The 57183-nt window shown below is 71.8% G+C and carries 48 protein-coding genes and 1 pseudogene (2 of these 49 only partly in view); 29 read left to right on the top strand and 20 right to left on the bottom strand.

Going from position 1 to position 57183, the window contains the following annotated elements; genetic code table 11:
* The 12 genes from ABXJ52_RS30580 to ABXJ52_RS30635 all read left to right on the top strand — a co-directional run.
* On the top strand, window positions 1-1502 hold the 3' portion of the coding sequence (locus tag ABXJ52_RS30580) for an MFS transporter (RefSeq protein WP_367049390.1). 856 nt of this gene lie to the left of the window's left edge; the window shows 1502 of its 2358 coding nt (coding positions 857-2358); its start codon lies beyond the left edge, outside the window; its stop codon occupies window positions 1500-1502.
* Window positions 1503-1621: 119 nt separating this feature from the next.
* Window positions 1622-4045 (top strand): SpoIIE family protein phosphatase, encoded by a 2424-nt coding sequence (locus tag ABXJ52_RS30585; protein ID WP_367046355.1) that lies wholly within the window; start codon window positions 1622-1624, stop codon window positions 4043-4045.
* Between the two features lie 96 nt (window positions 4046-4141).
* A complete protein-coding gene (locus ABXJ52_RS30590; RefSeq protein ID WP_367046357.1) occupies window positions 4142-4867 on the top strand; it encodes a methyltransferase domain-containing protein in 726 nt (241 codons plus the stop codon).
* A gap of 147 nt (window positions 4868-5014) precedes the next feature.
* Window positions 5015-6040, top strand: a complete 1026-nt coding sequence (locus tag ABXJ52_RS30595) for a tellurite resistance/C4-dicarboxylate transporter family protein (RefSeq protein ID WP_367046359.1) — start codon at window positions 5015-5017, stop codon at window positions 6038-6040.
* Window positions 6041-6127: 87 nt separating this feature from the next.
* A complete protein-coding gene (locus ABXJ52_RS30600; protein WP_367046361.1) occupies window positions 6128-6961 on the top strand; it encodes a M55 family metallopeptidase in 834 nt (277 codons plus the stop codon).
* Window positions 6954-8312 (top strand): M20/M25/M40 family metallo-hydrolase, encoded by a 1359-nt coding sequence (locus ABXJ52_RS30605; protein WP_367046363.1) that lies wholly within the window; start codon window positions 6954-6956, stop codon window positions 8310-8312. Before ABXJ52_RS30600 ends, ABXJ52_RS30605 begins: the two co-directional genes overlap by 8 nt.
* A gap of 15 nt (window positions 8313-8327) precedes the next feature.
* Entirely contained in the window at window positions 8328-10343 is a 2016-nt protein-coding gene (locus tag ABXJ52_RS30610) for an LpqB family beta-propeller domain-containing protein (RefSeq protein WP_367046365.1), read from the top strand.
* Window positions 10340-11263 carry an LD-carboxypeptidase gene (locus ABXJ52_RS30615; RefSeq protein WP_367046367.1) on the top strand — a complete coding sequence of 308 codons (924 nt, stop codon included), beginning with the start codon at window positions 10340-10342 and terminating at the stop codon, window positions 11261-11263. Before ABXJ52_RS30610 ends, ABXJ52_RS30615 begins: the two co-directional genes overlap by 4 nt.
* A 234-nt stretch (window positions 11264-11497) precedes the next feature.
* Complete coding sequence (locus ABXJ52_RS30620) at window positions 11498-13231, top strand: alpha/beta fold hydrolase (protein WP_367049392.1); 1734 nt, start codon at window positions 11498-11500, stop codon at window positions 13229-13231.
* Between the two features lie 128 nt (window positions 13232-13359).
* Window positions 13360-13608 carry a LapA family protein gene (locus ABXJ52_RS30625; RefSeq protein WP_367046369.1) on the top strand — a complete coding sequence of 83 codons (249 nt, stop codon included), beginning with the start codon at window positions 13360-13362 and terminating at the stop codon, window positions 13606-13608.
* Between the two features lie 44 nt (window positions 13609-13652).
* Complete coding sequence (locus ABXJ52_RS30630; protein WP_367046371.1) at window positions 13653-14204, top strand: GNAT family protein; 552 nt, start codon at window positions 13653-13655, stop codon at window positions 14202-14204.
* 80 nt (window positions 14205-14284) lie between these two features.
* The gene (locus ABXJ52_RS30635; RefSeq protein ID WP_367046373.1) at window positions 14285-16264 is read left to right on the top strand and encodes a DUF5107 domain-containing protein; all 1980 of its coding nucleotides are present in this window, start codon (window positions 14285-14287) and stop codon (window positions 16262-16264) included.
* Window positions 16265-16334: 70 nt separating this feature from the next.
* Here ABXJ52_RS30635 and ABXJ52_RS30640 read toward each other — a convergent pair.
* The 7 genes and pseudogenes from ABXJ52_RS30640 to ABXJ52_RS30670 form a co-directional block, all read right to left on the bottom strand.
* Window positions 16335-17152 (bottom strand): annotated as a pseudogene (locus ABXJ52_RS30640) (IS5 family transposase).
* 51 nt (window positions 17153-17203) lie between these two features.
* Entirely contained in the window at window positions 17204-18511 is a 1308-nt protein-coding gene (locus ABXJ52_RS30645) for an amidohydrolase family protein (RefSeq protein WP_367046375.1), read from the bottom strand.
* 56 nt (window positions 18512-18567) lie between these two features.
* Entirely contained in the window at window positions 18568-19848 is a 1281-nt protein-coding gene (locus tag ABXJ52_RS30650; protein ID WP_367046377.1) for an amidohydrolase family protein, read from the bottom strand.
* Window positions 19849-20015: 167 nt separating this feature from the next.
* Entirely contained in the window at window positions 20016-20741 is a 726-nt protein-coding gene (locus ABXJ52_RS30655) for a GntR family transcriptional regulator (RefSeq protein WP_367046379.1), read from the bottom strand.
* Window positions 20742-20792: 51 nt separating this feature from the next.
* On the bottom strand, window positions 20793-21146 hold the full coding sequence (locus tag ABXJ52_RS30660) for a VOC family protein (RefSeq protein WP_367046381.1): 354 nt from the start codon (window positions 21144-21146) through the stop codon (window positions 20793-20795).
* Window positions 21147-21156: 10 nt separating this feature from the next.
* Window positions 21157-21735, bottom strand: a complete 579-nt coding sequence (locus ABXJ52_RS30665; protein ID WP_367046382.1) for a hypothetical protein — start codon at window positions 21733-21735, stop codon at window positions 21157-21159.
* A 28-nt stretch (window positions 21736-21763) separates the two neighbouring features.
* Window positions 21764-22864: an enolase C-terminal domain-like protein gene (locus tag ABXJ52_RS30670; RefSeq protein ID WP_367046385.1), complete on the bottom strand. Its 1101-nt coding sequence runs from the start codon at window positions 22862-22864 to the stop codon at window positions 21764-21766.
* A 336-nt stretch (window positions 22865-23200) separates the two neighbouring features.
* Between ABXJ52_RS30670 and ABXJ52_RS30675 the strand changes: the two genes are divergently transcribed.
* Entirely contained in the window at window positions 23201-25057 is a 1857-nt protein-coding gene (locus tag ABXJ52_RS30675; protein WP_367046386.1) for a transketolase, read from the top strand.
* Between the two features lie 39 nt (window positions 25058-25096).
* Window positions 25097-26023, top strand: coding sequence for a non-homologous end-joining DNA ligase (gene ligD / locus ABXJ52_RS30680; protein WP_367046388.1), 927 nt, complete (start codon window positions 25097-25099; stop codon window positions 26021-26023).
* A gap of 101 nt (window positions 26024-26124) precedes the next feature.
* On the opposite strand, the gene ABXJ52_RS30685 is transcribed toward ligD, so the two are convergent.
* Entirely contained in the window at window positions 26125-26295 is a 171-nt protein-coding gene (locus ABXJ52_RS30685) for a hydrophobic protein (RefSeq protein ID WP_190080846.1), read from the bottom strand.
* A 118-nt stretch (window positions 26296-26413) separates the two neighbouring features.
* On the bottom strand, window positions 26414-27223 hold the full coding sequence (locus ABXJ52_RS30690) for a methyltransferase domain-containing protein (RefSeq protein WP_367046390.1): 810 nt from the start codon (window positions 27221-27223) through the stop codon (window positions 26414-26416).
* Between the two features lie 203 nt (window positions 27224-27426).
* Between ABXJ52_RS30690 and ABXJ52_RS30695 the strand changes: the two genes are divergently transcribed.
* The 3 genes from ABXJ52_RS30695 (at window position 27427) to ABXJ52_RS30705 (ending at window position 30752) form a co-directional block, all read left to right on the top strand.
* A complete protein-coding gene (locus ABXJ52_RS30695) occupies window positions 27427-29046 on the top strand; it encodes an ATP-binding cassette domain-containing protein (protein ID WP_367046392.1) in 1620 nt (539 codons plus the stop codon).
* Between the two features lie 32 nt (window positions 29047-29078).
* A complete protein-coding gene (locus ABXJ52_RS30700; RefSeq protein ID WP_367046394.1) occupies window positions 29079-29690 on the top strand; it encodes a TIGR03086 family metal-binding protein in 612 nt (203 codons plus the stop codon).
* 72 nt (window positions 29691-29762) lie between these two features.
* Window positions 29763-30752: an AraC family transcriptional regulator gene (locus tag ABXJ52_RS30705; protein WP_367046395.1), complete on the top strand. Its 990-nt coding sequence runs from the start codon at window positions 29763-29765 to the stop codon at window positions 30750-30752.
* Window positions 30753-31164: 412 nt separating this feature from the next.
* On the opposite strand, the gene ABXJ52_RS30710 is transcribed toward ABXJ52_RS30705, so the two are convergent.
* Entirely contained in the window at window positions 31165-31536 is a 372-nt protein-coding gene (locus ABXJ52_RS30710; RefSeq protein WP_367046396.1) for a CBS domain-containing protein, read from the bottom strand.
* 310 nt (window positions 31537-31846) lie between these two features.
* Here ABXJ52_RS30710 and ABXJ52_RS30715 point away from each other — a divergent pair, with 310 nt between their 5' ends.
* Window positions 31847-32644 (top strand): RNA polymerase sigma factor SigF, encoded by a 798-nt coding sequence (locus ABXJ52_RS30715; protein ID WP_367046398.1) that lies wholly within the window; start codon window positions 31847-31849, stop codon window positions 32642-32644.
* A 39-nt stretch (window positions 32645-32683) separates the two neighbouring features.
* Here the strand turns inward: ABXJ52_RS30715 and ABXJ52_RS30720 are convergent, their stop codons facing one another.
* Window positions 32684-33250 carry a hypothetical protein gene (locus ABXJ52_RS30720; protein ID WP_367046400.1) on the bottom strand — a complete coding sequence of 189 codons (567 nt, stop codon included), beginning with the start codon at window positions 33248-33250 and terminating at the stop codon, window positions 32684-32686.
* Between the two features lie 159 nt (window positions 33251-33409).
* Between ABXJ52_RS30720 and ABXJ52_RS30725 the strand changes: the two genes are divergently transcribed.
* Window positions 33410-34615, top strand: coding sequence for an aminotransferase class I/II-fold pyridoxal phosphate-dependent enzyme (locus tag ABXJ52_RS30725; protein WP_367046402.1), 1206 nt, complete (start codon window positions 33410-33412; stop codon window positions 34613-34615).
* Here ABXJ52_RS30725 and ABXJ52_RS30730 read toward each other — a convergent pair.
* The gene (locus ABXJ52_RS30730) at window positions 34612-35247 is read right to left on the bottom strand and encodes a VTT domain-containing protein (RefSeq protein WP_367046404.1); all 636 of its coding nucleotides are present in this window, start codon (window positions 35245-35247) and stop codon (window positions 34612-34614) included. The genes ABXJ52_RS30725 and ABXJ52_RS30730 overlap by 4 nt on opposite strands.
* Window positions 35244-36032 carry an MBL fold metallo-hydrolase gene (locus ABXJ52_RS30735; protein ID WP_367046405.1) on the bottom strand — a complete coding sequence of 263 codons (789 nt, stop codon included), beginning with the start codon at window positions 36030-36032 and terminating at the stop codon, window positions 35244-35246. Before ABXJ52_RS30735 ends, ABXJ52_RS30730 begins: the two co-directional genes overlap by 4 nt.
* Window positions 36033-36149: 117 nt before the next feature.
* Here ABXJ52_RS30735 and ABXJ52_RS30740 point away from each other — a divergent pair, with 117 nt between their 5' ends.
* The 3 genes from ABXJ52_RS30740 (at window position 36150) to ABXJ52_RS30750 (ending at window position 40357) form a co-directional block, all read left to right on the top strand.
* Window positions 36150-36554 (top strand): hypothetical protein, encoded by a 405-nt coding sequence (locus ABXJ52_RS30740; protein ID WP_367049394.1) that lies wholly within the window; start codon window positions 36150-36152, stop codon window positions 36552-36554.
* Window positions 36555-36675: 121 nt separating this feature from the next.
* A complete protein-coding gene (locus ABXJ52_RS30745) occupies window positions 36676-38823 on the top strand; it encodes a phage holin family protein (RefSeq protein WP_367046407.1) in 2148 nt (715 codons plus the stop codon).
* Window positions 38824-38905: 82 nt separating this feature from the next.
* The gene (locus ABXJ52_RS30750; RefSeq protein WP_367046408.1) at window positions 38906-40357 is read left to right on the top strand and encodes an amino acid permease; all 1452 of its coding nucleotides are present in this window, start codon (window positions 38906-38908) and stop codon (window positions 40355-40357) included.
* A gap of 18 nt (window positions 40358-40375) precedes the next feature.
* Here the strand turns inward: ABXJ52_RS30750 and ABXJ52_RS30755 are convergent, their stop codons facing one another.
* Window positions 40376-42010: a DUF6345 domain-containing protein gene (locus tag ABXJ52_RS30755; protein ID WP_367046410.1), complete on the bottom strand. Its 1635-nt coding sequence runs from the start codon at window positions 42008-42010 to the stop codon at window positions 40376-40378.
* Between the two features lie 244 nt (window positions 42011-42254).
* On the opposite strand from ABXJ52_RS30755, the gene ABXJ52_RS30760 reads away from it, so the two are divergent.
* Together ABXJ52_RS30760 and dnaK are read left to right on the top strand one after the other, a co-directional pair.
* Window positions 42255-42680, top strand: coding sequence for an OsmC family peroxiredoxin (locus ABXJ52_RS30760; RefSeq protein WP_367046412.1), 426 nt, complete (start codon window positions 42255-42257; stop codon window positions 42678-42680).
* Between the two features lie 157 nt (window positions 42681-42837).
* Window positions 42838-44706: a molecular chaperone DnaK gene (gene dnaK, locus ABXJ52_RS30765; RefSeq protein ID WP_367046414.1), complete on the top strand. Its 1869-nt coding sequence runs from the start codon at window positions 42838-42840 to the stop codon at window positions 44704-44706.
* A 6-nt stretch (window positions 44707-44712) separates the two neighbouring features.
* Here dnaK and narI read toward each other — a convergent pair whose 3' ends face one another.
* Genes narI through ABXJ52_RS30785 form a run of 4 tightly spaced genes read right to left on the bottom strand, consistent with a single transcriptional unit; the run spans window position 44713 to window position 51306 of the window.
* Window positions 44713-45435 (bottom strand): respiratory nitrate reductase subunit gamma, encoded by a 723-nt coding sequence (narI, locus tag ABXJ52_RS30770; protein WP_367046415.1) that lies wholly within the window; start codon window positions 45433-45435, stop codon window positions 44713-44715.
* Window positions 45435-46004 (bottom strand): nitrate reductase molybdenum cofactor assembly chaperone, encoded by a 570-nt coding sequence (narJ, locus tag ABXJ52_RS30775; protein WP_367046416.1) that lies wholly within the window; start codon window positions 46002-46004, stop codon window positions 45435-45437. Before narJ ends, narI begins: the two co-directional genes overlap by 1 nt.
* On the bottom strand, window positions 46001-47614 hold the full coding sequence (gene narH / locus ABXJ52_RS30780; protein ID WP_367046418.1) for a nitrate reductase subunit beta: 1614 nt from the start codon (window positions 47612-47614) through the stop codon (window positions 46001-46003). Before narH ends, narJ begins: the two co-directional genes overlap by 4 nt.
* Window positions 47614-51306 carry a nitrate reductase subunit alpha gene (locus tag ABXJ52_RS30785; RefSeq protein WP_367046419.1) on the bottom strand — a complete coding sequence of 1231 codons (3693 nt, stop codon included), beginning with the start codon at window positions 51304-51306 and terminating at the stop codon, window positions 47614-47616. Before ABXJ52_RS30785 ends, narH begins: the two co-directional genes overlap by 1 nt.
* A 230-nt stretch (window positions 51307-51536) precedes the next feature.
* Here ABXJ52_RS30785 and ABXJ52_RS30790 point away from each other — a divergent pair, with 230 nt between their 5' ends.
* Window positions 51537-51956, top strand: coding sequence for a hypothetical protein (locus ABXJ52_RS30790; RefSeq protein WP_367046421.1), 420 nt, complete (start codon window positions 51537-51539; stop codon window positions 51954-51956).
* 1 nt (window position 51957) lies between these two features.
* Here the strand turns inward: ABXJ52_RS30790 and ABXJ52_RS30795 are convergent, their stop codons facing one another.
* Window positions 51958-52776, bottom strand: coding sequence for a helix-turn-helix transcriptional regulator (locus ABXJ52_RS30795; protein WP_367046423.1), 819 nt, complete (start codon window positions 52774-52776; stop codon window positions 51958-51960).
* Between the two features lie 144 nt (window positions 52777-52920).
* On the opposite strand from ABXJ52_RS30795, the gene ABXJ52_RS30800 reads away from it, so the two are divergent.
* From ABXJ52_RS30800 to ABXJ52_RS30810, 3 genes are all read left to right on the top strand, one after another.
* The gene (locus ABXJ52_RS30800) at window positions 52921-53226 is read left to right on the top strand and encodes a 4a-hydroxytetrahydrobiopterin dehydratase (protein WP_367046425.1); all 306 of its coding nucleotides are present in this window, start codon (window positions 52921-52923) and stop codon (window positions 53224-53226) included.
* A 6-nt stretch (window positions 53227-53232) separates the two neighbouring features.
* The gene (locus ABXJ52_RS30805) at window positions 53233-53988 is read left to right on the top strand and encodes a class I SAM-dependent methyltransferase (RefSeq protein ID WP_367046427.1); all 756 of its coding nucleotides are present in this window, start codon (window positions 53233-53235) and stop codon (window positions 53986-53988) included.
* Window positions 53989-54124: 136 nt separating this feature from the next.
* Window positions 54125-55042 (top strand): class I SAM-dependent methyltransferase, encoded by a 918-nt coding sequence (locus tag ABXJ52_RS30810; protein ID WP_367046429.1) that lies wholly within the window; start codon window positions 54125-54127, stop codon window positions 55040-55042.
* On the opposite strand, the gene ABXJ52_RS30815 is transcribed toward ABXJ52_RS30810, so the two are convergent.
* Window positions 55032-56444, bottom strand: a complete 1413-nt coding sequence (locus tag ABXJ52_RS30815; RefSeq protein WP_367046431.1) for a glycosyltransferase family 39 protein — start codon at window positions 56442-56444, stop codon at window positions 55032-55034. The genes ABXJ52_RS30810 and ABXJ52_RS30815 overlap by 11 nt on opposite strands.
* A 256-nt stretch (window positions 56445-56700) precedes the next feature.
* Between ABXJ52_RS30815 and ABXJ52_RS30820 the strand changes: the two genes are divergently transcribed.
* Window positions 56701-57183, top strand: partial view of a hypothetical protein gene (locus tag ABXJ52_RS30820; protein WP_367046433.1) — the 5' end (the start) only. The gene runs 3219 nt beyond the window's last position; 483 of the gene's 3702 nt are visible here — the first part of the coding sequence; it begins with the start codon at window positions 56701-56703; its stop codon lies off the right edge, out of view.

The following is a 57183-nucleotide window of genomic DNA, read 5'->3' on the forward strand; positions in this document are numbered from 1 at the left end:
CCGGCCTCGTGGGCGTGGTCGTCGGCATCGCCCTCTTCGGAGCGGCCAGTTACCTGCCGACCTTCCTCCAGATGGTGGACGGCGCGAGCGCCACCGAGTCCGGCCTTCTCATGCTGCCGATGATGGGCGGCGTCGTCGGCGCCTCGATCCTCTCCGGCCAGCTCATCAGCCACACAGGGCGCTACAAGATCTACCCGGTCGTCGGCGGCATCCTGTCCGTCATCGGCATGTGGCTGCTCTCGCGGCTCGAAGCGGACACACCCCGGCTGCACTACAGCATCTGGATGGCCGTCCTGGGCGCGGGCGTCGGCCTCGTCATGCCGGTGCTCGTCCTCGCCGTGCAGAACGCGGTGCGCCCCTCCGACCTCGGCACCGCCACCAGCGCCAACAACTACTTCCGGCAGATCGGCGGCAGCGTCGGCGCCGCGATCTTCGGCACGCTCTTCGCCGACCGGCTCGCGGACTCGCTCGCCGACCGCATCCCGGCGGGAGCCGGACTTCCCGACCCCGAGGCCATCACCCCGCAGCTCGTCCACGCCATGCCGCCCGCGCTGCGCGACGGCTACATCCAGGCGTACGCCGACGCGATGCCCCGGATCTTCCTCTACCTGGTGCCGGTGCTCGCCCTCGGCATGCTGATCACCTTCTTCCTCAAGGAGACTCCCCTGTTGTCCAGCGCAGCGTCCCAGGACGCCCCCACGGCCGAGCCCACTCCCATCCCGCAGGCCCGCACGTCGTACGCGGCCGGCGTGCCCGTCTGCGGCACCGTGCAGCACCCGGACGGCACCGTGGTGCCCCGCGCCGCCCTGACCCTCATCGATGTCGGGGGCCGGCAGATCGGCCGCGGCGCGAGCGGTGAGGACGGGCGGTACGCGCTGTCCACGCCGGGCTCGGGATCGTTCGTCCTGATCGCCGCAGCGGGCGGCCACCAGCCGCAGGCCGTCACCGTCACCGTCGGCGAGCGCCCCGTGGAGCTCGACGTGGTGCTCGGCGGCGCCGGACGCCTGGCCGGCAGCGTGGTCACCGCCGACGGCACACCGGTCAGGGACGCTGCGGTCACCCTCACCGACGTACGCGGAGAAGTCGTCGCCACCACCCGCAGCGGGCGCGAAGGCGGCTATGTGATCACGGAGTTGGTGGCGGGCGAGTACACCCTGGCCGCCAGCGCACCCGCCTTCCGCCCGGCGGCCCTGCCCGTCAGCGTGCAGGCCTCCCGCGAGACCCGGCAGGACGTCGAGCTCGCGGGCGGAGCCGTCCTGCGCGGCACCGTGCGGGCCAGCGGCGGGCGGCCCGTGGAGGACGCCCGCGTGACGCTCCTGGACGCGGCGGGCAACGTCGTGGACACCCTCACGACCCGGGAGGACGGCACCTTCCGGTTCATCGACCTCTCGTCCGGCGAGTACACCGTCATCGCCGCGGGTTACCCGCCGGTGGCCACCGTGCTCCAGGTCGCGGGAGGGGGGCGCACGGAGCGGGATCTGCAGCTCGGCCACGAGGACTGACCGCCGGAGGCGCCCCGTGCGTCCCAATTCCCCTATTGCCCCGCACGGCAACCTGTGGCGGTCGTACGGTGGTTGGGGCGGCACAGGCCTTCGCGGTGCCGCCGGAAGGAGCGTTGGCCATGGAATACGGCACCCCGGACGGGCCGGTGGCGCAGCATGCCGTGGCCGGCCGGATCCCACTCGCCGTGGTCGTGATCGACGGCGCGGGCCTCGTGTCGCACTGGAGCACCGGTGCGCGCAAGCTGTTCGGGTACGCGAAGGAGGCGGCCGTCGGAACCCCGGCGGGCGATCTGCTTCCGGTGGCGGGCGCGATCCCCGAGGGCCACGCGGACTTCGGCGAGTACGACGGCCTCGGCCCCGACCTGGAAACCTCCCTCGACGGACGCATCTCCTACCCGGCCGCCGGGCGCGCACGGCTCTCCGTGCCCGGCGGCGAACACCACCGCGTGGACGTCCTGTGGTGGGCCTACCCCCTCGTCGGTCCCGGACCGGAGCGCCTGCTCGTGCTCGCGGCGGACGCCGACCGCCTCGCCGACGACGACCGCGAGCCGGGCCAGGTCGAGCGGATAGCACCGGCGTTCGCCCTGCACACCGACTTCCCCGGAGCGGACGAGCTGGCCGGCCGGCTGCCCGAGATCCTGCCCAGCATGAGCGTGGGCGAGAGCTCCCGCATCGTGGCGCAGATCCTCGAACTGGGCTATCCCGTCCTGGAGTACAGCAAGCACGACCGCGTGCCCGTCACCCCCGACTGGGGAGTGCCGCGGCGCGCCGAGCGCAAGGCGCGCAGGCTGCGCGCCCAGCGGGCCGCGGCCGAGGGACTCACGCCCAGGCCCGTCGCCTCGGAGGAGGCCGATGACCTCGAATACGCGGCGGTGCGCGAGCACCTGGAGTTCCTGAACGAGGTCAGCGGCCGCATCGGCTCATCCCTCGACCTCTCCCGGACGATCATCGAGGTCAGCCGTGCCGTCGTGCCGCGGTTCACGGACGTCGCCGGCACGTATCTGCGCGAACAGGTCGTCGCGGGCGAGGGCTTCCCCGAAGGGCCGCCGGACGAGACCACGATGTGGCACCGGGTCGCCCTGGAGCACACGGACGAGCCGGGCCGCTGGGACGACGTCGTACCCGTCGGCGAATCCATGCCCTTCCCGTCGCACACGCCGTTCTTCCAGTGCATGACCTCCGGCGATCCGGTGCTCGTGCCGCGCATCACCGAGGAGATGGGCAACGCGATCGCCTCGCAGTTCGAGAAGCGCGACATCCGTCCGCTCATCAACCACCGCTCGATGCTCGTCGTACCGCTGAAGGCCCGCAATGTGGTGCTCGGATTCATGATCCTGCTGCGTCACCGGGAGCGGCCCGTCTTCAACGACATGGACCGCGTCACCGGCGCTGAACTCGCCGCCCGCGCGGGCCTCGTGCTCGACAACGCCCGCATGTACACCTACCAGGAGAGCGTCGCCGACACCCTCCAGGACAGCATGCTCCCGCACATCGAGCCGCGCATGACGGGCTGCGACATCGCCACGCGCTATCTGCCGGGCACGCTCCTCGGCCGGGTCGGCGGCGACTGGTTCGACTCCGTGAAACTGCCCGGGTCGCGCACCGCGCTCGTCGTCGGCGACGTGATGGGCCACGGTCTCAACTCGGCGGCGATGATGGGCCAGTTGCGCACCGCCGTGCAGACCATGGCCGCCCTGGACCTGCCGCCCGCCCAGCTCCTGCGCAACCTCGACGACCTGGCACAGCGACTCGGCGAGCACTACCTCGCGACGTGCCTGTACGCGGTCTACGACCCCATCGCGAGCGAGCTGCACCTCGCCAACGCGGGCCACATCCCGCCCGTGCTCGTCCGCGCCGACGACGGCCGCAGCGAACTCCTCGACCTGCCCACGGGGGCACCCATCGGGGTGGGAGGCGTGCCCTTCGAGGCGGTCACCGTCCGCGTGGCGCCCGGCGACCGGCTCCTGATGTGCACCGACGGCCTCGTCGAGGTCCGCGGCGAGGACATCGGCGTCGGCCTCGCCACCCTCACCGAGTCCGCCGCCCACCCGGCCGCCTCCATGGACGCCGCCTGCGACACCATCATCCGCGCGCTCAACACGCGCGGCGGACGCAAGGACGACGTGGCGCTCCTGATGGCACGCCTGAACGGCGTCGCGGACGAGGACGTCGCGAGCTGGCGGCTCGCACTCGACCCCAGCGAGGTGAGCAGGGCCCGCGAGCTGGTCCGCGACCAGCTGGGCGCCTGGGCACGGGACACCCTCGCCGAAACCGCCCAGCTCCTGGTCGGCGAACTCGTCACCAACGCCGTACGGCACTCGCGCGGCGGCGGAGTCGGACTCCGCCTCGTCCGCTCCGGGGCCACGCTGATCTGCGAGGTCGAGGACGACGACCCCACCCTTCCCACGCTCCTGAACGCGGGCCCCGGCGACGAGTTCGGGCGCGGACTGCGGATCGTCAGCGTGCTCGCCAAGGAGTGGGGGACCAGCCGTACGGCCTCCGGGAAGACCGTGTGGTTCGAACTGGGGCCACCGCGCAAGTGATTGATGGCGCCGGTGACTTGTCCATGCTCCCCGGCCGCGATAGACCGATCTTGCCGTCGGCTTCGGCGGCCGTCGTCGCACCCTGGGGAGCTGGGCATGAGCGTCACGAGTCGGTACAGGGAGGCCTGGGAGGGGTTCTGGCGGGAGGCTCCCGGCGAACCCGGGGCGGTCTTCTGGGACGCCGAACCCGCGCTCACCGTCGGCATCCACCTCGCCCTCTTCGAACCGCACATGGTGGCGGCCGGCCTGCCCGTCGTGGACCTCGGCTGTGGCAACGGCACCCAGACCCGCTTCCTCGCCGACCGCTACCCACGCGTCCTGGGCGCCGACCTCTCCGCCGCCGCCCTGCGTCACGCACGGAACGCCGACCCGGCGGGACAGGTGGAGTTCCGGCAGGTCGACGCCGCGGAGAAGGCGGAGGCGGAGCAACTGCACGCGGAACTCGGCGACGTGAACGTCTATATGCGCGGTGTGCTCCACCAGTGCGATCCCGGCGACCGCCAGTCGCTCGTCGACGGCATCGCGGCGCTCGTCGGCGAGCGGGGCAGAGCGTTCGTCGTGGAGCTCGCCGAGGCCGCCGGGGCGGTCCTGAAAGGCCTCGCCCAGAGCGCCGAAGGGCCGCCTCCGAAGCTGGCGCCGGTGTTCGCGCACGGCATCGCGCCGGGTGAGGTCGCCGACGCCGCGGTGCCGCAGTACGTCGCCGCGGCGGGCCTCGAGGTCCTCGCGAGCGGCGAACTCCCGCTCACCACCACCGAGTTCACTCCGGACGGCACGCGGATCGAGTTGCCGTCCAAGTGGCTGGTGGTGGGCCGCGCCGGGTGAGCCCGGCCGCACATTCGCAGGTACGCGTCAACCGTCCATACGTCGACCCGATGGGCCTCTTCGAACGTCTCCGTCCGCCGACGTGCCGGGGGCTCGCCGGCGTGTCAAGATCGCGGGCAGGGGCTCGTACGCCGATGGGGTAGCGCCATGCCGAGCGATGCAGCCAGCAGCCGAAGCCGGCGCCCGCGCCCGCGCTGGGCCGGCTGGGCCGACGGGCTGCCGCCCGCGTCGGGAGCCGTGGTCATGGCCACCGCCGTGCTCTCCGTCGGGCTGCATTTGCTCGGCGTGGAGTGGGCATCGCTGGCGCTGCTCGTGGTCGCGGTGCTGGTCTGGGCGTTCCTCGCCACCGTCTTCGTCACGCATCTGCTGACCGAGCGGGACCGCTGGCTCCGCGAGATCGACACCGCGCCCGCCCTGACCGCCGTCGCCGCGACGGCCGTACTCGGCACCCGCCTCTCCCTGCTCGGCCACCAGCCGGTGTCCGTGGCGTTGCTCGGCCTCAGCGTGCTGCTCTGGCCGGTCCTGATGTCCCACGTCATCCGCCACTGGCAGAGCAAGGTGCCGGGCGCCGCCTATTTGGTGTGCGTGGCCACCCAGGCCATCGTCGTCCTCGCCGCCACCGTGGCCACCGCCGACCGGCAGGCGTGGCTGATGTGGCCCGCCCTCGTCCTCTTCGCCATCGGCGTCGTCCTGTACGCGGTGGTGCTGCTGCGCTTCGACTTCCGCCAGCTCGCCACCGGCAGGGGCGACCACTGGATCATCGCCGGCGCCATGGCCATCACCGCCCTCGCCGGATCGAAGCTGGTCGCCGCCGCCGTGCCGGACGGCGTTCTGCGCTGGGCCACCCCGGCCCACGACGTCCTGCGCGTCATCACCCTCGTCGCGCTCGGCGTCGCCTTCGCGTGGTACGCGCTGCTCGTCGTCTGTGAACTGCGGTGGCCACGCCTCCACTACGACGTACGCCGCTGGGCCACGGTCTTCCCCCTCGGCATGACCGCCGTCGCCGCGCTCTCCGCCGCCACGGCCACGGACGTTCCGGCGCTCTGGACCTGCGGAAGGGTGCTGCTCTGGGCGGCGCTCGCGGTCTGGGCCGTGGTAGCGGTCGCCGCGGTCCGTGCGGCGCGCGAACCCACCGACCGGCCCACCTCGGCCGACGTCAGCCGGCCACGGTGATCCCCCAGCGGCCTCGGCCGACCGGCGCGCGACGCGGGTGCCGACGGATCTGGTCCAGGAGTTGACGAACGCGTAGCGTGAGGCGGCATGAAGATCCTGATCAGCGCAGACATGGAGGGGGCCACCGGCGTCACGTGGCCGGCCGACGTGCTGCCCGGTACGCCGCAGTGGGAGCGGTGCCGTTCGATGTTCACCTCGGACGTCAACGCCGCCGTGCTCGGCTTCTTCGACGGGGGCGCCGACGAGGTGCTCATCAACGAAGCGCACTGGACGATGCGCAACCTGCTCCTCGAGAACCTCGACGAGCGGGCCGAGATGCTCACCGGGCGGCACAAGTCCCTCTCCATGGTCGAAGGCGTCCAGCACGACGACGTGGACGGCATCGCCTTCATCGGCTACCACGCGGGCGCCGGCATGGAGGGCGTGCTCGCGCACACCTACCTCGCCAACTCGATCACCGGCGTGTGGGTCAACGGCGACCGGGCCAGCGAGGGGCTGCTGAACTCCCACGTCGTCGCCGAGTACGGGGTGCCCGTCGTCCTCGTCACCGGCGACGACCTGGCCTGCGAGGACGCGCTCGGCTATGCGCCCGGTGCGCTGAAGGTCGCCGTCAAGGACCACGTGTCGCGGTACGCGGCGGTCTGCCGCACCCCGCGGCGGACCGCGTCCGACATCCGGGCCGCGGCGAAGGAGGCGGCGCCGCTCGCTGTGCGGCACGAGCCGGTCCAGGGCGGACCCTTCACCGTCGAGCTCGAGTTCGATGCCGAGCATCTGTCGATGGCGTCCACCGTGGTGCCGGGCGTGCGGCGGACCGGCGAGCGGAAGATCGCGTACACCAGCGAAACCATGTACGAGGGCATTCGTACGTTCAAGGCGGTCACGACGATCGCGTCGGCGGCAGTGGAGGAGCAGTATGGCTGAGGGGCAGGAGCAGCCGGGGCATCAGGCCGCCGGACACGTCGACGAGCAGGCGCTCGACGAGGTCGTCCGGTTCACCTCCGACCTCATCCGCATCGACACCACCAACCGGGGCGGCGGTGACTGCCATGAGCGGCCCGCCGCCGAGTACGCAGCCGAGTGTCTCTCCGGAGCCGGGCTCGAACCGAGGCTCCTGGAGCGGACACCGGGCCGTACGAACGTCGTGGCACGCATCGAGGGCACGGACCCCTCGGCCGACGCGCTCCTCGTGCACGGTCACCTGGACGTCGTGCCGGCCGAGGCCGCGGACTGGAGCGTGGACCCCTTCTCGGGGGAGGTCCGCGACGGTGTCGTGTGGGGCCGTGGCGCCATCGACATGAAGAACATGGACGCGATGATCCTCTCCGTGGTGCGCGGCTGGGCACGCGCGGGGGTGCGGCCCCGGCGGGACATCGTGATCGCGTTCACCGCCGACGAGGAGGCGAGCGCCGAGGACGGGTCCGGCTTCCTCGCCGATCAGCACGCGTCGCTCTTCGAGGGATGCACGGAAGGCATCAGCGAGTCGGGTGCCTTCACCTTCCACGACGGCCGCGGCAACCAGCTCTACCCCATCGCCGCGGGGGAGCGCGGCACCGGCTGGCTCAAGCTGACCGCGCGCGGCAAGGCGGGCCACGGCTCGAAGGTGAACCCCGAGAACGCCGTGAGCAAGCTGGCGGCCGCGATCTCCCGCATCGGCGAGCACCGCTGGCCGGTGCGGCTCACCCCGACGGTCCGGGCCTCGCTGGACGAACTGGCCGCGCTGTACGGGGAACACGCCGACCTGGACGTGCCCGGATTCGACGTGGACGCGCTCCTGCTGAAGCTCGGCCGGGCCGCCGACCTCGTCGCGCCGACCGTCCGCAACAGCGCCAACCCGACGATGCTGCACGCGGGTTACAAGGTCAACGTCATCCCCGGGGAGGCCGTCGCCTACGTGGACGGCCGGTATCTGCCCGGTGGCGAGGAAGAGTTCGCCGCCACTCTTGACCGGCTCACCGGAGTGGACGTCGACTGGGAGTTCCACCACCGTGAGGTGGCGCTGCAGGCGCCGGTCCGCTCGTCGACGTACGCGAAGATGCGGGCGGCCGTCGAGGAGTTCGCACCCGAGGGGCGGGTCGTGCCGTACTGCATGTCCGGCGGCACGGACGCCAAGCAGTTCTCGCGACTCGGCATCACCGGCTACGGCTTCTCGCCGCTGAGGACACCGGAGGGGTTCGACTACCAAGCGCTCTTCCACGGAGTCGACGAGCGCGTACCCGTCGACGCGCTGCACTTCGGCGTCCGCGTGCTCGACCGGTATCTGAGAACGGCCTAGGGAACACAACCGATCATGGGGGAAGAGAAGGACATGATGGAGACCCAGGCTTACGGATCATGGCCGTCGCCCATCGACGCGGCGCTCGCCGCGGCCCACGACGGCTCACCGGCCTACGTGGGCTTCGTCGGGGACGAGGCGTGGTGGACCGAGCCGAGGCCCGCCGAAGGCGGCAGGCGCGCTCTGGTGCGGCGGCGCCCGGACGGCACGGAGGAGTCCGTGCTGCCCGAGCCGTGGAACGTGCGCAGCCGGGTCATGGAGTACGGGGGGCGTTCATGGGCCGGGGCCGTCGGACCTGACGGGCCGCTCGTCGTGTTCGCCGACTTCGCGGACCAGCGCCTGTACGCGCATGCGCCCGACACTCCGGGAGCCGCGCCGCGCCCGCTGACCCCGCTCTCCGACGTGGGCGGCGGCCTGCGGTACATCGACCCGTGCGTGCACCTGGACCGGGGCGAGGTCTGGTGCGTCCTGGAGGAGTTCACGGGGGAGGGGCCGACCGACGTGCGCAGAGTCGCCGTCGCCGTGCCGCTCGACGGCTCGGCGGCCGGTGACCGCGCGGCGGTGCGCGAACTCTCCGACGACCGGCACCGCTTCATCACCGGGCCGCGCCTCTCACCGGACGGCACGCGCGTGGCGTGGATCGCCTGGGACCACCCCCGGATGCCGTGGGACGGCACGGAGTTGCTGGTCGCCGAGGTCCGTGCGAACGGCACGTTCGGCGCACCCCGGGTCTTCGCCGGCGGCCCGGAGGAGTCGATCGCGCAGGTCGAGTGGGCCCCCGACGGGCGGCTCCTCTTCGCCAGCGACCGCACGGGATGGTGGAACCTCTACCGCGGTGACGCGTCCGACGGCGGGAGTTTCTCGTCGGGAGTGCCGCTCTGCCCGCGCGAGGAGGAGTTCGGCGGCCCCCTGTGGCAGGTCGGATCCAGCTGGTTCGCGCCCCTGGACAGCGGTCTGGTCGCCGTCGTGCACGGCAAGGGCGCCACCGCGCTCGGCGTACTCGACCCGGAGACCGGCGAAGTGGTCGACGCCGCGGGACCCTGGACGGAGTGGGGTGCGACCGTGGCGGTGAACGGCACCCGCGCCGTCGGCGTCGCGGCGAGCCCTCGCAGCGCGTACGAGGTCGTGGAGCTGGACACCAGCACCGGCCGGGCCCGCGTGATCGGCGCCGCGCACGACGACCCGGTGGACACCGCGTTCTACCCCGAGCCGCGCATCCGCACCTTCAGCGGCCCGGCGGGCCGCGAGATCCACGCGCACGTCTACCCCCCGCACCACCCGGCCCGCATGGCTCCCGACGAGGAACTCCCGCCGTACGTGGTGTGGGTGCACGGCGGGCCCACGGACCGCTCCCCGCTCGTACTCGACCTGGAGATCGCCTACTTCACCTCGCGCGGCATCGGCGTCGCCGAGGTCAACTACGGCGGCTCGACCGGCTACGGCCGCGCGTACCGCAACCGCCTGCGCGAGCAGTGGGGCATCGTCGACGTGGAGGACTGCGCCGCGGTCGCCCTGGCCCTGGCCGAAGAGGGCACCGCCGACCGCGACCGTCTCGCGATCCGTGGCGGCAGCGCGGGCGGCTGGACCACGGCCGCCTCGCTGACCACGACGGACGTGTACGCCTGCGGCACGATCATCTACCCCGTGCTCGACCTCACCGAATGGGCCGCGGGCGGGACCCACGACTTCGAGTCGCGGTATCTGGACTCGCTGATCGGGCCGTTCGACGAGGTGCCCACGCGCTACGTGGAGCGTTCGCCCGCGGAACAGGCGGACCGGGTCACCGTGCCCTTCCTGCTGCTCCAGGGGCTCGACGACGTGATCTGTCCCCCTGAACAGGCCGAGCGTTTCGTCTCCGAACTGCGGGGGCGCGGTGTGCCGCACGCCTACATCGCCTTCGAGGGCGAGGGGCACGGGTTCCGCCGCGCGGACACGCTGATACGGGCCCTTGAGGCCGAACTCTCCCTGTACGCCCAGGTGTTCCGCCTGAAGCTGTCCGGTGCCGCGCCCACCTTGGAGCTCGCCAAGTGAAGTCCCTGACGCGTCCCGCGCGGCTCACCCCCGGGGCGCGGGTCGCCGTCGTGGCGCCCAGCGGTCCCCTTCCGGAGGAGCGGCTCCAAACGGGCCTCGACATCCTGCGCGGCTGGGACCTGGAACCGGTCGTCATGCCTCATGTCCTGTCCGTGGACGGCGAGTTCGGCTATCTCGCGGGCACGGACGCCGACCGTGCCCGCGACCTCCAGGAGGCGTGGTGCGACCCCTCCGTCTCCGCGGTGCTCTGCGCGCGCGGCGGCTATGGGGCCCTGCGGATGGTGGAGTCGCTGGACTGGGCGGCGATGCGGGCGGCGGGCCCCAAGGTGTTCGTCGGCTACAGCGACATCACCACGCTGCACGAGGCGTTCGCGGCGCGGATGGGCCTCGCGACGCTGCACGGTCCGATGGTCGCGGCCCTCGACTTCCTCAAGAGCGCCCGCGCGCAGGAGCACTTGAGGGCCACGCTCTTCGCGCCCGAGCAGGTCCAGGTGATCGCGTCGGGCGGGGCCGCGCTCGTGCCCGGCCGCGCGCGGGGCGTCACCCTCGGCGGCTGCCTCTCCCTGCTCGCTTCGGACGTCGGCGCCCCTGACGTACGCGCGTCGGCGCGGGACGGGCTGCTCTTCCTGGAGGACACAGGCGAGGAGGCGTACCGCATCGACCGCTACGTCACGCAGCTGCTGCGTGCCGGGTGGCTGGAGGGGGTGTGCGGGGTCGCGCTCGGCTCGTGGGTGGACTGCGATCCGTACGACACGGTGCGGGCGCTGCTGCTCGACCGGCTCGGCGGCCTCGGGGTGCCCATGGTCGAGGAGTTCGGGTTCGGCCACTGCGACGGGGCGCTGACGATTCCGTTCGGAGTGGAGGCTGAACTCGACGCGGGGGCGGGGACGTTGACGCTTGACGTGCCCGCCCTGATGTGAGTCCGGACTCTCGCGGTCTGCGCTGAATTTCCGTCAATTCCTGCCGAGAAACTCCCGTCACGAGCGTTGACCAGCACCTGACACGTGTCACAGCATGATCCTGGCCGGTTACTGACCGGTCGGTAGTCGGCTGTCGGCCGTCCTCAGCGTGGAGGTCTCGTGTCCCGTCGTACCGCACCCCGTCGTGCCCGCTCCCGCTCCCGCGCGCCGCTCGCCCTCGCCGTCGGCGCCGCGCTGGCCGCGCCCCTGGCCGTCGCGGTGCCCGCGCCCGCGAGCGCCACCGGTCAATTCACCGTCACCCCGCTGAAGTTCACGGTCGAGGTGGGCGGCAGGAGCTGCACCGTCGACGCGGACCTCTACCGCCCCGCCGGAGTGGACGCCGTGCACCCCGCGCCCGCCGTCATGACCACGAACGGTTTCGGCGGCAGCAAGTCGGACGGCGGCACGGCGGCCACCGGCAAAGCGTTCGCCGAGCGCGGCTACGTCGGACTCGTCTACTCCGGGCTCGGCTTCGGCAAGTCCGGCTGTCTGATCTCCCTCGACGACCCGAAGATCGACGGCAAGGCGGCATCCGGACTCGTCGACTTCCTCGCGGGCAAGCGGGCGGCCGACGACGGCACGACGGTCGACTACGTCGCCAAGGACGCCGGGGCCGATCCACGCGTCGGCATGATCGGCGGCTCCTACGGCGGGGCGATTCAGCTGGCGACGGCCGCGGTGGACCACCGGGTCGACGCCCTCGTACCGATGATCACCTGGAACGACCTGGGTTACTCGCTCGACCCGAACAACGCGTCCGACCGCAGCGTGCCCGGCGCGGCCAAGTGGCAGTGGATGAACGGCTTCTACCTCATCGGCGAGGGGCAGCCGCTCCTCGAACCGAGCCTCGATCCCTCCCGTATCAACTCCCTCACCTGCCTGCACTTCGTCACCAAGGCCTGCGAGACGATCCGTACGCTCAACTCGGGCCGCTACCCCGCCGACAAGACCAAGGCCCTCCAGGAGTACGCGCGCAGCGTCTCGCCCGTCTCGTACCTGCCCCAGGTCAAGACGCCCACCCTGCTGGTCCAGGGCCAGACCGACACCCTCTTCAACCTCAACGAGGCGCAGGCGACGTACGAGACGCTCAAGGCGCAGGGCACCACGACGAAGATGATCTGGCAGTCCGGGGGCCACAGCGGCGGCCTGACCGACGCCGCGTCCGGGGAACTCAACCTCTCCGAGGGCAACTTGGAGACCAGTTACGTCGGCAAGCGCGTGCTGTCGTGGTTCGACCGCTACCTCCGGCAGAACAAGGGCGCCGACACCGGCCCCGCCTTCGCATACCACCAGGACTGGGTCCCGGCCGGCAGCGGACCGAACGGCTCCTACGCGACCGCGTCCAAGGTGCCCGTCCTGAGCCAGAAGGTGTACCTGTCTGGGGACGGCAAGCTCGTCGACGCCCGCAAGAAGGTCGCGCGCGGCAGCCGTGGGTACCGCAACTGGCTGATCCCCACCAGCCACTCCGAGAGCTCCCTCGCCGGCCTGATCGGCCTGCCCGACCCCGCGCCGCGCGACACCAAGGGCACCTACCTCGACTGGACGACCGAGCCGCTGACCGCCGCCACGGACGTGGTGGGCTCCGCGAAGGCCACCCTCAAGGTCGTCTCGCCGAGGACCGAGCGGGTGCAGAACTCCGGTGACGCGGCCGACAAGCTGGTCCTCTTCGCGAAGCTGTACGACATCGCGCCCGACGGCAGGAAGACGCTCGTGCGCCGCCTGGTGGCGCCGGTGCGCGTGCCGGACGTGACGAAGCCGTTCACCGTGTCGCTGCCGGGGATCGTGCACCGGTACGAGGCGGGGCACAAGCTGCAGTTCGTGGTGGCGGCGAGTGACGACGCGTACGGGGGCAACAGGGGGGTGAAGCCGGTGACGGTCACCAGCGCCCCCGAGGACACCGGGGTGATCGAGCTGCCCGTGGTGGGCTGACCGGGTCCGGGCTCACCCGTACGGCCCCGGCCCCCGCCCCGGCGGGGCGTCCACCGCGCGCGAACCGGGTCCAGTTGCCCATGCTGGACCGGGGGAGGCCGGTCGAAGCTCCGAGGGAAGGTCCACGTATGAGTCCCAGCAGCTCCACGGGTGGCGCGAAGGGCGGCTCGGGCGGCGGCGGTGGCGTCATGACGCCCGGCAGGATCGCCGTCCTCGTGATCGCCGCCCTCACCCTGGTCTTCATCTTCGAGAACACCCACCACACCAAGATCAGACTCCTGATCCCCGAGGTGACGATGCCCCTGTGGGTGGCACTCCTCGGCACGGGCCTGATCGGCGCGCTGTGCGGGGCGTACTTCATGCGGCGGCGGAAGTGAGGACGGGGTACGGGCAGCGGCCGGGCAACGGCTAGCGTGGCCCGATGCCCGACAGCACCCGCCCCCTCGCCGAGGGCCCCCACGCAGTCATACGTCCCTACACCTACGACGACGGCCCCGAGTTCACCGCACGCGCGCGGGAGAGCAGGGAGCTGCACAGCCCCTGGCTCTTCCCGCCCACCACGGACGCGGCGTACGCGAAGTATGCGGGCCCGCTGATCGAGGGCCGGGGAAGGGCGGGGTTCCTGGTCTGCGAGCGGGACCCGGAGCGGCCGGCCGGTGGCGCCATCGCCGGGTTCATCAATATCAACAACATCGTGGCGGGCGCCTTCCGATGCGGGGCGCTGGGGTACGGCGCCTTCGCGCACGCGGCGGGGCGAGGCCTGATGGGGGAGGGGCTCGGACTCGTCACGCGGTACGCCTTCGACGTGCTGGAGCTGCACCGTCTGGAGATCAACGTCCAGCCCGGCAACACCGCCTCGATCGCGCTCGCCCGCCGCTGCGGCTTCCGGCTCGAAGGGTTCTCGCCGGACTTCCTCTTCATCGACGGAGCGTGGCGTGACCACGAGCGCTGGGCGCTGACCGCCACGGAATAGCCGGGCCGTGGGACCGCCGCGCGCCTTTGCGCAATTCTGATCGCGATAGCCCCTGGTCGGGACGGCGTCGAGCGTGTTCCATGGTGATCGTGACGACCACCGTGCGACGTGACGTACTGACGCTGCCCGCCGCCCCGTTGGGCCCCGAGAACCCGCTGCCGCCGCTCCGGCCGCTCCGTGAAGTGCACACGCTGGACGAGCGCGGCAGAGAGGGGCTGCCGCGCGACATGGCGCGGCAGCTGGGGTACGCGCCGTTGCGCGGCGTCCTGCCGACGCGGGTGCTCGACGGGTACGGACGCGAGCGGACCGACACGACGCTCGACACCCTGGTCATCGAGAACGACCGGCTGCGCGCCACCGTCCTGCCGGGCTTCGGCGGCCGTGTCCACTCCCTCTTCCACAAGCCGACCGGCCGTGAACTCCTCTACCGCAACCCCGTGTTGCAGCCCGCCGCCTTCGCGCTCAACGGCGCCTGGTTCTCCGGCGGCATCGAGTGGAACATCGGCGCCACCGGCCATACGACGCTGTCCTGCGCGCCCCTGCACGCCGCGCGCGTGACGGCGCCCGACGGCGGCGAGATGCTGCGCCTGTGGGAGTGGGAGCGGCTGCGCGACGTGCCGTTCCAGGTGGACCTGTGGCTGCCCGAAGGCTCCGACTTCCTCCACGTCGGCGTGCGGATCCGCAACCCGCACGAGAAGGCGGTGCCGGTCTACTGGTGGTCCAACATCGCGGTGCCCGAGGAGCACCGCGTCCTCGCCCCGGCCGACGAGGCATGGCACTTCGGCTATTCGGGCGTGCTGCGCAAGGTTCCGGTGCCGGAGACCGACGGGGTGGACCGGACCTATCCGCCGCGCAGCGAGTACGCCGCCGACTACTTCTACGACGTACCGGACCGCACGCGCCGGTGGATCGCCGCGCTCGACGACGACGGGCACGGCCTCGTCCAGACGTCGACCGACCTGCTGCGTGGCCGCAAGCTCTTCGTGTGGGGCTCCGGCGCGGGCGGCCGGCGCTGGCAGGAGTGGCTGACGGAGCCGGGCACGGGCGGGTACGCGGAGATCCAGGCGGGCCTGGCGCGGACCCAGCTTGAGCACGTACGCCTGGACGCGGAGGGCGAGTTCGCCTGGCTGGAGTCGTACGGGCCGCTGTCGGCCGACCCGGGCCCGGTGCACGGCTCCGACTGGCGGGCCGCGCGCGAGGAGGTCCAGGGGCGGCTCGCGGACGCGCTGCCGCGCGGTGCGGTGGAGGAGGCGTACGACGCCTGGCGGCCGTGCGCGGACACCGAGCCCGGTGAGGTCCTGTCCACCGGGTCAGGGTGGGGCGCGCTCGAAGTCCTGCGCGCGGGTCACAAGTTGCCGGGCACGCCGTTCGCGGAGTCCACGCTCGGCCCCGAACAGGAGCCGTGGCTGGAGCTGTTGCACTCCGGCGCCGTCCCCGAGCCACGCCGCGTTTCGCCGCCGGGGCCGACCCTGGTGGCCCGGCACTGGCGGGACATGCTGGAGACGGCGCCCGCGCGGCCGGTGGCCGAGTACCACCTCGGCGTGGCCCAGTGGCACGCGGGCGACCTGGCCCAGGCGGTGCGCAGCTGGGAGCGTGGCCTCGAACTGGCCCCGTCCCGCTGGCCGTTGCTCCGGTGCCTCGCGGTCGCCGATCAGGACGCGGGCCACATCGAGCGCGCCGCCGACCGGTACGCGGAAGCCTTCGACGACCTGTGCCAGGAGCGGCGCGACGACGGTGTCCTGTGGACGTCCGCGGGCGCCGCCCTCGGCAGGGAGGCGATAGCCGTCCTGCTCGCGGCGGGGCGGACGGCGGCGGCGCGCGGGGTGTGGGAGCGCCTGCATGCCGAGACGCGGGCCGAGGGCCGCTTCCGCCTGGTGGAAGTCCAACTGCTCGTCGCGGAGGGGGAGAAGACCCGGGCGCGGGCGATATTCGACGAGGGCTTCGAGGTGGCCGACCTGCGCGAAGGCGCCGAGATTCTCGGCGAGCTCTGGCACGCGGTGAGCGACGACCCGCTGCCCGCTCGGTACGACTACCGGATGCGAGCCGCTTCGGGGGAGTGAAGGCCCCTGTGTGTGGTGGGGGGCGGGGTCAGTCACCAGCCCCCCACACACACTTCCTGGCTAAAAGGCGCTAACAAAGCCGTTGGACGTGGCGGTGGGTGATCAGGCAGACGGCGAGACCGAGGAAGGCCTCATGGATGTCGTCGCGCCGTTCCCAGCGGATGCGCAGGCGGCGGAAGCCGTGGAGCCAGGCGATGGTGCGCTCGACGACGTAGCGGAAGATGCCCAGGCCGGTGCCGTGTGGCTCGCCTCGTTTCGCGATCACGGGGCGGATGCCGCGCTGCCAGAGCAGGCGGCGGTACTTGTCGTGGTCGTAGCCGCGGTCGGCGAGAAGCGCGTCAGGGCGTCGGCGCGGTCTGCCGACCCGTCCCGCGACGGCTGGGATCTTGTCGAGCAGGGGCAGGAGTTGGGTGACGTCGTTGCGGTTTCCGCCGGTCAGGGTCACTGCGAGCGGGATGCCCTGGCCGTCGACGATGAGGTGGTGCTTGCTGCCCGGCCGTGCGCGGTCGACCGGGCTGGGCCCGCTTTTGGGCCTTTACGAGCTGCCCTGACGTGGGAGGAGTCGATCACCGTCCGGCCCCAGTCGATCTGGTTCTTCGAGCGCAGCTTCTCCAGCAGGACGACGTGGAGTTGGTCCCAGACGCCGGCGTCATTCCAGGCGGCCAGGCGCCGCCAACAGGTCATTCCCGAGCCGAAGCCAAGCTCCTGGGGCAGATACTCCCACTGGATGCCGGTATGCAGCACGAACAAGATCCCGCACAGGGCCTGCCGATCGGGCACCCGCGGTCTGCCCTGTGCCAGCTTCGGTCCAGGCTCGGGCAGCAACGGCTCGATAAGCGACCACAGTTCATCCGACACGATCCACGGCCGCGACTGACGTTTCGCCACAACCAGACCAACGAGCCGACGCGCCAAGAGTCACATGATCAACCGCTTTTGTTAGAAGCAGTAAGCCAACTCACCGTTCCTGGCCACGACATGGCCACCGTGCACCACCATGTCCCGCTGCGGCATGTCCACCAGGACCTGCGGCAGGCACTCCCCGCGCACGAGGATGAAGTCGGCCGGAGCGCCGGGCTTCAGGTCCGCGTGGTCGAGGCCCATCACGTCTGCGCCACCGTGCGCGCCCACGTTGTAGCAGTCGGCGAGCTCGTCGTCGAGGCGGACGTCGGTAACCCAGCCGAGGATGTGCGCACGGTGCAGCATGTCGGCGTTGCCGAACGGGCTCCACGCGTCGCGCACCCCGTCCGAGCCGAGCCCCACCCGCACCCCGTGATCGCGCAGCTTCGCGATCGGCAGGACCAGCGACTCGTTCGGCGCGACCGTGGTCAGGGAGATGTCCTGCTCGCCCAAGTCGGCCGCCATCCTGCCCAGTTCGGTGTCGGAGAGGTTCGGCAGGCAGAAGACGTGGCTGACCGTGACCTTGCCGCGCAGTGAGAGCGCGCGGGTGCGGTCGATGATGGCCCGCAGCACCTTCGTACCCTTCTCGTCGCGGTCGTGGAGGTGGATGTCCACGCCGACCCCGTGGCGGTCCGCGAGGCCGAAGACCAGGTCGAGCTGTTCGTCCATCGCGTGGTCGAAGCTGATCGGGTCGATGCCGCCGACGAGGTCGATCGCGCCGGAGCGGGCCGCTTCCTCCAGGAGCTCCGCCGTGCCCGGGGTCCGGACCACGCCGTGCTGCGGGAACGCCACGATCTGCACGTCCAGGGCGTCCCGCAGCCGCTCACGGGCCGTGTTCACGCCTTCGACGCCGGCCAGGTCGTAGGCGGGCGCCACGTCCACGTGGGCGCGCATCGCGCGGGTGCCGCGGGTCACGGCGTGCGCCATCAGGCCGTACGCGCGCTCGCCGACCGGCCGGGACTGGGTCCTGAACAGCTCCACGTCCTGGGCGCAGTAGTCGGCGATGCCGCTCGCGGGCTTCCGCGTGACCCAGTCGCCGCCCCACGTCGTCTTGTCCGGGTGGATGTGAGCGTCGACGAGCGAGGGCAGGGCGACCCGGCCACCGCAGTCGATCACCTTGGCGCCCTTGGGTGCCCGGCCGTCCGTGATCCGGCCGTCGACGACCGTGAGGTCCACGGGCGTCCTCGCGCCGAAGGGGCGGACATCGCGGAACACCATGGCCTTGGGGTGGCGACCACCGCTGCCGCGGGACGAGGCGGTGGCAGGGGAGCCGGCCGACACGGCGGCTCCGGTGCCCGCGAACGCGGCGGCAGCGCCGAGTACGCCGCGACGGGAGAGAGGCGTCATGGGGGTCTCCTTCAAGAGGTGTGGTGCGCGGGCAGTTCCAGGTGGCGCGGGGGAGTTCAGAGTGCGAAGCCCGAACGGACCACGCGTACGGGCTTCTTGAGGACCGTCACGTCGGCCAGCGGATCGCCGTCCACGAGGAGCACGTCACCGGCGAAGCCGCGCGCCAGGCGGCCCGCCGTGCGGTCGAGGCCAAGGAGCTTCGCGGCGCCGGTGGTGGCCGTGCGGATCGCGTCGAGCGCGGAGAGCCCGGCAGCCCGCATGAGCTCCACCTCGCGGCCGATGGGCTTGATCTTCCCGCCGGACGAGTCCGTGCCGGCGGCCAGCGGCACACCCAGCTCGTGCGCGGCGAGCACGGCACGCTGCAAGGCCGGCAGGTACTGGCGGCCGCGCTCCGCGAGCACGGGGTCCGGCGAATCGGCGAGCCCGGCGATCGCGGTGAGGGTCGGGGTGAAGTACGTGCCCCTGCGCCGCATCTCGTGCAGCGTGCGCTCGCCGACGAACGCGCCGTGCTCAAGGGAGCGGACGCCCGCCATGACGGCGTCATGGCAGCCCTTCTCGCTGTAGCTGTGGCAGAGCACGCCCTTGCCGCCGCGCCGGGCGGCAGCGACCACGGCGGACAGCTGCTCGCGGTCGTACACCTGGGCCAGCGGATCCTGCTCGGGCAGCCCGGCGCGCTCGTTGACCCGGGTCTTGATGACATCGGCACCCCGGGCGATGTTGACCTCGACGACGCGGCGCAGCGCCTCGGGCGAGCGCACGCCGCCCCGGAGCCTGGCCAGCGGGGTGAGCTCCGGGTCGGCGAGGACCGTGTCGCCCAGGTCGGGCGTGACGAAGACACCGGCGGCGCGCAGCCTCGGCGCCTGCTCCGGAGCCTGGCGGGCCAGCTCCCGTACGGCAATGTCCTGGTAGAAGTTGGTCGAGCCGCTGCGCGCGCTGGTCGCCCCGTACTGAACCGCGTCGCGCGCCTCGGCCGCGGTGTTGAGGTGGATGTGCGCCTCGACGAGACCCGGCAGGATCCAGCGTCCGTGCGCGTCGAGCACCTCGGCCTTTTCGGGCACTTCGGCGCTCCCGCGCCTGCCCGCCGAGCGCACGACTCCGTCCACGATGACGACCACCGCGTCCTCGGTCACCTCGCCGGTCGCGGGGTCGAGGAGGGTGCCGCCCTCGATGACCAGATCCCCGCCGGCCGGCCGCCGCCCCTCGCTCGCTGCCGTGGCGTCCGTCCGGGGCGCGGCGGCGGTCAGCGCGGCGGTGGTCCCGGCGAGCGCGGCGGCCCCCGCGAGGACACCACGCCGGGTGAGCCGGGAGGAGGGCGGAGGGATGGACTCGACGCACATGGGGCTGCTCCAGGACGGGTTACGGAGGGAACGCGTCCGCAGTTTGTATACCAAGCTGGAGTGGCCCGCAAGGAGTGGCGGGGGAATGTGGAGATTTCGGCAGAGCCAGGTCCAGGAGTGTGGCCAACATGCAGGGCTTGGTATACAGAGTCCAGCAGGAGCCCCCGTCAGGCGCCGTTCTCGCCGCTCTCGCCGCTCTCTTCGAAGAGCGACCGCAGCGCCACCGCCTGGCTGTCCCGCACATGCAGCAGCGTGCTCGCCGCCGCCGTCTCCTCGTCGCCCGACGCGATCTGGCGGTAGATGAGGTCATGCTGGGCCCGCATGTGGTCCGGCTCGGCGCGCATGCCGAACAGGAGCTGGAGCTGCCAGCTCAGCTGCTCCATCGTGCGGGCCAGGAGCGGATTGCCGGAGAGGGTCACGATGCCTTCGTGGAAGGCCGTGTGCGCCGCGACCTCGCGCGGTCCGTCGTCCACGTCCGACGCCTGCTCGGCCTGGTGGAGCGTGGCCCTCAGTGCGTCGAGACCCGGTGGCTCGTCCGGCGCGCTCCGTGCCACGCGGCGCGCCGCAAGCAGGGACGCCTGGACCGCGAGCGGCTCCCACACCTCGTACAGGTGCCGCACATCGGAACGTTCCAGGCGGCGCACCCGCACCCCGCTGTGCGGCAGGAGTTCGAGCAGGCCCTCCGCGACCAGCGCGCGCATCGCCTCCCGTACGGGGACCCGCGACATCCGCAGCTCCTCGGCGACCTCACGCTCCACGAGCCGCGAGCCCAGCGGATAGCGCCGGTCCACGATGCGTTGCCGGACGGCCTCGCGGGCCTGGGCGCTCAGCGAAACCCGCTCCGTACCGCCCGCCGTGCTGCCCGCTGTACCGTCCGCCGTACTGCCCGCCACGTGCACCGTCCTCCGTTCGGCCGCCTGCCGTGGAGGATACGGGCAGACCGGTCAGGTCGCGGGGCGCCGGTCCGCGTACTCGAAGACCGTGCCGTCCGGGTGCACCGCGATGAGGTTGCGGCCCACCGGCGTAGGGACGGGGCCCGCGATGACCCGGGCACCCGACGCGTTCAGGACGGAGTACGCCTCGTCGACGTCCGGTACCGCGATGGTCGCCGAGACCTTGCGGAGGATCTCCAGCTCATGCTCGGGCCCGCTCATCAACAGAAAGCAGCCGATTGCCGCGACCGAGACGCCCTCGCGCTCGAAACGCTGCGCGGTGTTGCCCGCGAGGCGTTCGTAGAAGGCGACCGAGGACTCCAGGTCCTCGACGCAGATACGCAGCGTGGCTCCCAGGATCTCCATACGGGCGAGCCTAGTTGGCCCGGCCGCCGCGCGAGATCGTTTCGGGGGACTTTTGGGAGTTCCAGCCCGTGGCGGCCACCACATCGGCCGCGATGTCCTGGACGCGCCGTCCGTCCGTCGCCACCCGGTGGGTGCCGTCGGCCGCGTCCTCCTCCAGGCGTCGGGCCGTCAACGCGCTGCGGCGCAGCTGCTGTTCGAGCTCCGAGCCCAGTTCACGCGCCCTCAGCCGCGCCTCGACGGTGGCGTCCGACGCCGTGAGGAGCACACGGATGATGCGCGGGCCGCGCAGGGCACTGGTGAACAACCACTCCTCGCTCCCGAGCACGCTCGCCGTGTTCGTGTAGACGAGACGATGGCAGCCGAGGGCCGTGTAGTTGGCCCAGAGCGCCGCGAGATTGCGCTCGGTGATCCCGGAGCGGTGCGGATCGCCTTCCGGCGCCGGATGGACCGCGTCCAGGACGTCGCCCTCGATGTACGCGTGCCCCACGTCGGCCGCCCGCAGCAGCGCCGCGACCTCCCAGCCGACCGAGGACTTGCCCGCCCCGGAACGGCCGCCGATGAGCAGGGCCTCGGTCATTCGCTCTCCCATGTGCCGAGCGTGGCAGGGCGGGGCGTACTCACGCGACCCGGTATTCCTCGACCTCCTCCGTGCGCCGCAGCTCCAGGCCGTGGCCGACGCCGCCGTCGGGGCGGACGTGGCCGCCCGTCGGGTCGAGGGCACCGTCGAAGAACATCGACTCGATCCGCACATGGTCGTGCAGCCACTCGATGTGCCGCAGATTCGGCACGCACGCGGCGACCGCGGCATGCGCGTGCGGGGAGCAGCGGGCCGAGACCTCGATGCCGTGCGCCTGCGCGAGGGCCGCCGCGCGCAGCCACTCGGTCAGACCGCCGCAGCGCGTCGCGTCCAGCTGCAGGCAGTCCACGGAGGGGATCATCCGTGCGAAGTACGCGAGGTCGTAGCCGTACGCGCCGGCCGCCACGTCGCAGACCAGCGCGTCCCGCACCAGCGCGAGCCCCCGCAGGTCGTCCGACGGCACCGGCTCCTCGAACCAGCCCACACCGTGCTCGGCGAGCACCCGGCCCACCCGTATCGCCTGCTTGCGGGTGTAGGCGCCGCTCGCGTCGACGTACAACTCGGCCTGCGAGCCGATGACATCGCGCGCGGTGCGCACCCGCAGCACGTCGCGGGCCGCGGCCCGCCCCCAGGCCTCGCCGACCTTGATCTTGACGCGGGGGATGCCCTGACCGTGCACCCAGCCGTTCAGCTGCGCCGCCAGATGCGTGTCGTGGTACGTCGTGAAGCCGCCGCTCCCGTAGACGGGGACCTCGTCGCGGGCCGCGCCCAGGAGGCGTACGAGCGGGATCTCCAGGAGGCGCGCCTTCAGGTCCCACAGGGCGATGTCGATCGCCGAGACGGCGCCGGACGCGGCTCCGGGGCGGCCGGTGTCGCGGATCGCCTGCGTCATCGCCGTGTGGGCCGCGGGGATGTCGAGCGCGTCCATGCCGGTGACGACCGGCGCGAGCTGCTCGGACAGGAGGGCGACGGTGGACGCGGGGCCATAGGTCCAGCCCGTCCCCGTCGCGTCGCCCGCGGTGATCTCGACGATCACGATGGTCGTGCTCTCCCACGCGAGGGTGCCGTCCGCCTCCGGGGCGTCCGCGGGGACCGAGTAGGCGGACATGGCGGGGCTTTCGATGCGCACTGCGTCCTTCATCGGGACCGTCCTGGATGACGTGCGGGGGTGGGGGCGCGGAGCGGGGCGGGGCTGACTCGAAACCCCCCACACCTGCGACGGCGCCCGGTACGGGTATCCCGAAGCCCGAGGGGCAAACCGGGCGCGGCGCCGGATCCGGCCCGCGTCTCCCCGGTGCTGATGGCGGTGTTCGACGGCGGTGTTTGACGGCGGTTCGCAGGGGCAACCCGAAGGGCCCGCGTGCCAGGGTCGTCGGGAGGCCGGGCGCGCCAGGAACCGACGGCCCGCGCGACCGGCGGACCGCCGGAGACCGACTGCGCCGAGACCGACTGCACCACATCCCAAGGAGGGCCCGCCATGACCACCAGCGAACTCGCCCCACTCGCCCGGCAGTTGCGGGTCGACTCCGTCCGCGCCGCGGCCGCCGCGGGCTCCGGGCACCCCACGTCGTCGATGTCCGCCGCCGACCTGATGGCGGTGCTCCTCGCGCACCATCTGCGCTACGACTTCGACCGCCCCGACCATCCCGGCAACGACCGCTTCATCCTCTCCAAGGGGCACGCCTCGCCCCTCCTGTACGCGGCCTACAAGGCGGCGGGCGTCGTCAGCGACAGCGAGCTGCTGACCTTCCGCGAGCAGGGCAGCCGCCTCGAAGGGCACCCCACGCCGCGCCGCATCCCGTGGGTCGAGGTCGCCACCGGGTCCCTCGGCCAGGGGCTTCCCATCGGCGTCGGCATGGCCCTTTCCGGCAAGCGGCTCGACCGGATCCCCTACCGGGTCTGGGTGCTGTGCGGCGACAGTGAACTCGCCGAGGGCTCGGTGTGGGAGGCCGTCGAACACGCGGGATACGAGCAGCTGGACAACCTGACCGCCGTCGTCGACGTCAACCGCCTCGGGCAGCGCGGCCCCACCCGTCACGCCTGGGATCTCGACGCCTACGCACGTCGCTTCGCCGCCTTCGGCTGGCATGTCGTCGAGGTCGACGGCCACGACCTGGAGGACGTCGACCGCGCCTTCCAGGAGGCCCGCTCCACCACCCGGCAGCCCACGGTCGTCCTCGCCCGCACCGTCAAGGGCAAGGGCGTCGCCGCCGCCGAGGACCGCGAGGGCCTGCACGGCAAACCGCTGCCGGACGCGGAAGCGGCGATCGAGGAGCTGGGCGGCGCGGACGGCGGGGCCGGCGTGCGCGTCGAGGTGCGCAAGCCCGCCGCCGCGCGGGCGCTGCACGCGACGCGCAGCGGCCACCTGGAGCTGCCGCGCCACGAGGTGGGCGAAGCCGTCGCCACCCGCACCGCCTTCGGTCAGGCGCTGACCGCGCTCGGCACCGCGCGCGGCGACGTCGTGGCCCTCGACGGGGAGGTCGGCGACTCCACGCGGACCGAGTACTTCGCCAAGGAACACCCCGACCGCTACTTCGAGTGCTACATCGCCGAGCAGCAACTCGTCGCCGCAGCCGTGGGGTTGGCGGTGCGCGACTGGGTGCCGTACGCGTCGACGTTCGCCGCGTTCCTCACCCGGGCCCACGACTTCGTCCGGATGGCGGCGGTCAGCGGCGCCGGCATCAACATCGTCGGATCGCACGCGGGTGTGGCCATCGGCCAGGACGGGCCGTCCCAGATGGGCCTCGAAGACCTGGCGATGTTCCGCGCCGTACACGGTTCGACGGTCCTGTATCCGTGCGACGCCCACCAGACCGGCAAGCTCGTCGCGCAGATGGCGGATCTGGACGGCGTACGGTACCTGCGTACGTCACGCGGCGACGCGCCGGTCATCTACGGGCCGGGCGAGGAGTTCCCCGTCGGCGGCTCCAAGGTCCTGCGCTCCTCCGACGCCGACCGGATCACGCTGGTCGCGGCGGGCGTGACCGTGCACGAGGCGCTGAGCGCCGCCGAGTTCCTCGACCGCGAGGGCATCCAGGTGCGCGTCATCGACCTGTACTCGGTCAAGCCCGTCGACCGCGCCACCCTGCGCGAGGCCGCGGAACGCACCGGCTGCCTGCTCACCGTCGAGGACCACCGGCCGGAGGGCGGCATCGGAGACGCCGTCGCCGAGGCCTTCGCCGACGGAGGCCCGGTGCCGCGCCTGGTGCGGCTCGCGGTGAACACGATGCCGGGCTCGGCGTACCCCGACGAGCAGCTGCACGACGCCGGCATCGACGCCGAGTCCATCGCGGCGGCCGCTCGGCTGCTCGTGGAGCAAGCGGTCGTGCGCTGACCCCGCACCCCCCGAGAGCCGCAGGAAAGGAACCCCCACATGACCAGCGCACGAACGCTGCGGGCGGGGCGTCGCACCGTACAGCTGCACCGTCCCGACAAGGTCCTCTTCCCGGCCGGCGACGGAACGGGCCATACGAAAGGCGACCTCGCGGACTACTACCGGGCCGTCGCCCCGTTCATGCTGCCCCACCTGCGCAGTCGCCCCCTGATGCTGGAGCGGCACCCGGACGGGGTCGACGGGCCCCGCTTCATGCAGAAGGAAACCCCCGACCACTACCCGGAGTGGATCACCCGCGTCGAGGTCGCCAAGGAGGGCGGCACCGTCCACCACACGGTGTGCGACGACACCGCCACGCTCCTCTACCTCGCCGACCAGGCCTGCCTCACGCTGCACCGCTGGACGTCCCGCGCCGCCGGCGCCGGCGGCATCACCCACCCCGACCGGCTCGTCTTCGACCTCGACCCGGCCAAGGACGACTTCGGCCCCGTCCGCGAGGCGGCGGGCCTCCTGGGCGAACTGCTCGACCACGTCGGCCTGCCGTCCGCCCTGATGACCACGGGCTCGCGTGGACTGCACGTCATCGTGCCCCTCAACGGCCGCCACGACTTCGACGACGTACGCGCCTTCGCACGGGACGTCGCCGAGACCCTCGCCCAGGCCCACCCCGAGCAGCTCACGACGGCCGCCCGCAAGAAGGACCGCGGCGACCGCCTCTATCTCGACGTGCAGCGCAACGCGTACGCGCAGACCGCCGTCGCCCCGTTCTCGGTCCGTGCCAAACCCGGTGCGCCGGTCGCCGTGCCCGTCGCCTGGGACGACCTCGACGACCCCGCGCTGGGCGCCCGCCGCTGGACCATCGAGGACGCCGTCGAGCAGGCCCGCACCGATCCCTGGGCGGGCCTTCTGCGGTCCGGGCGCGCCCTCGGCCCGGCCCGCCGCAAGCTGCGCGCCCTGAGCGGCTGAGGTACGGCTTCGTCAACCCGGGCACGGCTGAGCCCGCGGGCTTAAGGGCCCGCGGGCTCATGGACTTCAGGGTTCCGAGTGCGGCTACCACCGTGCGGCGGCTACCACCGGTACCAGCGGGACCTCGTCCCACTGGCCGTCGTGCTGCGCATCAGGAACCCGACCAGCCAGATGACGAGCACGGCGATGGCGATCCACCAGAGGATCTTCACGGCGAACCCCGCGCCGAAGAGGAGCAGGGCCAGCAGAAGGACCAGCAGAATAGGAACCATAGTGTCTTACCTCCTGCTGCTCCGTGTATCCCCAAAGGGTCGCTCTACGCGGCCAATCGCAAACCTGTGTCAGTTCACTCGCGGCAGAGGATCTCGGCACTCGAGGCAGTGGAACTCGTCACTTACGGCAGAGGATCTCGCCGTGCAGCACGGTGAACCAACCGTCGTCACGCGAGCCCCACTCCCGCCACGCGTCGGCGATCGTCCGCAGTTCCCCGGCATCGGCGTGTCCGTCCCGCACGGCTCGTTCCGCGTAGGCGGAGGCGACCGTGCGGTCCGCCCAGAGCCCGCTCCACCAGGCGCGCTCCTCGGCCGAGCTGTAGCACCACGTGCCCGAGCTCGCGGTGACGTCGTCGAAACCGGCCGCCAGGGCCCAGGACTTGAGGCGGCGACCCGCGTCCGGCTCACCGCCGTTGGCGCGGGCCACCCGCAGATACAGCTCCAGCCAGCCGTCCATGACGGGGGAGTTCGGGTACCAGGTCATCGCCGAGTAGTCCGCGTCGCGGGCGGCGACGATGCCGCCCGGTGCGCAGACGCGCCGCATCTCGCTCAGGGCGCGCACCGGGTCGCCGACGTGCTGGAGCACCTGGTGCGCGTGCACGACGCAGAACGAGTCGTCGGGGTAGTCCAGGGCGTGCACGTCCGCGACGGCGAACTCCACGTTCTCCAGGCCGCGTTCGGCCGCCGTCGCGCGGGCCCGGTCCAGGATGCCGGGCGCGTGGTCGACCCCCGTCACGTGCCCCTCGGGGACGAGCTCGGCCAGGTCGGCGGTGATGGTGCCGGGGCCGCAGCCGATGTCCAGGATCCGCATGTGCGGCTTCACCGCGTCGAGGAGGTAGGCGGCGGAGTTGGCGGCGGTCCGCCAGGTGTGGGAGCGCAGGACGGACTCGTGGTGTCCGTGCGTGTAGACGGCGGTCTCCTCCGGCATGACGGGAACTCCTTCGCGTTCGCTGCCGCTCGCTGCGGCGGATCGAACGCTACGCCGCCATGTCGAATAATGAGACCCACGTATCAGTATGTGGTCAGCGTGGTCATTCCGCGAGGTGGGAGTGGCTGGTACACGTCGGCGCCTCGGGCAGCGATCCGAAACGTATTTGCGGCAGGCGGCGCCCGCCACGGAGAATCCCCCGCATGGGACATCTGGAAGCCGCGCACATCGAGTACTACCTGCCGGACGGCCGAGCCCTGCTCGGTGATGTCTCCTTCCGTGTCGGTGAGGGCGCCATCGTCGCCCTCGTCGGGGCGAACGGCGCGGGGAAGACCACCCTGCTCCGCCTCATCTCGGGCGAGATCCAGCCCCACGGCGGCACGGTCACGGTCAGCGGCGGCCTCGGCGTCATGCCGCAGTTCGTGGGCTCCGTACGCGACGAGACGACCGTGCGCGACCTGCTCGTCTCCGTCTCGAACGCCCGCATCCGCGAGACCGCGAAGGCCGTGGACGTCGCCGAGCACCTGATCATGACGGTCGACGACGAGGCCGCCCAGCTCCAGTACGCCCAGGCGCTCTCCGACTGGGCCGAGGCGCACGGCTACGAGGCCGAGACCCTCTGGGACATGTGCACCATGGCCGCGCTCGGCATCCCGTACGACAAGGCGCAGTTCCGCGAGGTCCGCACGCTCTCCGGCGGTGAACAGAAGCGCCTCGTGCTCGAGGCCCTGCTGCGCGGCGGAGACGAGGTGCTGCTCCTGGACGAGCCGGACAACTACCTCGACGTCCCCGGAAAGTGCTGGCTGGAGGAGCGGCTCAAGGAGACCCGCAAGACCGTCCTGTTCGTCTCGCACGACCGCGAGCTCCTCGCCCGCGCCGCCGAGAAGATCGTCAGCGTCGAGCCGGGCCCAGCGGGCGCCGACGCCTGGGTGCACGGCGGCGGCTTCGCCACCTTCCACGAGGCGCGGCGCGAGCGCTTCGCGCGCTTCGAGGAGCTGCGCAGGCGCTGGGACGAGAAGCACGCCCAGCTGAAGAAGCTGGTGCTCAGCCTGCGCCAGGCCGCCTCCATCAGCCACGAGCTGGCCTCGCGGTACGCCGCCGCGCAGACCCGCCTTCGCAAGTTCGAGGAGGCGGGGCCGCCGCCCGAGCCGCCCCGCGAGCAGGACATCACCATGCGGCTCCAGGGCGGGCGGACCGGCATCCGGGCCATCACCTGCAAGAACCTCGAACTGACCGGCCTGATGAAACCCTTCGACCTGGAGGTCTTCTACGGCGAGCGGGTCGCCGTCCTCGGCTCGAACGGCTCGGGCAAGTCGCACTTCCTGCGCCTCCTCGCCGGCGGCGACGTCTCGCACACCGGCGACTGGAAGCTCGGCGCGCGCGTCGTGGCGGGCCACTTCGCGCAGACCCACGCCCACCCGGAGCTCTTCGGCCGCACGCTTCTGGACATCCTGTGGCGCGAGCACGCCCAGGCCAAGGGTCCCGCGATGTCGCGCCTGCGCCGCTACGAGCTCACGGGCCAGGCCGAGCAGCGCTTCGAGCGGCTCTCGGGCGGCCAGCAGGCGCGCTTCCAGATCCTGCTCCTGGAGCTGGAGGGCTCCACGGCCCTGCTGCTCGACGAGCCCACCGACAACCTCGACCTGGAGTCGGCCGAGGCGCTCCAGGAGGGCCTTGAGGCATACGAGGGCACGGTCCTCGCCGTGACGCACGACCGCTGGTTCGCCCGCTCCTTCGACCGCTATCTGGTCTTCGGCAGCGACGGACTCGTGCGCGAGACGCCCGAGCCGGTGTGGGACGAGCGGCGCGTGGAGCGGAAGCGGTAGCGCCTCCCGGCTCCAGGAGGACAATGGCGGGTATGGCAGACACGACTGGTACAGCCGGACCGTCCGACCTGAACGACCAGGAGCTCCTCGCCCGGCACGCCGCCGCCCTCGACCTGTTCGGCGACCGGGTGCACGCGATCGGAGCCGACCAGTGGGACGCGCCGACCCCGTGCACCGACTGGTCCGTGCGCGACCTCGTCGGCCACCTGACCACCGAGCAGCTCTGGGTGCCCTCACTCGTCCGCGACGGTGCGACCATCGAATCCGTCGGCGACGCCTTCGACGGCGACGTGCTCGGCCCCGACCCCGTCGCCTCCTGGGACACGGCGGCCGCCGCCTCCCGGGAGGCCTTCGGCGAGCCGGGCGCCATCTACCGCACGGTCCATCTCTCCTTCGGTGACACCGCGGCCGACTTCTACTGCGGGCAGATGATCACCGACCTCGTCGTGCACGCCTGGGACCTGTCCCGAGCCATCGGCGCCGACGAGGAACTTCCGGAAGACCTCGTCGCCTTCTCCCTGCACGAAACGAAGCCGTACGCTGCTGACCTGGCGAAGAGCGGGCTCTTCGCACCCGCGGTGGAACCGCCGCAGGACGCCGACACCCAGACGGAGTTGCTGAGTCTGCTGGGGCGCGAGGTGTAGCCGCGGGGGAGCGTCGGTGATGTCGGGGGAGTGGGTGAGTCGCGCGTGAGCGCCGAGGCGCCGAGGACGTCCATGAGCACGTCCTTGAGGACGTCCTTCAGGACCGCGGACGTGGACGAGGCACGGCAGATGATCGGTGCCACGTTCTACAGCAACTTCATGGACGTCATCGAGGGGCCGCGCGCCTTCCGCGCCGAGTTCGACATCGGGCAGCTCGGTGCGCTCACCCTCGGCGAGCTCAGCTGTGGCGCCGATGTGCGGATGCGGCTCGGCGAACTGGGCGCGTACCACGTGAACATACTGCTCGGCGGGCACATGCGCTTTCGCCAGGGCGGCGCCGCCGGCACCGTCGCGACGGCGGAGCGGGCCGGGGTCTTCCAGCCCGTCGGCGACACGGTGGTGGAGCGGTGGACCGGCGACTGCCGGGTCCTCGCCGTGAAGATGGACCGCGAGGCCCTCGACCGGCGCCTGGAACAGCTCATCGGCCGGCCCGTCCGCGCCCCGCTGACGCTCGCCCCCGCACTCGACACCACCCGTGGCCCCGGGCGCAGTTGGGCCCGGCTCGTCGCCACGGTCGTCGAGGATCTGCGCGCGGATTCCGGAACGCCGCGGGGCCAGGCGTCTATGTACACGTCACCTCTGATCGTCGCGCCCCTCCAGGAGGCGATACTGAGCGGTCTGCTGCTGGCCGCGGAGCACCCCTACCGCGCCGAACTCGCCGCTCCGGCACAGAGGTTGCGCCCGGCTCCCGTGAAGCGCGTGATGGACGCCGTCCAGGAGCGCCCCGAGCATCCGTTCACGACGACCGTCCTCGCCGCCGAGGCGCGGGTGGGGGTGCGCTGGCTCCAGGAGGCCTTCCGCCGCTACGTGGGCATGTCGCCCATGGCGTACGTACGGGACGTGCGGCTGACCCGCGTACGCGACGAGCTGCGCACCGCGGAGCCCGGCACACGCAGCGTGAGCGAGGTGGCGCACCGGTGGGGCTTCGGTCATCTGGGCAGATTCGCCGAGCAGTACCACGCCCGCTTCGGCGAGCTGCCTTCGCAGACGCTGCGGGGGTGAGGGCGAGTGACGCCGTGCGGGCGGGCCGCGAACCATTCGGGCCGTACGCCATGCGTGCCGTGCGTCAGCCGGACGGTGCGTCAGCAGGGCCGAGCTCCAGCCGGCCCGTGCCTCGTCCGGTCCGTGCCTCATCCCGCACGTGCCTCATACGGTCCGTGCGTTATCCGGACAGTGGCGGCGCTCAGCGGATCGTGAGTGACGGGCCCCTGATTTATCGTTTCACCTGTCTCCGGCTGGGCCGGTCGCTGCCCACGGGTCCATAACCCGCCCCAGGGGCGTGACCGTGACGGACCACCGGGGACGTTCCGGCCCGGCCTCAGGCCGGGCCGGGCCCGCGCCGCGGGTCCGGTCGCTCCCCCGCACCCCCCGTGCAACCGGGCCCGCACCCTTCGACGGGTCCGGACGGGGCCGCTCAGGCCGACGCCGCGAGATCCGTGAGGGTCACCATCCCGACCGGCTGTCCGTCCTCGACGACGGGCAGCCTGCGTACGGCGTTCTCCAGCATCAGACGGACCGCGGACGCCACCGCGTCGTCCGGGGCGACCATCACGGGATTCGGCGTGCAGATGGCCTGCGCGCTGACGGTGAGGGGATCGGCGCCGTCGGCGACGGCCCGCAGCGTGATGTCCCGGTCCGTGAGCACGCCGACCAGCCGGCCGGACGTGGCCACCAGGACATGGCCGATGTCCTGCGCGCGCATCAGCTGTGCGGCTTCCACCAGCGAGGCATCGGGACCTACCGCCACGACGCCCGGAGTCATGACGTCCCTTACGACGACAGCCATGGTGGGGCCCTTCCTATGGGGGGTGAGTCGCTGTGCCGCAGTACCCCTGCCGAGACGGTCCATGCGGGTTTGCCCGGAAGAAGTGGGGAGACCCGGACCCCGCACCCCCACGGCTGCGGGTGCCGCCGCTCGTCACGCACATGTGTTTGCCTCGCGGGCCTCGGGGCAGGCGGAGTTGAACAGTGCTTCGGACCGGAGGCACGTCCGTGGGAGCAGTTCGCGCTCGCCCGGGTGTGCCCCGTCGCGATGCCGCGCGCACCCCACGGTGACTCTTCAACCCAAGGCACCGACAAGGGAGTTGCGACGCATCATGCGATCCGACGCGCGACAGACGAAGCGCCATCCGCACGACGACGCCCCCGACACCGCAGCCGCGTTCCGCAGGCTCACCGAGATGCCGCACGGTCCGGAACGAGACGCACTGCGCCAGGAGTTGGTCAAGGCCTGGCTGCCGATGGCCAAACGGCTCGCGAGCCGTTTCCGCAACCGCGGTGAGGCGCTCGACGACTTGCGCCAGGTGGCGGCCCTCGGCCTGGTCAAGGCCGTCGACCGCTACGACCCCGAGCGGGGCAGTGCCTTCGAGAGTTATGCGGTGCCGACCGTCACCGGCGAGATCAAGCGTCACTTCCGTGACCACATGTGGACCCTCCATGTGCCGCGCCGGGTGCAGGACTTGCGCAACCGGGTGCGGTTCGCCCGCCAGGAACTTACCCAGACCGTTCCCGGGCGCGCGCCGACCCTCGTCGAGATCGCCGAGAAGGCGCAGCTCTCGGTGGAGGACGCGGCCGCCGGTCTCGAGGCGCTCGACAGTTTCACCGCGCTCTCCCTGGACGCCGAACTGCCGGGCAGCGAGGACGGTTACGCGCTGCGCGACGCGATCGGCGCGCCCGACCCCGCGCTCGACGTCGTCGTCGACCGCGAGGCCGTCAAGCCCCGCATCGCCGCGCTGCCCGAGCGGGAGCGCGACATCCTCTACATGCGCTTCTTCGGCGACATGACACAGAGCCGCATCGCCGAGCAGCTCGGCATCTCCCAGATGCACGTGTCGCGTCTGATCAGCCGCTGCTGCGACCGCCTGCGCGAAGAGGTCATGCAGGACGCCGCCTAGGCTCTGCCCGGGTCAGGGCCAGGGCGATGTGGCGCGACATCACGTCGGCCGTCTGCGCCTCGGCCATCGAGAAGGCGAGCCGCGCCGCGCCCCGCTCCTGAACAGCGTGAGGACACCCTCCACCGGCCCGTCCGACCGCCCCCGCAGCGGCACGCACAGCAGGGAGGTCACCTGCGCCCGTACGAGGACGGGGGCGCCGGACGCGTCGCAGCCGAAGGAGTCCGGGTCCTCCGGACGCACCTGCAGCATGGGCGCCCCGCCGCGTGCCGCCTCGATCACGAGGGGGCACGCGGCGGGCGCCTGCGCGAGGACGTCGGCCACCGGCGCGCCCTTTGGTCCCAGCACGGTCGTACGCCGCTGCCGTGCGGCCCCCTCGTCGGCGATCACCCAGTCCGCGAACCGCGGGTGCAGAACACCCGCCGCCCGTTCGAGCACGGCCGCGCGGTCCCCGGCGGGCGCGGTGAGCAGGGCGGTGGTCATGGCGTCCGCGAGGTCCATGCGGGCCGCGTGCCTGGTCGCCTCGCCGAGGTCGGGCGCGGGAGGCCGGAAGGTCTCCTGCTGCGATCCGCGCGAGCCCGCGGGCCGGGTGCCCGGCTCGAGCACCACCAGGACCGCGGGGCGCGGCTCGGTGCCGGGCCGCAGCGCGGTGAGCGTCGCGCGGACCGGCCGCCGTCGGGGCGGCGTACCCGCCGAAGGGCCCCGAAGGCCCCCGCCCCGCCGGAGGCTCCGCGCGCGGGAAGCCGCACGTCGCGCTTCGATTGACGTATGCGGACGGAAGCAGAAGGACATGGCCCTGTCCGGTACGGGCCGCCCCTGCCGGAGCCGGGGCTTCCTGTCCTGCCCGAGTTGTCCGCCGTGCTCGCCGGTGCCGCGGGCCGCGCCCATGCCGAGCCGCCCGGCGGCAGCCCCGGCCTACGGGAGGCCGCGAGCGGCTACTGGGGGCGGCGTGGCCTGCCGGTGGAGCGGGGTCACGTCGTCGCCGCGCCCGGCGCCGCGCCCCTGCTGCTCGCGCTGACCGCCGCGCTCGGCGGCGACGTGCTGCTCCCGCGGCCCTGCCCCGCCTGGTGGGCGCCGCAGGTACGGCTGCTCGGCCGGGCGGTGTACCACGTGCCGACGCCCGCCGAGTGCGGTGGCGTGCCTGATCCCTACGCCCTGATGGAGACCGTTCGCCGCGTCCGTGCCGAGGGCGGCACCCCGCGGCTGCTCGTGCTCTCCGTCGCCGACGACCCGACGGCCACGGTGCCACCGCCGGAAGTGCTGCACGAAGCCGTGGAGGCGGCCGCGGGCGAGGGGCTGCACATCGTCAGCGACGAGACCTGGCGCGACACCCTGCACCGCCCGCACGACACGGTCCTGGTCAGCCCGGCCGAGATGGCTCCGGAACGCGTGACGGCACTCGCCGATCTCTCCGGAGCGTTCCTGCCGCCGGGCTGGCCCGCCGCGGTCGCCCGGTTCCCCTCCGGCGCGCGGGGCGCGACGCTGCGGGCCCGCACCCTCGACGTCCTCACCGCGCTCGGAGCGCAGGTCGCGGCGCCGGTCGGGGCGGCGGCGTCGTACGCCCTGGGCGAGCCGGACGAGATCACCGACCGCCTCGCCCGCGCGAGCAGCCTGCACGCGCGCGTGGCCGCCGCCGCGCACCACGCGGTGCTCGCGGCGGGCGCGCTGGCCCGGCCCCCGGCGGCCGGCCGCCACCTCTACGTGGACCTCGGCCCCCTGCGCACCACCCTCGCCGCCCGCGGTGTCGGTGACTCACAGGACCTGGAGGACTTCCTCGGCGAACGCCTCGCCATGCCCGCGCCCGGCGGCCACCGCTTCGGCGACGACCTGGCGGCGCTGCACGTACGCCTGGCCACCGGGCCGCTGCTCGGCGCGGACCGGCAGGAGCGCCTGGCCTCGCTCACCGCGCCGGACGCGCTGGAACTGCCGCATGTCAAAAGGGCGTTGCGCAAGCTCGCAGCGGCCTTCGGCTAGGACTCAGCGGACCCCGCGGGCCCCGCGTGCCGCACCTTGCGCCACACCGCCGGCGCGGCGCTGATCAGCACCGTCAGAGCGACCGCCACCAGCACGCCCTGCCACGGCTCCTTGAAGAGGGAGCCGCCGAGAATGCCGATCAGCTGGTACGTCACGGCCCAGGCGAGGCACGCCGGAACGTCACCGCGGGCGAAATCGCGCAACGGCATCTTCGCCATCAGACAGGCCAGCATCACCGGAATCCGCCCGGCGGGCACGAGCCGGGACAGGACGAGGACCAGGACGCCGTGGTCCTCGAGCTTGCCCTGCGCCTGCGCGAGACGGTCCTCGGGCGCGCGGTCACGGATCGCCGCCAGCCAGCGCGAGCCGTTCTTCGAGTGCATGCCGCGCCGGCCGAGCCAGTACAGCGCCATGTCACCGAGGAACGCGGCGAACGCCGAGACCCCGAACACCACGAGCAGCGCGAGGGGGGCATCCTGATGCACGGCCACCACGGCCGCCGAGCTGACGAGCGCGCCCGTCGGCACCACCGGCACCAGCGCGCCGACCACGATGAGCAGGAACAACGACGGATAGCCGACCGCCTGGCCCGTGGACGTCGGCGACACCTGTATCGCCAGGGAGAGGATCATCGAGGGTCTCCCTTGTGGACCTCGGGCCGTACGCTCTCGCCGTGCCCAAGACGGTGCACGGCCACCTCGGGCGCGAGCCGCGCCGCTTGGCGCACGAACTCCTCACCCGGCGTGTGGAATTCATGCGGCCGTACGGCGTCCAAGCCGATCGGCCAGTACGTCCCGTAATGCACCGGCACCGCGCTGCGCGGCGCGAGCTCGGCAAGCGCCAGGGCCGCGCGCCCCGCGTCGAGATGACCATGGCCGAGATACGGCCCCCAGCCACCGACCGGAAGCAGCGCCACGTCGACGTCCCCGACCTCGTCGGCCATCGAGTCGAAGAGCCCGGTGTCCCCGGCGAAATACGTCCGCGCCTCACCCCGCACCACGAAGCCGAGCGCGGGCGCGGTGTGTGGGCCCACGGGCAGCCGCCGCCCGTCGTGCCACGCCGTCACCACCCGTACGGTGAGGTCGCCGATCCGCACCTCGTCCCCCGGAACGACATCGACGAGGCGCAGATGGGAGAGCCTGCGCGCGAGCCCCGGCACCTGCCGGCGCGCGCCGCGCGGCAGCAGCACCCGGGTGCCGGGGGCGATCCGTGCCAGGGACGGCAGATGCAGATGGTCGGCGTGCAGATGGGACAGGAGCACGGCGTCGGCGACGGCCGCCTCGGCGGGCGGAAGCGCGCCTCTGCGCCGGCGCAGATGGGCGAGGCGACGGGCGAACACCGGGTCGGTGAGCACCCGCAGCCCTGAATCCTCGACCGTGCAGGTGGCATGACCCCACCAGGTGATCTCCACCGGCACCCCGGTTCCTCCTTCGCGCGACTGTCTACGAGCCTACGGCCAGGAGTAGGGTCTTCGGCTGACGCCAGTGGTGCGCAGACCGGAGGTGAGGGGGACGCGATGGAGGACACCGCGAGCGTGACAGCGCTGCGGGTCGCGGCGATCGCCGGCCTGACACCGCTGGAGGAGCTCGACGCCGATCCCTTCCTGGTGGACTCCCGCAGCCAGCACGCGATGTGCGCGCGGTGGGCCGCCGCCAGGGGCTACGTCATCACCCGTGAACTCGTCGTTCGCGGGCTGCCCGCCGACCACCCGGTGCTCTGGGCCGACGTCGACAAGGGGCTCGTGGACCTCTTCGTCGTGCCCAGCCGCCGGGTACTCGACCTCGCTCTGCGTTCGCCGGACGAGTTCACCGCGGAGTGCGGGCGGCGCGGGGTGCGGATCGAGACGGCGGGCCTCGCCGAACCCTCGTACGACGCGGTGATGAAGGCCCACGTCCACCGGCGGCTCTCCATGCCGACAGCGGGGTACGACGGCCGCTGACCCCGACCACGACGGCCGCTGACCCGGCCCCGACGGCTCCTGACCCGACCCCGCCCACCGACCCGTACACCCTGTGACACGCTGGTGTCCTGATCTGTCATGAAACGTGAGGCGGCGCGGCGTGGGGCGAAAGCGATGGCGGGCCATCGGCAGCGTGCTGTGGAGATCCGTCGCGGTGTGGCTGGTCAGCACGCTCACCATGCTCGCGCTCGCCGGCATCCTGCCCGACTTCCAGTTGCAGGCCGACGACGATGACAGCGCCACCCGCATCGCCAGCACGGCCGCCCTGGGCGCCGGCGCCTTCGGACTGCTCTCCTCGCTGGTGTGGCCCCTGCTCGTGCGGGCACTGCTGCTCGTGCCCGCGCTCGTGCTCGGCCTGCTCGCCTTCGCCCTCAACGGCTCACTGCTCCTGCTCGCCCTCAGTCTCATTCCCGACGGCCGCGGTGAGGCCAACCCCGAGACCGCCGTCGTCGTCGCCGCCGTCATGTCCGCCGTCGCCTCCGCCACCGGCGGCGCCCTCGCCGTCCGCGACGACGACGCCTACCGCCGCCGCCTCTACCGCCTCGCCGACCGAAGACGCCGCCGTCTCGCCGAGAGCCGGGTCGGCCCCGTACCGCCCGGCACCGTCTTCATGCAGCTCGACGGCGTCGGTCACGACGTCCTGTGCGCCGCCGTGCACAGGGGCCTCATGCCGACCGTCGCGCGCTGGCTCGGCCAGGGGGGCGAAGCCACCCACCGGCTCACCCGCTGGCGCACCGACTGGTCGAGTCAGACCGGGGCGAGCCAGCTCGGCATCCTGCACGGCTCCAACCACGATGTCCCCGCCTTCCGTTGGTACGAGAAGGACACCGGGGAGGTCATGGTCTCCAACCGGCCGGCGTCGGCCGTCGAGCTCCAGCGCCGCGCCATCGAGCGCACCGGCGACGGCGGCCTCCTCACCGTCGACGGGGCCAGCCGCGGCAACCTCTTCAGCGGCGGCGCCGAGCAGGTCGCGCTCGTGCTCTCCATGGCAGCGCGCCGTGGCAAGGAGAACCGCTCGCGCGCCGGCTACTTCGCCTACTTCTCCGACCCCGCCAACGCCGTGCGCACCGCCCTGTCCTTCGTCGCCGAAGTCGGCCGCGAGATCGGCGAGTCGACCCGCGCCCGGCTCAGGAAGCGGCGCCCCCGCGTCGGCAGGGGCGGGCTCTACCCCTTCATCCGTGCCTTCGCGACCGTCGTCGAGCGCGATGTCGTCGTCGCCGCGGTCATCGGGGACATGCTCGCCGGGCGCAGCGCCGTCTACGCCGACCTCGTCGCGTACGACGAGGTGGCCCATCACTCCGGCCCCCGCGGCGGCGACGTGGACAAGGTGCTCCAGCGGCTCGACCGGTCCCTCGCGCTCATCGCGAAGGTCGCCGAACACGCGCCACGCGCCTACCGCATCGTGGTCCTCTCCGACCACGGCCAGAGCCCCGGCGAGACCTTCCAGGCCCGCTACGGCCTCACCCTCGCCGACCTCGTCAGGGCCGGCTGCGGACTGCCCGTGCCGCGCAAGGCGCAGCGCACGCACAGCGGCGCCGAGGCACGCTCCACGGTCCGCGCCGCCCTGCGCCGCCCGGTCGAGGAGGGCGCGGGGCAGCACCGCCCCGCCCACCGCGCGGAGCCCATCGTCCTCGCGTCCGGCAACCTCGGCCTCGTCTCCTTCCCCGACGTCGCGCACCGGATGACCCGCGAGGAGATCGAACTGCGCCACCCGGCGCTCCTGCCCACCCTCGCCAACCACCCGGGCGTCGGCTTCCTCCTCGTACACAGTCAGGAGCGCGGCGCGGTCGTCCTCGGCGCGCGCGGTGCGGAGGTGTACCTCGACGAGCGGCCCGGTGACCTCGGGCCGCTGGCCGACTTCGGGCCGGGCGCCGCCGACGCCGTGCGCCGCACCGACGGCTTCCCGCATGCCGCCGACATCATGGTCAACTCCTGGTACGACCCCCAGGAGGGCGAAGTGCTCGCCTTCGAGGAGCAGATCGGCTCGCACGGCGGACTCGGCGGCGCGCAGGCCCATCCCTTCCTGCTCTCCCCCCTCGTGCTCTCCGCGCCGGTCGACGAGGGGGAGGAACTCGTCGGGGCCGAACGCGTCCACGACGTGCTCCGGGGCTGGCTCGGCGAGTATCTGGGTCCGGAGATTCCGCTGGTCACAGGGGTTGCCGGGGCTGCGGACGATTCCCGGCCCGGCGACCCGGAGGGCACAGCTTTTGCGGTCGCCGACCCTGCCGCACAGGACAAAACACACTGATTTTGTACGGCCCCCGCCGTGCCCGACCATGTCTCTCGCCCCGGCGATCCCGGGCGTCCCACGCGATGAGAGGCACCACCCCATGCACGACACCGGAACCGCGATCCAGCCGGCTCCGGCTCCCGACCAGGAAGAACAGCGGACAGAGCGGCACGCAGAGCAGGCCGACGCCGAGCAGGCCGAGCACGCAGAGCAGGCCGAGCACGCCGAGCCCGGCAGCAGGCACGCTCGCCGTTTCGGCCTTCCCATCGCCACCTGCCTCGTCATGGGCAACATCATCGGCGGCGGCATCTTCCTGCTCCCGGCCTCCGTCGCCCCGTTCGGGACCATCAGCCTCGTCGCGTTCGGCGTCCTGACCGCGGGCGCCATCGCCCTCGCCCTGGTCTTCGGCAGGCTCGCGCGGCGCGACCCGCGCACCGGCGGACCGTACGTCTACGCACGCGCCGCGTTCGGCGACTTCGCGGGCTTCCTCGCGGCCTGGTCGTACTGGGCCACCACCTGGGTGTCGAACGCCGCGCTCGCCGTCGCCGCCGTCGGCTATCTGGACGTCCTGATACCGGTCAACGACCACAGGTGGACCGCCTGCCTGGCCGCCCTGGTGCTGCAACTCCTGCCCGCGCTCGCGAACCTCGCCGGCACCCGCTACGTCGGCGCGGTCCAACTCGTCGCCACCGTACTGAAGTTCGTGCCCCTGCTGCTCGTCGCGATCGGCGGCCTCTTCTTCTTCGACAGCGCCAACCTCGGGCCCTTCCAGGCAGGCGACGGCAGCCCGGTCGGCGCGGTCTCCGCGTCGGCCGCGATCCTGCTCTTCTCCTACCTGGGCGTCGAATCAGCCGCCGTCAGCGCCGGAGAGGTGCGCGATCCGCGCCGCAACGTCGGCCGCGCCACCATCCTCGGCACGCTCGGCGCCGCCGTCGTCTACCTGCTCGGCACCCTCGCCGTCTTCGGCACCGTCGCCCACGACAAGCTCGTCGGATCCACGGCGCCGTTCTCGGACGCCGTCAACGTCATGTTCGGCGGCTCCTGGGGCGGTACGGCCGTGGCGCTCGCCGCGCTCGTCTCGATGGTCGGCGCGCTCAACGGCTGGACCCTGCTGAGCGCGCAGGCGCCGTACGCCGCCGCCAGGGACGGGCTCTTCCCCGCCGCCTTCGGCAAGAAGAAGCGCGGAGTGCCGACCGTGGGCGTCGTTGTCACCGTGGTCCTGGCCTCGCTGCTCACCGTCTACAACTACACGGCGGGATCGAGCGGCGTCTTCGAGTCGCTGGTCCTGATCACCACGTTCACCGCCACCGTGCCCTACCTCCTGGCCACCGCCGCGCAGATCTACTTCCTCGTGTCCGGGCAGGGCGAGCGCGTCAACCGCGCCCGCCTGACGCGGGACGGCATTCTGGCGGGCATCGCGTTCGGCTTCTCCATGTGGCTCGTCGCCGGTTCCGGATACGCGGCCGTCTACCAGGGAGTCCTGTTCCTCTTCGCGGGCGTGCTCGTCTACGCGTGGATGGCGGCCCGCAAGAAGCGGACCGCCACCCACTGACGTCCTCCCTGTGAAGTCCTACCTGGCGAGCGGTGCGACCACCCAGCGGCGGGTGGTGAACATGCTGTCGGGAGCCCCGATCTCGATCAGCTTGCGGGCGGCCGGGTAGGCCTCGTTGCCCTCGATCTCATAGCCGACGTCGAACGTGCCCGGCACATCCCTGACCTCGGGCTCGCGCTGGGCGGCGGCGCCCTGGCCGCCCTGCTCGTCGGCCGTCACGGCGGCGAGTTCGGCGAGCAGCTTGCGCTGGGCCGCGGCGAGCGCCTCGCGCGGGTCGCGTGCCCGCGGCGCCGCGACCGTCGCCGACGCGCCCTCCGGCGGCGGCGAGATGTCCGTGCTCGGCTCGCGCGTCGTGCCGGTGGTCTCGCGCGTGGAGATCTGCGCCTGGACGACGGTCGCGTCGTTGTCCAGGGCCACGCGGATGAGACCGCGGTCGGGCGTGATGACCGGGATGCCGTCGAAGACCTGCCGGAACGTCACATGCGTCTCCAGCGACACCGGCTCACCCAGCTCGGAGCCGTCCTTCGCCCCGGAGTTCTGCATCAGGTCGTGCACACTGTCCACGACGAGCTCGGCGCCGTCGGCGTGCTGCTCGGCGAAGGCGCGCGCCGCGTCGACCGCCTGCTCCGTGGGGAGTTGCCGCAGGTTGCGGTGGTTGGCCTCGGCGAGCTTGACCCACCGGACGGCGTGCGGAGCGGTGGAGACGATCCGGTCGCCGGAGGTGGCGCTGAGCACGCCCTGCTGCTCGACCTGCACCTCTTGCAGGGCCGCCGACGGGAAGTCGGCGATGTGGCCCGCCTTGATGAGCTCCTCGCCCGGGTCGCGCGGCGCGAGCTGCACGATCTGCGGGCCGGCCGGCGCCTGCGTCAGCGGCTCCCTGAGGCTTTCGCGCGCGTTGTACCAGCGCCACGCGTACCAGTTGTCCTGCACGTGCTCGCGGTACAGGGTGCGCTCGCCGTTGAGCCGGGCGTTGGCGTCGGCCTGGTTGACGCCGACCGCGCAGACCGAGGGCGCCTGGCCCTTGTGGATGTCCCAGCTGGCGTTCAGCCACGCGTCGGTGAAGGTCTGCCCGGCCCGCCACTTCTCCCAGAACTTCTTGCCGTAGTCCGGGCTGTCGATGCTGACGGTCTCGAAGCCGAAGATCATGCGGAAGCCGATGTTGGGCCCCGCCCAGGTGCGGATCGGGGAGTGCCCGCCAAGGACCCGCAGCGAGGTGCAGGTGGACCAGAAGACGTAGTTGGCCTTCTCGTTGCCGAGCGCCATCCGGTTGGAGATCGCGTCACTGCGGCCGTCCCAGACCGCGCCGAGCGGTGCGAAGAAGACGCCGTTGCCGTCCATGCCGCCATGGCCCGAGTGGTACACGGCGACCACCGCGTCCATGCCGTAGCGGTCCTGCCAGTTGTCGTACGTCTCCTCGTACGCCCAGACCTGCGCCCCGCCGTCCGCGAACCAGAAGTTGCGGTCGTAGAACTGCTGGAGGTACGCCAGCCACCCCGTGGCGTCGGCGTGTGTGTGGAAGAGAGGTGACTGGTTGACGAACTTCTGGATGCTGAAGGCACCCCACCAGCCGAACGTCGAGTCACGGTCACCGGCGGCTCCCGGCTTCGCGCCTTCCAGCGGAGACGGACCGCGTTCCGAGAAATTCATGCGCATGGCCAAACCCCCTGAAGTGTCTCCTCGTCCCGTGGGCGAGGGGGCCTCAAAGTGTCACCGCGGGCGCGCCTTGCCCAGTTGGCATTTCGGCCATAGCGACGGCGCCCCGGAACTGCCGTGCCGCCTCAGGCACCCCCGCCTCCCCGTGGGCCGGTCTTCCCTGTGCGCCGAGTCCGGGTGTGATCGGATGGGCGCACGGACGTTCCGCGACGCATCACGGAACCGCACTGAAGGGATCTACATCGTGGCTACCACGCGCTCCGCGCACACGGTCTGGGAAGGCTCTCTGACGGAGGGCTCGGGAACCGTCACCTTCGACTCCTCCGGGATCGGCGAGCAGGCCGTGTCCTGGCCGGCCCGCGCCGAGCAGGCCAACGGCAGGACCAGCCCCGAAGAGCTGATCGCCGCCGCGCACTCCAGCTGCTTCTCCATGGCGCTGTCGCACGGTCTGACGGGCGCGGGCACCCCGCCCACCCGCCTGACGACCTCGGCCGACGTGACCTTCCAGCCCGGCACCGGCATCACCGGCATCCACCTCACCGTCGAGGGCGAGGTGCCGGGCCTCGACGAGGCCGCGTTCAACGCCGCCGCCGAGGACGCCAAGGCGAACTGCCCCGTGAGCCAGGCGCTGACGGGCACGACCATCACGCTGTCGGCGAAGCTGGCCTGAGGTCGGCCGGAAGCCCTTTCCGGCCATTTCCGACCGTGCCGCCGCCCCTTCCGGGGCGGCGGCACAGTCATGGGCGGCATTGACAACACGCCGCTCAAGTTTTGTGATGGAGGTCGAAGTACGCCGGGAAACGGGCTCGTGGTGGAAGGGACTGGACATGGCACGTGCAGTCGGGATCGACCTCGGTACGACGAACTCAGTGGTGGCGGTACTGGAGGGCGGTGATCCCACGGTCGTCGCCAACGCGGAGGGGGCGCGCACCACGCCTTCGGTCATCGCCTTCGCGAAGAACGGCGACGTACTCGTCGGAGAGGTCGCCAAGCGGCAGGCGGTCACGAACGTGGAGCGCACCGCACGCTCCGTCAAACGCCATATGGGCGACGGGAGTTGGCGCTTCCCGGAGGGCGGGTCCGTGGACGGCACGCGGTACACCGCGCAGGAGCTGTCGGCCCGCGTCCTGCAGAAGCTCAAGCGCGACGCCGAGTCCTACCTGGGCGAGGACGTCACGGACGCGGTCGTCACCGTGCCCGCCTACTTCGACGACACGCAGCGCCAGGCCACCAAGGAAGCCGGCGAGATCGCGGGCCTGAACGTCCTCCGCATCATCAACGAACCCACGGCCGCGGCCCTCGCGTACGGCCTGGACAAGGGCGACGACCAGACGGTCCTCGTCTTCGACCTCGGCGGCGGCACCTTCGACGTCTCGCTCCTGGAGATGGGCGACGGCGTCATCGAGGTCAAGGCCACCAACGGCGACACACAGCTGGGCGGCGACGACTGGGACCAGCGCATCGTCGAGTACCTGGTACGGCAGTTCAAGAACGCGTACGGGGTGGACCTCGGCAAGGACAAGATGGCGGTGCAACGGCTGCGGGAGGGCGCCGAGAAGGCCAAGATCGAGCTGTCGTCGTCGAGCGAGACGGACATCAACCTGCCGTACGTGACGGCGTCGGCGGACGGCCCCCTGCACCTGGCGGAGAAGCTGACCCGCGCCCAGTTCCAGGAGCTGACGGCGGACCTGCTGGAACGCTGCCGCGGTCCCTTCCACCAGGCGGTGAAGGACGCGGGCATCAAGATCTCGGCCATCGACCACGTGATCCTGGTGGGCGGCTCGACACGCATGCCGGCGGTCACCGAACTGGTCAAGGAACTCACCGGGAGCGAGCCGCACAAGGGGGTCAACCCGGACGAGGTGGTGGCGCTCGGCGCGGCACTCCAGGCCGGTGTGATCAGGGGTGACGTCAAGGACGTCCTGCTCCTGGACGTGACGCCGCTGTCCCTGGGGATCGAGACCAAGGGCGGCATCATGACCAAGCTCATCGAGCGCAACACGACCATCCCCACCCGGCGTTCGGAGACCTTCTCGACCGCCGAGGACAACCAGCCGTCGGTCGGCATCCAGGTCTTCCAGGGGGAGCGGGAGATCGCGGCGTACAACAAGAGGCTGGGTGTCTTCGATCTGACCGGACTGCCCCCTGCGCCGCGCGGTGTGCCCAAGATCGAGGTGACCTTCGACATCGACGCCAACGGCATCATGCACGTCTCCGCCAAGGACGAGGCGACGGGGCGCGAGCAGCGCATGACGGTCACGGGCGGCTCCGCCCTGCCCAAGGACGACATCAACCGCATGGTGCGCGAGGCCGAGGAGCACGCGGAGGAGGACCGCAAGCGGCGCGACGCCGCCGAGACCCGCAACCAGGCGGAGCAGCTCGTCTATCAGACGGAGCGTTTCCTGCGGGAGAACGAGGAGCGGATTCCCGCGGAGACCCGAACCGAAGTGGAAGCGGCGGCCACGGAGTTGAAGGACCTGTTGAAGAACAGGGCCGACGACACGGCGGCGCTGCGCGCGGGCGCGGAGAAGCTGGCCTCGGTGAGCCAGCGGATGGGCCAGGCCATGTACGAGAGTTCTGGCGCGGGCGCCCAGGAGCAGGCGGCGCCGGGGTCCACCCCCGAGGAGGGCGTGGTCGACGCGGAGATCGTGGACGACGAGAAGCCGGGGGCGCAGGGAAAGGGAGGCGAGGGGTAGCCCACGCTAGGACCCCGTCTTCTCCCACCCCCGCCGCTCCGGACGCGGTCCCACCCGGCGGGGGTCCTTGCTCCGGTAGACCACGTACGGCCGGAACAGATACTGCACCGGCGCGCTGAACATGTGCACGAGCCGCGTGAACGGGATCAGCGCGAACAGCGCCATGCCGACCACGGCGTGGATCTGGTACATGACCGGCACCCCCACCATCCGGTCCGTGTCCGGCTGCAGGGTGAACAGGCTGCGGGCCCAAGGCGCCATCGACTCGCGGTAGTTGTAGCCCTCTCCCGACGCGTGCGTCAGCTTGGCCACCATGCCGAGCACGATCGCCGCGAACAGCACGAGATACATCAGCTTGTCGTTGGCGGTCGTCGCCCGGAACACCGGCGCGTTCGTGCGCCGCCGGTAGAGCAGCAGCAGGATGCCGAGCACCAGCAGAATCCCCGCCGCCGTGCCGCCGTACAGCGAGAACAGGTGGTACGTGTGCTCGCTCACGCCCACCTTCTCCGTCCACGACTCCGGGACGAAGAGCCCCACCAGGTGTCCGACGATCACGAACAGGATCCCGTAATGGAACATCGGCGAGGCGATGTTGAGCAGCTTCGACTCGTAGACCTGCGAAGAGCGCGTCGTCCAGCCGAACTTGTCGTAGCGGTAGCGCCACAGGAGGCCCGCCACAAGGAGGACGAAGGCCACGTACGGGATGACGCCCCACAGCAGCGTTCTCATCAGTGCTCCCCGATCAGTGCGAAGGGTTCAAGGCCGACGTCCTCCCGCGGTGGCCCCGACCGGGCAAGCGCCTGTGCCTCGGCCCGGTCCTTCGGCGAGGGGCCGGGCAGCGTCGAACAGACCGCCTGGAGGACGGACGCGTAGGGCGTGCCGAAGTCGGTGAGGGCAAGCCGCAGCAGCTCAAGGCCCGGTCGATGTTCCTCCAGGAGGACAGGGCCCGCGTGCGCGGAGAACTCCAGGACCGCGGGCAGGAAGTCCGGCAGCTCCTCGCCGGTGAACTCCAGGCCGTGCTGCCGGTAGACCTCCTTGAAGCGCACCAGTGCCATGCCGCGCCGCCGCGTGTCACCGTCGCGCCACCAGCTCAGATAGAGGCTGTGGCGGTTCTTGAAGTCGAAGACCTGGACGTAGTGCGCGGCAAGGTCGGAGGGTTCGGTCGCCGCCGCGTGCGTCAGGAAGCCCTGCAACTCCGGTGCCGCAGCCGTCAGTTGCGGCAGCAGGCCACGAAACTCCTCGTCCGGGTAGGCCAGGCAGTGCGCGGCTGCCTGGTAGAGCACGGCGTGGTCGCTCACAGAGTGTCCTTGTCGGTCGCGGAGGGCTGCTCGTCGGCGGTCTGCCGGTCCCGCAGGGTGTGGAAGTTCTCGATGGTCACGAGCGGCAACTGCTTGCGGCCCGAGTCCTGCCCGAACGGGCCGTCCCCGCCCGCCCCCGGACCGCCCTCGAAGTCGAGGCTGCACGAGTCCGGCAGCGCGGACTCCTCCAGACGCTGCGCGTCACCGACCGCCGCGGTCGGAATCACGTAACGGTCCTCGTACTTGGCGATGGCGAGCAGCCGGTACATCTCCTCGATCTCCTGGCCCGACATGCCCACGGCCTCGGCCACCGAACTCTCGGGCCGGTCACCGAGGTTGATGGCCCGCATGTGCGCCCGCATCGCCGCCAGCTTCTCCAACGAGGCCCGCACCGGGCCCACATCACCGGCCGTGAAGATCTCCGCCAGGTATTCGAGCGGGATGCGCAGGGTGTCGATCGCGCCGAAGAGGTTGTCCAGGTCCTCGCCGTCGTGCCCGGTCTCGCTCAGCGCGTCCACGACCGGGGAGAGCGGCGGGATGTACCAGACCATCGGCATCGTCCGGTACTCCGGATGCAGCGGGAGCGCCACCTTGTACGTGCTGATCAGCGCGTGCACGGGGGAGCGGCGTGCCGCCTCGATCCAGTCGTGGCCGATCCCGGCTCGCTCGGCCTCGCGCCGCACCTCGGGATCCTCCGGGTCGAGGAAGACCCCCAACTGGGCCTCGTACAGAGCCTTGTCGTCCTGCACGGATGCCGCTTCCGTCACCTTGTCGGCGTCGTAGAGGATCACGCCGAGGTACCGGAGGCGTCCCACGCACGTCTCCGAGCAGACGGTGGGCAGGCCCACCTCCAGGCGCGGGTAGCACATCGTGCACTTCTCGGCCTTGCCGGTGCGGTGGTTGAAGTACACCTTCTTGTACGGGCACCCCGTCACGCACTTGCGCCAGCCGCGGCAGCTGTCCTGGTCGACCAGGACGATGCCGTCCTCCTCGCGCTTGTACATCGCGCCGGACGGACACGACGCCACGCATGACGGGTTCAGGCAGTGCTCGCAGATCCGCGGCAGATAGAACATGAAGGTCTGCTCGAAGGCGAACTTCACCTTCTCCGCGGCTTTTTCACGGGTCTTGGCGACCATCGGGTCGAGGTCGCCGTACTCGGTGGCGCCGCCCAGGTTGTCGTCCCAGTTGGACGACCACTCGATCTTCATGGGCTTGCCGCTGATCAGCGAGCGCGGCTCCGCCACCGGGTAGTCGTCGCCCAGCGGGGCGTCGGTGAGGTTCTTGTACTCGTACGTCCAGGGCTCGTAGTAGTCCTTGATCTCCGGCAGCTTCGGGTTGGAGAAGATCTCCAGGAGGGCCTTGATCCGGCCGCCGTTCTTGAGCTTCAGGGCGCCCTTCTTGTTCAGCTCCCAGCCACCGCGCCACTTCTCCTGGTCCTCGTAGCGGCGAGGGTAGCCCTGGCCCGGACGGGTCTCGACGTTGTTGAACCAGACGTACTCCATGCCGTCGCGGTTGGTCCACGCCTGCTTGCAGGTGACGGAGCAGGTGTGGCAGCCGATGCACTTGTCGAGGTTCATGACCATCGCGATCTGTGCCATAACGCGCATCAGTACTGAACCTCCTGGCTGCGGCGGCGGATGACCGTCACCTCGTCGCGCTGGTTGCCCGTCGGGCCCAGGTAGTTGAAGGCCCACGACAACTGGGCGTATCCGCCGATGAGATGGGACGGCTTGAGGATGAGACGGGTCAGGGAGTTGTGGATGCCGCCGCGCTTGCCGGTGGTTTCGGTCTTGGGGACGTTGACCGTGCGTTCCTGCGCGTGGTGCATGTAGACCGTGCCGGCCGGCATCCGGTGCGAGACGACCGCCCGCGCGACCACCACGCCGTTGCGGTTGACCGCCTCGATCCAGTCGTTGTCCTTCACGCCGATCGCCTCGGCGTCCTGCGGCGACATCCAGATGCACTGCCCGCCCCGGGAGAGCGACAGCATGAAGAGGTTGTCCTGGTACTCGGAGTGGATGGACCACTTGTTGTGCGGGGTGAGGTAACGGACCGTCACCTCTGCCTCACCGTCCGGGCCGAGCTGTGGCTCCCCGAACAGGCGGTTCATGTCCAGGGGCGGCCGGTAGACGGGCATCGCCTCGCCCAGCTCGTGGATCCAGTCGTGGTCGAGGAAGAAGTGCTGGCGCCCGGTGAGTGTGTGCCAGGGCTTGAGGTGCTCGGTGTTGAGCGTGAACGCCGTGTAGCGCCGCCCGCCCGCCTCGCTGCCCGACCACTCGGGGGAGGTGATCACGGGAACGGGCGCCGCCTGCGTGTCGGCGTACGTGATCCGCTTGCCCTCGTGCTCGGCGGCCAGGTGCGCCATCTCCTGGCCCGTACGCGCCTCCAGGGTGTGGAAGCCCTGCGTGGCGAGGCGCCCGTTGGTCGTGCCGGACAGCGCGAGGATGGTGTTCGCCGCCTTCACCGCCGTGTCCAGGGCGGGGCGTCCGTCCGCGGGCCCGCCGCGTACGACGCCGTTGCGTTCGCGCAGCTCGTCGACCTCCTGGTCGGGCCGCAGGGCGATGCCCTTCGCGGGCAGGCCCAGCTTCTCCGCCAGCGGGCCGAGCGCCGCGAACTTCGCGCCGATCGCCGTGTAGTCACGCTCGACCACCGTCAGGCCCGGCATCGTCTTGCCGGGGATCGCCTCGCACTCGCCCTTGCGCCAGTCCAGGACGACACCGCCGGGCTGGGCCGTCTCGCCGGGGGTGTCGTGCTGGAGGGCGGTGGCGACGACGTCCTTGCGTACGCCGAGATGGTCCACGGAGAGCTCGCTGAGCCGTTCCGCGATCGCCTTGAACGTGTCGAAGTCGGTGCGGGCCTGCCAGGGCGGGTCGACCGCCGGAGTGAAGGAGTGGACGTAGGGGTGCATGTCCGTGGAGGACAGGTCGTGCTTCTCGTACCAGGTCGCCGCGGGCAGGACCACGTCCGAGAGCAGCGTCGACGACGTCTGGCGGAAGTCGAGGGAGACGAGCAGGTCGAGCTTCCCCTCGGGCGCCTCGTCGTGCCAGGTCACCGTCGAGGGCCGCTCGTCGGGCGCCGCCTCCTCCGCCCGCAGCGAGGAGTGCGTGCCGAGCAGATGCTTGGTGAAGTACTCGGCGCCCTTGGCCGACGAGCCGAGCAGGTTGGCGCGCCACAGGGTCAGGACGCGCGGCCAGTTCTCGGGGGCGTCCGGGTCCTCGCAGGCGAAGTTGAGGGTGCCGGCCTTGAGCTCGTCGACGACATTGGCGACCGGGTCGCCGGAGGCACCCGAAGTGTCGCCCAGGTCAAGGGAGTTGCGGTCGAAGGTCGGGTAGGAGGGCATCCAGCCCGTGCGCGCCGACAGGGCCAGGCAGTCGGCGCCCGTCATCCCCGCGAACCGTCCCTCGCCGAGGGGCGAGGCGAGCACGTCCGCCGCGAACTTGTCGTAGCGCCACTGGTCGGTGTTCAGGAACCAGTACGCGGCGCCGATCATCTGCCGTGGCGGCCTGCTCCAGTCGTTGGCGCTGGCCAGCGTCGCCCAGCCGGTCGCCGGGCGGCACTTCTCCTGCCCCACGTAGTGCGCCCAGCCGCCGCCGTTGCGGCCCTGGCAGCCGGTCAGCTGGAGCAGCGCCAGGAAGGCGCGGTAGATCGTCTCGGAGTGGAACCAGTGGTTGGTCCCCGCGCCCATCAGGATCATGCAGCGTCCGCGTGACTTCTCGGCGGTCTGCGCGAATTCCCGCGCGATCTTCACCGCCTTCGCGGCCGGGACCGAGGTGTGCGCCTCCTGCCAGCCCGGGGTGCCGGGCGCGTCGGCGTCCTCGTACGAAGAAGGCCACTCGCCCGGGAGGCCCTCGCGTCCGACGCCGTACTGCGCGAGCAGCAGGTCGAAGACCGTCGTGACCAGCGGTCCGTCCTGGCCGCCGAGCCGCGTGGCGGGCACCCCGCGGCTGACGATCTCGCCCCGCCCCTGGCCGTGCGTGCCGCCCTCGGTGTCGAAGCGGGGGAGCAGCACCTCGACGCCGGTCGCCACCTCGGAGTCGTGCAGGGTGAGTTGCGGCTTGATGTTGCCGAGCTCCAGATTCCACTTGCCCTTGCCGGAGTCGGTCCAGCGGAAGCCGAGCGAACCGTTCGGGACGGCGGGTTGCCCGGTGTTCTCGTCCAGGACCGCCGTCTTCCAGTCGCCGCCCTCACCGCTCTGGCCGAGGTCGGTCGCGCGCAGGAACTTCGACGGGACGTACGCGCCGTCCCGCTCGGTCAGTGTCACCAGGAACGGCAGGTCGGTGAACTTGCGCACGTAGTCCGTGAAGAAGTCCGTCTGCCGGTCGACGAAGAACTCCTTGAGGATGACGTGGCCCATCGCGATGGCCAGGGCGCCGTCCGTGCCGGGGTGCGGGTGCAGCCACTCGTCGGCGAACTTCGTGTTGTCCGCGTAGTCGGGGGACACGGCCACGACCTTCTGGCCGCGATAGCGCGCCTCGGCCATCCAGTGCGCGTCCGGCGTTCGCGTCACCGGGACGTTCGAGCCCCACATCATCAGATACGCCGCGTCCCACCAGTCACCCGACTCCGGTACGTCGGTCTGGTCGCCGAAGACCTGCGGCGATGCGACCGGAAGGTCCGCGTACCAGTCGTAGAAGGACAACATGGGCGCGCCGATCAGCGACATGAAGCGGGCGCCCGCCGCGTGCGACACCATCGACATCGCGGGGATGGGGGAGAAGCCCGCCACCCGGTCGGGGCCGTGCGTCTTGATCGTGTGGACGTGCGCCGCCGCGATGATCTCCACGGCCTCGTCCCAGGTCGCCCGCACGAGCCCGCCCTTGCCGCGCGCCTGCTGGTATCTGCGGCGCCGCTCAGGGTCGCTCTGGATGTCGGCCCACGCGAGCACCGGGTCCTTGAGCCGGGACTTCGCCTCCCGGTACATCTCCAGGAGCACGCCGCGCAGGTACGGGTAGCGCACGCGGGTCGGCGAGTACGTGTACCAGGAGAACGCGGCGCCGCGGGGGCAGCCGCGCGGCTCGTACTCGGGCCGGTCGGGGCCGACGCTCGGATAGTCCGTCTGCTGGGTCTCCCAGGTGATGATGCCGTCCTTGACGTACACCTTCCAGCGGCAGGAGCCCGTGCAGTTCACGCCGTGCGTCGAGTTCACGACCTTGTCGTGGCTCCACCGGTCCCGGTAGAAGGCGTCCGCGTCCCGGCCGCCGACGAGACCGATGCTGTGCAGGTCGGGGGCGGCGGTGCCGCGGCGGAAGAACTTTCCCGCACGCAGCAGCGCGGCGCCGGGCTCGGTCGTCTCTGTCACCCTTGAGCTCCCTAGGTCTGCCTTTCAACGAACCTAGGTCCGGGGCGGCGGGGGCACACGGCGGCGACCGCCGTACGGGTTGCGGGGACGCTCGTGGCGTCGGCGCTTACGTCCGAGGTAATCGACCCCCGCATGCGGTCCCGGCAGGGTGGTCCCACCGGACCCGGTCCGGCGCACTCCGGACCGGTTCCGGCCCCCCTTTCCCTGTAGCTGCCTGGAGGCCACCCGTCATGTCCACGTACTCCGCGCACCCCCTCACCGCACTGGCCCGCACGAACGACCCGAAGACGATGCTGCGCCGCTTCCTCGCCCTCGACGCGGTCGTGACCACCGGGAACGGCCTCGCGTACACCGCGGCCTCGGGCCCGCTCGGCCGCTTCCTCGGGGTCGACGCGGGGCTCCTGCTCGGCCTCGGTATCTTCCTCACGCTGTACGGCGCGGGCGTCGGCTGCCTCGCGGCACGCAAGAGCCCGCCCGCGCTGCCCGTCCGGGCGGTGATCGAGGCGAACGCCGCCTGGACGGTGCTCAGTGTCGTCGCCCTGATCGCCTGGCTGACGCCCAGCACCGCGGGCGCCGTGTGGATCCCTCTTCAGGCCGTGACGGTCGGAGGCTTCGCCGCCCTGCAGTACGCGGCGCTGCGGTCGGTCTGACTCAGGACGCCGACTGGAGGTACTTGACCGTCGCGGGGTCGGCCGGGAGCAGCGTCTCGATGGCCAGCTCGGCGACCGTCACGTCCATGGGGGTGTTGAAGGTGGCGATCGACGAGATGAAGGACAGCAGCCGCCCGTCGTGCTCGATGCGCAGGGGCAGCGCGAAGTACGGAACGCCGCTCTGCGGCCCGTCGGCCTCGAACACGTCGACACCGGGGTCCTCCACCGGGTACGCCGCCACCTCCTCGTACACCGCACGCAACGCGTCCGAACGCTGCAGCGCGATCTGCCGCTCCATCTGGTGCAGCAGATGCCCGCGCCACTCGCGCAGATTGCGGATCCTGGGGGCGAGGCCCTCCGGGTGGAGCGTGAGCCGCATGGCGTTGAGCGGCGGCTTGAGGAGGTGCTCGGGGATGCCGTCGAGGATCATGGCGATGCCACGGTTCGCCGCGATCACGTCGTACGTCGCGTCGATGACCAGGGCGGGGTAGGGCTCGTAGCCGCGCAGGAGCTGCTCAAGGCCCTCCCGCAGGGCGCCCATCGAAGGGTCGTCCATCGGGGTCTCGCGGAACCGGGGCGCGTAACCGGCCGCGAGGAGCAGCGAGTTGCGGTCCCGTACGGGGACGTCGAGGTGCTCGGCGAGGCGCAGCACGATCTCCTCGCTCGGGCGTGACCTGCCGGTCTCGATGAAGCTGATGTGCCGTGCCGAGGAGCCGGCGCGCAACGCGAGCTCCAGCTGGCTCACCTTGCGCCGCTCGCGCCAACCGCGCAGCAGCGGGCCGATGCCGGTACTTTCCTTGGTGGACGCGGCAGTTGTCATACCCAGACAGTAATCCACGGCTCCTTGCCCGGCGGCGGCTTGATCAGGGTCTCGCGCAGGGTGCTGTGGCAGGCTGAGGCACAAGGGATACAGACACATGCGCCGCGCCGTACGCACACCACTCGGAAGGGAAGGGGCGCGGCCATGCCGGTCGAACCACTGTCACAGAAGGACGTCGAGGAGCGGCTCGCGGAGCTGCCCGGCTGGTCACTCGAAGGCGACCGGATCACCCGCTCCTTCCAGCTGGGCTCCCACTTCGCGGCGACCGCGATGGTGGTGCACATCGCGCAGATCCAGGAGGACCTCGACCACCACTCCGATCTGACGCTGGGCTACAACACCGTCTCCCTGTCCGTGCACACGCACAGCGTGGGCGGCGCCCTCACCGCGCTCGACTTCGAACTGGCCCGCCGGGTGGAAGAGCTGGCGGCCGGACACCGGGCGGCCTGAGCGAGCATGCTGGACTACGGCAAGGAAGCGGACCGCTATGACGCGTCGCGCGGCGGCGAGCCGCGCGCCGACGCCGCTGCCGCAGCGGTCCTGGGCCTGCTGCCGCCGGACGCCCGCACTCTCCTGGACGTCGCCTGCGGCACGGGCCTCGTCACCCGACGCCTGGCGGGGACGGGCCTGCGGGTGACCGGAGTGGACTCGGCGCACAACATGGCGCGCATGGCGTCGGGCCGGCTGCCGGGAGCCGTCGTCCTGGGCGACAGCCGCCGGCTCCCCTTCCCCGATGCCTCGTTCGACGCGGTGTGCACGGTGTGGCTGCTCCATCTGCTCTCCGGCGCGCAGGAGACGAGGGCGGTGGTCGCCGAGTGCGCGCGGGTGCTGCGGCCCGGCGGCGTGTTCGTCACGACCGTCGACAAGGCCGCGGCGCACGACGTCGGCAGCGACATCGACGCCGTGCTCGCCCCACGTCCGGTGCGCCCCGCGGTCGACCGCGGCCGGGCGGTCGAGGCGTACGCGGCCGCCCATGGCCTGGCACCGTCCGGCGAGGCCTGCTTCCGGGGCCACGGCCAGGGCCGTACGCCCCGCTCCACGATCGAGGACCTCCACCGGGGATGGTTCACCAGCATCCCACCGGACGGCCCCCTGGCGGCACGCCTCACGGAGGGCCTGGCCGCCCTCCCCGACCAGGAAGTACCGCGCGCCGACCCACGGTTCACGCTCAGGGCGTTCCGGATGCCGTCCCCGAGGCCGCCCGTCGCGTGAACCTGCCTCGGCCGGCCCGTCGAGTTTGCCGAAACCGCAAGGCGACTGGCCGACGGGAAGGCACCGGAGCAAGGTGGACACGACCCAGGACCCCAGGGACCCGACCGATCCCGGACAACAAAGGCGGCGCCACCCGATGACTCACGACGACGGACAAGGCCCGGACCACGGCCCCAAGCGCGCCCACGGCCACGACCGCGCCCACGGCCACCACCACGAGGACATCGACTGGGCCGCCATGGGCCCGATGCTGGAGCGGAACGCGGAGCTCGCCGCCCCGCAGAACCGTGAGATCGCCGAGTGGCTGCGCACCTGGCAGCTGGAACCGAAGCTGATCGCGGATGTGGGCAGCGGCTCGGGGAGCACCTCCTTCCTCCTCGCCGAGATCTTCCCCAACGCATGGGTGACGGCGGTGGACCCGGCGGAGCCGCTTCTGGAGCGCGCGAGGGAGCGGGCCGCCCGCGAGGGCCTGTCGGACAGGATCCGCACGCTCCACGCGGAACTCCCTGCAGGGATCGCCGAGTTGCCGTCCGCCGACCTCCTGTGGATCGGCAGGGCCCTGCACCACGTCGGCGACCAGGAGGCGGCACTGACCGCCCTCGCCGAGCGCCTGGCACCCGGCGGCGCGATCGCGCTCCTGGAAGGCGGCCTGAACCAGCGCAGCCTGCCCCGCGACATCGGCTTCGGCCGCCCCGGCCTCCAGACGCGCTTCGACCTGGCGGACGACATGTGGTTCACGCGGATGCGCGCGGAGCTCCCGGGCGCGAAGTCAGTCACGGAGGACTGGCCCACGCTCCTCACCGAGGCGGGCCTGCGCCACGCGGGCACCCGAACGTTCCTCCTGGACCTGCCGTCCCCGGTCTCCGCCACGGCCCGCGCCCACCTGATCTCGGAACTCGCCCGCCGCCGCGAAATGCACGAGGAAACCCTGGACGCCGACGACTTGACCACGATCGACCGCCTCCTGAACGAGAACGACCCCCAGAGCCTGCACCACAGGCCGGACGTGTTCTTGTTGTCGGCGCAGACGGTGCATGTGGGGGTCAGGGCGTAGGCGGGCAGTGGCCGGGGTGGGCGTAGAGGGTGAGGCGTGCTCCGTGCACGCGTCGGCTCTCGCACGGCGCGAAGTGTTCCCCGAGGACCGTTCGCTTCACGGCGGCGACGTCGGCGGGGTCGGCCGGGGCGCCGGTCGGATCGCCGACGGCGAGTACGCGGGTGTGCCCGAGCATCCGGGCCCGTAGGACGGACGCCGGCACTTCGGTGCCGTACAGCGTGTGGGAGGCGGCCGGGCTCCGGTCGGCGGCAAGATCGTCGAAGCCGTCGGGAACCGTGAGGCCGGGCAACAGGGAGGTGATCCTTCGCCATCCGGGCAGGTACAGCACGCCGTCACCCGGCCTGCCGAGGCTCCGCATCTCCCGCGCGACGGCCGTGACGTTGTCGGAACGGCTCTGCGGTGATCGCAGCTGTGTGGCAGTGGGGATCAGTGAGAGCAGGGTCGTCGCGGCGGCCACCGCTGCCAGAGCGATCCGCGGCCGTCCGCCCCGCGCCACACGGTCGAGCGCCCCGCCGAGCAGCAGCGCGAGACCGGCCGTGCAGTACAGGACGTAGCGCTCCACGTAGAGCGGCTTGAAAAGCGAGAGCAGCATCAGAGCAGCCGCAGGCACGACGAGCAGCGGGAGAGCGACTCTGGGCAGACCGGTCGCGGGCCGTACTCCCGTGCGCCCCTTGAGGAGTAGGAGCACGGTGCAGGCGGCCCCGATCAGCCACACCCTGGCGGCGCCCGTGAAGGCGCTGCCGCCGACCTCGATCCAGCTCACCTGCGTGGCCTGCGCCCGGCTCAGTGCGGCGAGCGGGGCGACGACGATGACGACGACCGCCGCGGCGACAGCCCATCGGCGGCGTTCCGCCCGCGGCACCGCGACGGCGTGCGCGAGCAGTGCGAGCACGGCGAACTCGTGCAGCAGACAGGCCGCGAGGACCAGCCCGCCGTACCCCGCCCACAGCCGGGGGCGGCGCGTCTGCGCCGCACGCACCAGCAGCCAGGTGGCCCAGACGACGAGTGCGCACACCATCGCGTACGAACGGCCCTCCTGCGCGAATCGCTGGACCTCCGGGAGCAGTGCGAACACCACTCCGGAGAAGAGTCCCGCGCGCGGCCCCGCGAGTCGCCCTCCGATGAGCGTCACGCCCACCGCGGCGGCGCACATCGCGAGTACCGAAGGCAGCCGCAGGACGAGCAACGGGTCGACGTCGTGGAAGATCGCGTAGAGCCCGTGCACGCACACGTAGTAGAACCCGTGCACGGCGTCCACAGTGCCCAGCGTGTGCCAGATGTCGGCGAGACCGCGGTGCGTCACGTCGTACGTCACCGCCTCGTCCCGCCACATGGCGCCGCCGCGCCGTATGCCCCACAGGCCGAGGGCGAGGGAGAGGAGCACGGAAGGCAGGACGGACATCGGCCACTGGGTGAAGACGGGTGGCCTACCGGCGTCCCGGACCGTGGTCGGCGACGAGGCGGGACGGCTGGGCTGAAGGGTGTCGATGACAGGCTCCCCGTGGCTGAACGTCGGCTCGAAGTGGGCCCCTCAAGGACCCGAAAGCACGAGTTCAGCCGCCCGCGGATTGATAGGCAGCCCTGTCCCGCCCCGCCTATCAATTGCTAGCGTGGGCCCGGATCTTGACCGGCGAGGGCCGGGGGAGGGGGACCGGGGGATGGGGCGACGGGAGAAGCCGCTGGAGCCGGCGGCCGGCCCCGTCCAGCGCCTGGCGCACGAACTCCGCAAGCTCCGGGTGGAAGCGGGCAGCCCCACCTACCGGTCGATGGCCGAGCGCGTGCCCTACTCGGCGCCCACACTCTCCGCGGCAGCCGCGGGGGAGCGGCTGCCGACCCTGCCCGTGCTGCTCGCCTACGTGTCCGTGTGCGCCGGGGACCCGGAGGCGTGGACCAGACGCTGGTACGAGACGGTCGCCGAGGACGCCGAACGCGACAGGGAGGGAGGAGATTCGCCCTATCCGGGGCTCGCCCGATTCGGCACCGACGAGCGGGAGCACTTCCACGGGCGCGGTGATCTCGTGGCCGAACTGCTGCGGCTTGTTTCGCAGCACCGCGTCACGGCAGTGATCGGCGCATCGGGCAGCGGCAAGTCCTCGCTGCTGCGGGCCGGTCTCATCCCGGCATTGCGAGAGACCGTCGAC

Source organism: Streptomyces sp. Je 1-332, assembly GCF_040730185.1.
Lineage (GTDB): Bacteria > Actinomycetota > Actinomycetes > Streptomycetales > Streptomycetaceae > Streptomyces.

What these genes read in the sequence shown, in the direction of transcription:
- dnaK (WP_367046414.1), top strand. Translation starts at nt 42,838, where the DNA reads ATGGCACGTGCAGTCGGGATCGACCTCGGTACGACGAACTCAGTGGTG.
- ABXJ52_RS30715 (WP_367046398.1), top strand. Translation starts at nt 31,847, where the DNA reads ATGCGATCCGACGCGCGACAGACGAAGCGCCATCCGCACGACGACGCC.
- ligD (WP_367046388.1), top strand. Translation starts at nt 25,097, where the DNA reads ATGACCAGCGCACGAACGCTGCGGGCGGGGCGTCGCACCGTACAGCTG.
- ABXJ52_RS30810 (WP_367046429.1), top strand. Translation starts at nt 54,125, where the DNA reads ATGACTCACGACGACGGACAAGGCCCGGACCACGGCCCCAAGCGCGCC.
- ABXJ52_RS30660 (WP_367046381.1), bottom strand. Translation starts at nt 21,146, where the DNA reads ATGGAGATCCTGGGAGCCACGCTGCGTATCTGCGTCGAGGACCTGGAG.
- ABXJ52_RS30605 (WP_367046363.1), top strand. Translation starts at nt 6,954, where the DNA reads ATGGCTGAGGGGCAGGAGCAGCCGGGGCATCAGGCCGCCGGACACGTC.
- ABXJ52_RS30670 (WP_367046385.1), bottom strand. Translation starts at nt 22,864, where the DNA reads ATGAAGGACGCAGTGCGCATCGAAAGCCCCGCCATGTCCGCCTACTCG.
- ABXJ52_RS30755 (WP_367046410.1), bottom strand. Translation starts at nt 42,010, where the DNA reads ATGCGCATGAATTTCTCGGAACGCGGTCCGTCTCCGCTGGAAGGCGCG.
- ABXJ52_RS30695 (WP_367046392.1), top strand. Translation starts at nt 27,427, where the DNA reads ATGGGACATCTGGAAGCCGCGCACATCGAGTACTACCTGCCGGACGGC.
- ABXJ52_RS30590 (WP_367046357.1), top strand. Translation starts at nt 4,142, where the DNA reads ATGAGCGTCACGAGTCGGTACAGGGAGGCCTGGGAGGGGTTCTGGCGG.
- ABXJ52_RS30685 (WP_190080846.1), bottom strand. Translation starts at nt 26,295, where the DNA reads ATGGTTCCTATTCTGCTGGTCCTTCTGCTGGCCCTGCTCCTCTTCGGC.
- ABXJ52_RS30585 (WP_367046355.1), top strand. Translation starts at nt 1,622, where the DNA reads ATGGAATACGGCACCCCGGACGGGCCGGTGGCGCAGCATGCCGTGGCC.
- ABXJ52_RS30700 (WP_367046394.1), top strand. Translation starts at nt 29,079, where the DNA reads ATGGCAGACACGACTGGTACAGCCGGACCGTCCGACCTGAACGACCAG.
- ABXJ52_RS30750 (WP_367046408.1), top strand. Translation starts at nt 38,906, where the DNA reads ATGCACGACACCGGAACCGCGATCCAGCCGGCTCCGGCTCCCGACCAG.
- ABXJ52_RS30645 (WP_367046375.1), bottom strand. Translation starts at nt 18,511, where the DNA reads ATGACGCCTCTCTCCCGTCGCGGCGTACTCGGCGCTGCCGCCGCGTTC.
- ABXJ52_RS30805 (WP_367046427.1), top strand. Translation starts at nt 53,233, where the DNA reads ATGCTGGACTACGGCAAGGAAGCGGACCGCTATGACGCGTCGCGCGGC.
- ABXJ52_RS30625 (WP_367046369.1), top strand. Translation starts at nt 13,360, where the DNA reads ATGAGTCCCAGCAGCTCCACGGGTGGCGCGAAGGGCGGCTCGGGCGGC.
- ABXJ52_RS30815 (WP_367046431.1), bottom strand. Translation starts at nt 56,444, where the DNA reads ATGTCCGTCCTGCCTTCCGTGCTCCTCTCCCTCGCCCTCGGCCTGTGG.
- ABXJ52_RS30610 (WP_367046365.1), top strand. Translation starts at nt 8,328, where the DNA reads ATGGGGGAAGAGAAGGACATGATGGAGACCCAGGCTTACGGATCATGG.
- narI (WP_367046415.1), bottom strand. Translation starts at nt 45,435, where the DNA reads ATGAGAACGCTGCTGTGGGGCGTCATCCCGTACGTGGCCTTCGTCCTC.
- ABXJ52_RS30600 (WP_367046361.1), top strand. Translation starts at nt 6,128, where the DNA reads ATGAAGATCCTGATCAGCGCAGACATGGAGGGGGCCACCGGCGTCACG.
- ABXJ52_RS30710 (WP_367046396.1), bottom strand. Translation starts at nt 31,536, where the DNA reads ATGGCTGTCGTCGTAAGGGACGTCATGACTCCGGGCGTCGTGGCGGTA.
- ABXJ52_RS30595 (WP_367046359.1), top strand. Translation starts at nt 5,015, where the DNA reads ATGCCGAGCGATGCAGCCAGCAGCCGAAGCCGGCGCCCGCGCCCGCGC.
- ABXJ52_RS30665 (WP_367046382.1), bottom strand. Translation starts at nt 21,735, where the DNA reads ATGGGAGAGCGAATGACCGAGGCCCTGCTCATCGGCGGCCGTTCCGGG.
- narH (WP_367046418.1), bottom strand. Translation starts at nt 47,614, where the DNA reads ATGCGCGTTATGGCACAGATCGCGATGGTCATGAACCTCGACAAGTGC.
- ABXJ52_RS30790 (WP_367046421.1), top strand. Translation starts at nt 51,537, where the DNA reads ATGTCCACGTACTCCGCGCACCCCCTCACCGCACTGGCCCGCACGAAC.
- ABXJ52_RS30675 (WP_367046386.1), top strand. Translation starts at nt 23,201, where the DNA reads ATGACCACCAGCGAACTCGCCCCACTCGCCCGGCAGTTGCGGGTCGAC.
- ABXJ52_RS30795 (WP_367046423.1), bottom strand. Translation starts at nt 52,776, where the DNA reads ATGACAACTGCCGCGTCCACCAAGGAAAGTACCGGCATCGGCCCGCTG.
- ABXJ52_RS30725 (WP_367046402.1), top strand. Translation starts at nt 33,410, where the DNA reads ATGCGGACGGAAGCAGAAGGACATGGCCCTGTCCGGTACGGGCCGCCC.
- ABXJ52_RS30635 (WP_367046373.1), top strand. Translation starts at nt 14,285, where the DNA reads ATGGTGATCGTGACGACCACCGTGCGACGTGACGTACTGACGCTGCCC.
- ABXJ52_RS30800 (WP_367046425.1), top strand. Translation starts at nt 52,921, where the DNA reads ATGCCGGTCGAACCACTGTCACAGAAGGACGTCGAGGAGCGGCTCGCG.
- ABXJ52_RS30690 (WP_367046390.1), bottom strand. Translation starts at nt 27,223, where the DNA reads ATGCCGGAGGAGACCGCCGTCTACACGCACGGACACCACGAGTCCGTC.
- ABXJ52_RS30630 (WP_367046371.1), top strand. Translation starts at nt 13,653, where the DNA reads ATGCCCGACAGCACCCGCCCCCTCGCCGAGGGCCCCCACGCAGTCATA.
- ABXJ52_RS30650 (WP_367046377.1), bottom strand. Translation starts at nt 19,848, where the DNA reads ATGTGCGTCGAGTCCATCCCTCCGCCCTCCTCCCGGCTCACCCGGCGT.
- ABXJ52_RS30705 (WP_367046395.1), top strand. Translation starts at nt 29,763, where the DNA reads ATGAGCACGTCCTTGAGGACGTCCTTCAGGACCGCGGACGTGGACGAG.
- ABXJ52_RS30730 (WP_367046404.1), bottom strand. Translation starts at nt 35,247, where the DNA reads ATGATCCTCTCCCTGGCGATACAGGTGTCGCCGACGTCCACGGGCCAG.